Source organism: Moraxella marmotae (assembly GCF_042219885.1).
GTDB lineage: Bacteria > Pseudomonadota > Gammaproteobacteria > Pseudomonadales > Moraxellaceae > Moraxella > Moraxella marmotae.
In genome coordinates this window covers 1-45,788 of record NZ_JBHJHR010000003.1, presented here as the reverse complement: position 1 = coordinate 45,788, position 45,788 = coordinate 1, and the positions used below count along the sequence as shown (strand labels likewise).

Genomic DNA, 45,788 nt, shown 5'->3' with positions numbered 1-45,788 from the left:
TGCTAGTGGTATTTGGTACTTTGATGCCAATACCTTCTACAATAAGCGTGCAGAGTGGCAAAAGCTATTAAATGATGCCTATGCTGCAGCAACCATTAATACCACCAAACCCTTTTACTTACTTAAAGCCAAGCTAGATGCTGAAAAGTACACTACCGTACCAGTTTAAGTAAACTATCCACCTAAGCCAGTCATAGTACTGGCTTTTTTAGTCTTTATCAGACAGTTAAGGAACAACCCATGCTAACATCATCTACCAAATATCTCACCATACCCTACAAATGGTTACGCAATGCGGATATGCCAACATGGCTACATCAAGAATTAATCAACGCAGGAAAAAGAGATTTCTTCACTTATGACATCAGTACAGATACCTTCTATTCATCATTTGATGTCCATGATAATTATGAAGAAGTACACCTATGCCGTCTTCCAAATGAATTTGTAGGATTGGTTTTAGATTATAAATCTGGATTTGTACTTAATGCTGAATAATAGGAGATACCATGTACCCTGACCTACCTATGTATATTTCTATCCCATTTAAATGGCTTAAAGACGCACAACTACCTGCATTTATCGCAGATGTCTATGAGCGTAACAAAACTTCAATCACCAAATTAAGTAATGGTGATAAAGAACAGAACTGTTACTGGCTTAGTTATAACACTACGACAGATATAATGGCTTGTTATCCAGACATATGTGCAAACTATGTCAATGACCATCTGTGCAGTAGTCCAGATGAATTTGTAGAAAAAGTCTTAATGTGCAAAACCAATAGACTATTAAACATAAACCAAACTGATACGAAATAGGAATTACTATGCTACCTAAGAAAACTGAATATATCTCTATCCCTTTTGACTGGTTAGAAGGTGAGAGTTTACCTGAGCATATCCATAGCATTTATGAAGATGAATATATGGAGCATGAATATGAAGATGATTTTGATGTGGGTTGGTTTACTTATTACATTATGACAGGCAACTTATGTTACACCAGTGCTATCACCAGTAATTACCATATTGAACATTTATGTAATACCCCAGATGAGTTTGTACAGTTAGTCAATTACTATGAAACCCAAAAACTACTGGGTATCAAGCACTAGGAAACCATCATGATTACAGATAAACCAGATGCTGTATTTATCAATGTCCCTTATGTATGGGTTACAAAATACCTGCATAACCACCGCCACATCATAGACTACACAATGTCAGACTTTAAAAGAGATTTAAAGTATTATCGTATAGTCCATAAACGAGACCCATTTCTACTGCAATATGACATTACTCAAGATACTTATCACATTTCAGATTTGTTACTTGACGATTCCACAGAATATATCTGTAACAGTATCCAAGAGTTTATTGAAGTGGTTGGTGAAATCAAAACCAAGAAATTATTAGGAATTAATCAAGATGAATACTAAATCACAAATCCTTTACTATGCAGTCCCTTTAGACAAAGTAGAAGCGTATCTCAAAGAGCATGGATACTTGTTCAAAATAACAATGGACGAGGTAATAGAAGACACTAGGGCTTATCTACACGCCTATGATGCTGACGCTTCGTATCTACTCTTTAATAAGTATTGTCAGTTCTTTACCTTAACCCATGAATTACAAAGCTCCGTTACCCATGTATGCGATACCGTCCATAGTTTTAAGAAACTTATAGTATTAGGATATAACGATGAATAAACCTGAAGCATTGTGTATTAATATCCCTGTCTCATGGGTACAAGATTACTTTAGAAATAACATGATATTGGGTAATATTACCAGAGACCAATTCTACGATATGCTAGTACGATACCGTGATAAGTATGACAAAACACCCTTTGTGTTGTTTTACAATATAAAGAGAGATGATTATGCAGTAGCTTGTACTCTTTATCCAGAATCTCGTGAATATCTATGTAATAGCATTACTGAATTTGCTGAACTTGTTCGTGAATTTAAGATGCGTACATTATTAGGAATTGTCAATGAACAGTAAACAAGGCTTTATTTATATCACCATACCTTATAGCTGGGTAGTAAACCATATCAAGCTACAAGGTACTTTACCTGAATTGTCTAATGCTGATTTGAATTACTTAGTTACTGACTACCAAGCAAGTTATGCAGATGAACCTGAGTTTAGTACAGATGAACCAGTATTCTTTACTTATGTTATTTCACAGGACAATTACTGGGTAGGTGATGTCGCTGGAGAAGAACCACAAGAATACCTTTGTAATTCTGTTGCTGAATTTATTGAAATGGTATCACAAGCCAAAACAAACCGCTTATTAGGAATCAACCATGAAACAACTTGAATCATACAAAGAGTATATCAGCATACCTTTAACAGCTGAAGTAAAGCACGCAATTGATACGGGTAAAATCAATAACATCTCTACCAAAGAGTTATCAAGAAAGATTGCCCAGTATCAAGCAATTATGGACGCGTATCCATCATACTTATCTTATAACAGTGTAGATGATACTTTGATAGTAACAAGTATTGTCCTTAACAAGGAATATGAACAGTTATGTAATGATATAGATACATTCAATGAACTTATTCACTTACATAAACTATACCGTCTAATTGGAGTAACCCATGAAAAAGTTTAATCCCATGCAATACCTAGCCATTGATATTGCCAATCATTATGGCTTAGATAAACTCAATTACGAAGAGCGTATCCAATGGGTAAAGACCCATCTAGATGAGCTAGAGCAACATACAGACACTGCTGATGAGCCACTATTATATGCCAAAGCAGTCCATGCGATGCGTGAAAGCCAAGCTGGTAAACCAGTAGGTCATGCAGTGGCTTTTGATAGTGTATGTTCAGGTTTACAGCTGATGAGTGTACTAACTAACTGTGTAGATGGTATGCGTTTAACTGGTTTAATAGACCCAGATAATCGTGCTGATGCTTATACAGCCATTACTAAAGCCATGAATGAACGCATTCAAGCCAAAGGTGAAACACAGCTGGTAATTGACCGTAAACAAGCCAAAAAGTGCGTAATGACAGCACTATACGGCAGTAAAGCAACCCCTAAGAAAATCTTGGGTGATGAGCTATATCCGCTGTTTATCCAAACCATGTTTGATGAAGCCAACGGTGCAATGAACTTACTGGATTGGTCATTAAACAGCTGGCAACAGCTAGATATTCAAAGCTGGATTATGCCTGATAACCATACCGTGTATTTACCTACTGAAATTAAATCAGAATACCGTGTGAATATTGATGAGATTAACTACAATCCACAAATTATCATGACTGAAGTTCAAGCAATCCCTGATGGTATCAGTAACTGTGCCAATCTGGTACATTCTGTTGATGCTTTGGTATTACGAGAACTGGTGCGTAGATGTAACTACAACAAAGGTCAATTAAAGCACTATCTGCACTTACATCACTCCACGCCTGCAAGTAGTGAGATTGATGATAGTCTATGGGTAAATCAACGCTATTTAGCATCTAAATTCGCTTCTATGGCTTGTCTGAATGCGATTGACCATACCAATATCCACTTGGTAAATAACGAGCTTAGAAACGCTCTAGCGAGCATCTGTGAGCAGGTACTAACCAATCCATCGTTTGAGATTATCACTATCCATGATTCCTTTGCTTGCCACCCTGTGAATATGAACACACTACGCCAGCATTATAATGAAATCTTGGTACAAATGTATGAATCTGATTTGTTAGTAGACCTACTTAGTCAGATATACCATAAACCCATTACTTTATCGCTGGGAGATAAAATCCATGCAGAACTTATCCGTCATTCTAATTATGGAATTTGCTAATTCTGCGATAAGCCGCCGCTGGCGGTGTTGTGGGTTTTTATCTTAAAGCCCATTTCCTTAATGTTTGATGATGCCCTAAGACAGCGAAAGTTGTCTTAGGGTATTTTTTGTTTACCTAAATGCTAATTGTCTGATTTTAGACATTTTTTACTATATATTCCCTAAAGCATAAGGACTTGATATGAACATTATCCAAATGCTCAATAGCCTACCTAATACAGGTGAAATTCACATATTTCCTGTTACCCAAAACTCATCTGATTATCTTTGTGAATACAAAGACAGTTCACTGATTTTGACCTATTACTATGATTGTACGGTCAATGATTGGTCATTTTTAAGTGCTTTTGATTTATCTAACTTATAGGAATATCGCTATGAAACTTAACCCACAAGAGATTGCTTGGATTGCCAGTGAATATCAAGCTGGACGCACACTACAAGAGATTGCCATTGATACTGGTATGTCTTGTCAAAATGTCAAACGAGCTTTGGCTGAAGCTGGTTTACTTAACCTATCATGGTATAAAACCAAAGAAGAACAGTTAATGCTTGAATACCTAACCCAACTGGGCATTACTGGTAAAGATGATTTGACTTCAATGCTTAATAAAGGATTGTTATGGGGCTAGATACTTATTTATATGGCATACCTGATGATGTGGATTTAGATGAGTTTGCTCATGCTACCACAACACCACCCAATACCATTGAGCTGTATTGGCGTAAATGGTATTACTTGTTTGACTGGCTTAGTCATAACACTGCTGATGCTGATATTTACTATCCACATATCAAAGATGGTGAACAAGAGCATTATGATTATGACTTAAACTGTGCTTATATCGCAGTAACTCTAGATGACCTAGAGATATTGCTAGAGCAAACCAAAGAACTTGCCACAAATCAGCTATTGGGTGTCAGTGATACTACAGAATATGGAACCAGTGCTTCTGATGATATATCAGACATTGAAACCATCATCAAAACCATCAAAGACAATCCCAATCATACTTTTTATTTTTACAATTGGTACTAATTATGAATATCACACTAAAACAAGCTCAATCACTACTACCGCATTTACTTAATAACCAAATCGTACCTTTTTTGCATTCATCACCAGCATTGGGTAAATCCAGTCTAGCCAAGCAATTAGCCCATAAAGCTGGCTTAAAGGTAATTGATTTACGCTTAACAGAGCTAGACAGTTCTGATTTGAATGGCTTACCATATTTTGCTGATAATAAAGCCAAGTATCTACCTTTTGATACTTTCCCTATCACAGATACACCCATTCCTGATGGCTTTAATGGTTGGTTATTGCTGCTAGATGAGCTAAATTCAGCCTTACCCAGTGTCCAAGCGGCAGCTTACAAACTAATCCTAGACCGTCAGGTAGGACAGTATCAGCTACATGATAAAGCCTATATTATCGCTTGTGGTAATAAAGATACAGACAATGCCATTACTTATCCAATGTCATCAGCCTTAGTATCACGCTTTGCTCATTTTTATATTGAGCCAGACACTAAAGAATGGACTGAATGGGCATTAGATAATGGCATTGATATTCGTATCATCTCATTTCTTGGTTTTAGACCATCACACCTATATAAGTTCAATCCAGACAGCACAGAGCCATACGCATCACCACGCACATGGCAGATGCTATCAAAAGTGCTGTCTGAACTCCCTACCCTAAACCAAGAGCATCTACCGCTATTGGCTTCATTGTTAGGTGATGGTGTGGCTAATGAGTTTATGCAGTATCTAAGACTTGCTGATAAAGTCCCTAGCTTAGATAAAATCCTAGCCAATCCAGATACTCACCCAGTACCTGATGAGATTGGCTTACAGTGGGCAACGGTATCTATGCTAACTAGTAATATCACAGATGCTAACTTTACTAAGCTAGAGATTTATCTGCGTAGATTTAGTATGGAGATGCAAGTTGTTGCCCTACGCTATATTGTCAAACAAAACCCACAATTAACCACCAAAGCTAGCGATTGGATTAAAGCATTCAGCGTTGAGCTATTTGGTTAATTAATAACTATGGAGATACTGATGGCAGATTTAACCAGTTTAAATAAACAGCTTTCTCGTGCCAAGATTACACTATTAAATAAGCCATCAGCCGTATTTTTGGCTTATGCAATCTTACAAGTGCCGTGTAGCTTTTCAGACAATGTGCCTACTGCAGCAACTGATGGGCTTAAGATTTTAATTAATCCTGAGTTCTTTGGTAGTTTATCACTAGAGCAGCAGCAGTTCTTACTGGCTCATGAAGTGATGCACATTATCCTAAGCCATATGACACGCTTAGGCAATCGTGATAAGCATAAATTTAATATTGCAGCGGATTATGTGATTAATACCAATTTGGTAGAGCAAGGCTTTGAGATGATTGCTGGTGGTATGTATGATGAAAAATACATCAACTGGTCAGCAGAACAAGTCTATGATGACCTACCAGATGATGACAGTTCCAGTAAATCCAATAGCAATAATCACGGTCAAACCACTGATGGTATTGGCAATCAAGACATCATCTATTCAGATGACAAAGAGATTGAAACCATCAGACAACAAACCACGCAGATAGCCGTACAAGCTGCTATACAAGCGTCTATGCAACACGCCAGTAGTAGTATACCAGACAGTGTCCAAAGGCTCTTAGAAGAGCTTACAGCACCAAAGGTAAACTGGCGTACAGTACTGCGTAAGTATTTCTTTGAGATGGCTAAAGCAGATTATTCATGGCAAAGACCTAATCGCAGATTACTAACTCACGGTATCTATCTACCAGCTCTACAAGGCACACAGTTATCAAAGATTAGCTTTGCCATTGATACATCAGGCTCAGTCAGTAGCAGTCAGTTTAATGAGTTTATCAGTGAAGTGGTAGCAGTATTTAAACTACTAAAACCACAACAGTTAGATATTATTCAGTTTGATGATTCGCTACAAGACCATCGTACGGTTAAGTCCCTACAAGGATTTACCACCCTACCCTTTAAAGGTTGTGGCGGTACTTGTCCAGAAGTGGCTTTAGATGCCTTTATCAAAACCAACTCAAAAGCACTGTTTGTATTAACAGATGGTTGTTTTAATATTGATAATCTACCCAAGCCAAAACAACCAGTCATTTGGGTTATCTTTGATAATCCTTGTTTTATTGCCCCATTTGGGAGTGTTATTCATGTCAAATCTACAACTCACCCATGACCAGCAACAAGCCAAAGATGGTATTTTACAGTTAATAACCAATCCATTACCTGACAATCCCATTGACAGGATTATTGTGGTACAAGGCTATGCTGGTACTGGTAAATCCACCCTACTCACTCAAGTACTGCTGGATTATTATAAGCTAGTGAGTACTTATGATTTATTGGGTGCTAATTATGAGCCAGTACAAATCACGGTATCCGCCATGACCCATAAAGCCACAGAAGTACTAAGAACACTGCTTAAATCTACTGGCTTACATCATCGTGTACCTATCTGCACCACGCATAAAGCCATAGGTGCAGCACCTAAGAGCAGCAAAGCAGGTAGCACAAATTATCACTATTATGATGGTTTAATCACCACTACCCACCCACATTTGGTAGTGATTGATGAATGCTCATATATGGACAGTGTGCTATTAGAGCGTCTGATGACCCTTGTCTATCAGTATCCTATCTGTGTACTGTTTATGGGTGATGAGCATCAGCTACCACCTGTTAATGAAAATACTTGTCCTGTCTTTACTGCTGGCTTTAAGACTTACCATCTTAATGAAGTGGTTAGACAAAAAGATGCCAAGCATTTAGATAACTGTACTACGCTACTTAGACAATCTGTCGCTGATAATCTACTAAAACCCATTACCCCAGATGATGTACAAGTCATTCATCTGGATAAAAACCAATGGGATAAACAGATTATCAAAAGCATCAATGCTGGGATAGACACTAAGGTATTACACTACACCAATCACCAAGTCCATAGAGCCAATAACAAAATTCATAATAAAGTTACTGGCTCTGCTGATTTTAAAGCAGGTGATTTGGTTTGTGTGAATGGTAATTATGACCTTTATGACAGTTACTATAAAGTCAATTATGCCCAAAAAGACAGAGTAATGCTGGTTACTTATGCCCAAAAATTAGAGCTAACTTCTGGTAATACAACCATACCTGTTTATCAGTTACATATCTCAAGTATCACTGATACTTTTCGTGATGTGGTTACAGTACTGGTTAATCCAAAAGATAAAGAGCATTTAACTCATAAGAACTTACCATTCTATGGTAAAGATACCCAAGGTAATTCTATAACCTTTATGGATATACGCCATATGTATGCCTGTACTGTACATAAAAGCCAAGGCAGTACTTTTGATGAAGTATTTATCAATATCAATGACTTTAGAAATGTGTATAAGACCAATTTAGCACTGACACTAAGACTGCTTTATGTGGCTTTTTCTCGTGCTAAGCATCGTGTCTATCTGACTGGAGATTTATCCTAATGGTTTATAACATATTAAACAGTAATAAGTTTTTACAGGTTAATGCCATTGTACGGCATATCCTAACCCCTTATGATACGCAAATGCAGGAGCTAAAGACACAGCTACTTAATCAGCATTTTGAGCTAACTCATGCTCATGGAGCTTTGTATAAAGGTGATTTGATTCACCCAGACAGAGCTTGGACAACACTTAAGCCATTACCAGCATCACTAGCACCACTGGCAGATGCGTATTTGGCTTGTGTGTCAGAGTATGAAACAGCTTATAAGAAACTCACTGCTTATCTTAATAAGATGATGAGAGCTGATGGCACTAAGCATCTACTGTTTTGGCTTCCCAAACAAACAGCAGTATCATATAACCCTGATTATCGTGGTGGAACTACAGGGAGTATTCCTGATGAGATTACCACCATCTTAGCCCAAGCCCAGTTATTACGGAGTTTATATGCGTAGTTGTGATTATTCAGACAATCCCATTGTCGCTATTTTAATTAAGGACAGTTATTACGATACAGTCAAGTTAGAGCAGTATTATGTGGATTATCTGGCTCATCACAATATCACTGATGTGATGGCTTGTGAGCTTAGTTATCCTAGCACAGGTAAACTGTCCGTTACTGCTGCTCGTAAGCAAATCCTAAAGCTACTACCAGCCTTTAGCCATCATGGTATCCAGTATCTGTATGTTGCAGATGCTACTTACTTTAAAGCATTGACTGGTTTAAGCCAAGCAGACAGACACATTGGTTATGTATTACCATGTAAGCTAAAAGGCTTTGAGCATATCCAAATTGTCTTTGGCATTAACTACGGTCAATTGCTGTATAACCCCACTTCAGCCACTAAGCTGGATTTTTCATTACAGACTTTGGTGAATCATATCCAAGGTAATTATCAGCCTTTAGGGGATATTATCCATAAAGCCAGTTATCCATCTACTGATGATGAGATAGATGATGCACTGGCTTATTTGCATAATTATCCCACTTTGGCTTGTGATATTGAAACCACTGGTTTAGAGCTAGGTAGTCAGTTATACAGCATTGCTTTTGCTTATAATCAGCATGAAGGCGTAGCATTTAAAGTAACAGATAACCAAAGACTTAAGCGGTTTTTTGAGTCTTATAAAGGTACGCTGATTTTCCATAACGCAACTTTTGATATTAAGCATATCATCTATAACTGCTTTATGAGCCATGCTCGTGATTTTCGTGGTTTATTACATGGTTTGCATACAATGTGTAGCCGTGTAGAAGACACCATGATTATCGCTTACTTAGCTACCAATAACACCCAAGGTAATACACTTGGATTAAAAGAGCTATCCCAACCATTTACAGGCAACTATGCCATTGATGTCAAAGATGTCCTAGCTCACCCTTTGGCTACGGTGCTTGAGTATAACTTAAAAGATACCCTAGCGACTTATTGGGTCTATACCCAGTATAAGCCAAAGATGCTTAAGGACAATCAAGAATCCATCTATCAAGCCATCATGCTACCGTCTATTAAGACCATCGTGCAGATTGAGCTACATGGTATGCCTATGAATATGGATAAAGTGGTACAAGCCAAAGCACAGCTACTATCCCAAAGCCAAGCAGCACTACAAAGTATCTATGATAACCGTCATATCAAGGCAGTTACTCATATGCTACAAAAGCGTGAGCTTGAGCGGATTAATAAGAACCTTAAGACCAAACAACATACTATGGATAAAGTCAAAGACTATCTGTTTAAACCAAACAGTACAGCTCATTTGTCTTATCTGTTATATGATTATCTTAAGATGCCTATCTTGGATTACACACCCAATAAACAGCCTGCTGTAGGTGGTAAGACACTAGAAAAGCTCATTAACCATACTGATGAGCCTGATACTGTGGCTTTATTAACCGCATTGGTAGAATATGCCAAAGCCCAAAAGATACTGTCCACATTTATCCCAGCCTTTGAAAAAGCACAGCCAAAAGATAACTGGCATTATCTACATGGTAACTTTAACTTAGGTGGTACGCTGTCTAACAGGCTAAGCAGCAGTAACCCTAATCTACAAAACCTACCCAGTGGTTCTACCTTTGGTAAACTGGTCAAACAGTGCTTTCAAGCACCAGATGACTGGTTATTTGTAGGTGCTGATTTTGCCAGTCTAGAAGACCGTATCAATGCCCTACTAACCAAAGACAGTAATAAGCTCAAAGTTTATACAGACGGTTATGATGGTCATTGTTTGCGTGCTTATGCCTATTGGGGTGATAAGATGCCAGATATTGACCCAAATAGCATTGAGAGTATCAATTCCATCAAATCCAAATATCCCAAGTACCGTCAGATGAGTAAAGCTCCAACCTTTGCCTTAACTTATCAGGGTACACACCATACGCTTATGAAAAACTGTGGTTTTGCAGAAGATGAAGCCAAGCAGATTGAAGCCAACTATCATCAGTTATATGCTCAATCAGGTAACTGGATTGCTGATAAACTGGCTTTATGTGCATCTCAAGGCTATATTGATGTCGCTTTTGGTTTACGCATCAGAACACCCATCATGGCTAAGACAGTGTTAGATACCACCAAGACCCCTTATCAGGCTCAAGCAGAAGCTCGTAGCGTGGGTAATGCCATCAGTGGACAATCTTATTGTCAATTGACTAACCGTGCGGTAAATGAGTTTATGCAGCGTGTATGGGCATCTGATTATCGTTATGACATTATGCCAGTGTGCCTAATCCATGATGCCATCTATTTGATGATTAAAAATGATGTAGAAATTGTCAAATGGGTCAATGATAACCTGATTGACTGTATGCAGTGGCAAGATTTACCAGAGATTGCCCATGATACTGTCAAACTGGGTGCAGAACTGGGTATCTTTTATCCAGATTGGAGTCATGAGATTACCTTGGCTAATGGAATTGATACCACTCAAATTATCCAAACCACACAGGAATAATGCCTATGAATATCGCCAGTCCAGTACTATGTACTACCAAAGACACCCTTACCAAAGCCAATATCCCAACAACAGGTAAGCACCTTATCCCTGTATCGCTAGATACGCTTAAGTCCTTTCCCATGCACTTTATTGCCAAAGCCGTACTAGACAGTGATGTGATGATTGGACAGAACTATCCACAGATTACCCCATATGTCTGTATCACAAAACTAAACCAAGTACTGTCATACACCAAACCCCAAACCAATCAGTTATCTGTTGGTTTTGGTTCAGTGATTCATTATGAACACCAACAAGACAGCTTGCCCAATACCGTACTACATACCATTGTACAGGATTTACAGCATAAGCTGGGTATAAGTATTGATGAGCCATTAGAATTTACCCCTACGGTCATGTTGATTGTAGATAATGATAATGACGATGGTAAAACCCATCTGGGTTTATTATTCTGCTTTGAATCAGATACTCAATCATTTAACACAGATGACAGTATTGTTAATCCCAAATGGCAATATATAAAACGCCTAACCAATAAAAAAGATGACTATCAACCATGGTCTCAATTAGTCATTGATTTTCTGGTTAGTATGTAGAATATATACCATATATAGTATAAAATATGCTTTATTTTTACTTTATATGGTATTTCTATGTATCACCGTAAGCCAGAGAAATATAAAGAATACGAAGGTATGGATAACGCTGTGGTAGGTAAAGGCGAATTAATCCGTGTCGTTACCCCCACAGGTGTTGCTTATCGTACCCCATGTAATCAATTGATTTATGACAGACAAGAAGCATTAGAATATGCTGCTGTTTTGGATAAGATTATCCGTCATAATGAAAAAATATTTACCCAAAAGAAACTCAAAGGAAAACCCTTATGAACCAACCTAATGACCCTATCCGTGCTATTATTCACTGGTTTGAGTTAGCCAAACCCAATCCAACCATCAAAAATATCTTTACCCAATTGGGCTGTCATTTTGAAGAAATCTCAGAAATGGTACAAGCCTTTGATTCAGATGCTGGTGAGTTGCACCAAATCCTAACAGAAGTTGCTGATGAGCTAAAGACCGTTGATGTCGTGGCTCACAGTGATAGAGTCAATGAACAGCTTAGTAAAATAGATAGAGTAGAGATGTTAGATGCTCTATGCGACCAAGTGGTTACAGCCATTGGTACAGGCTATGACATGGGCTTTGATATGTATGGTGCGATTAATGAAGTGATTCGCTCTAACTATTCTAAGTTTGAAAATGGTCAGCCTATCTTTGATACCAATGGTAAAATCCAAAAAGGTAAAGATTACAGCAAACCTGATTTAACCCCTTTTGTGGGTGATGTAAAATGAGTGGTACAAAACAACGCTTACTGGGCAAATTAGCCATTAAGCATTTAGCCCTAGATACAGGATTTAAACTCAAAGAGCAACCAAACGGTGATATGGATTTAAATCCTTATGTATATGACTTTGCTGATGAGTTGATATTGACTACTATCAGCTCTATTGAGCGTCTATTAAAAGATAGACAGCGTGAGCTAGCCAGTACTGGTGTAGGTAGAAAGACTGAATTGGTTTTAGATGTTTACTCTGAAGGTATTGAAGATGCCATTAACACCATTAAATTGATAGGTCAGGTAAACAATCAATAAACTTACTAAACCAAGTAATAAATAACCCCTAGACTATCTAGGGGTTATTTTTATATCATTTAAACTGCTGATAGGCTTGTGCCAGTTTGATATGGTAGTTATTTTTTCTATAACCGCTACCATTATAACCTTTGGCAAACTTAGCCCAGTCATGTGCTTGTAATGCACCAATCAAGCCATTGGCTTTGATAAAGCGTAGCATAGCATCAATCTGACTGGCTTCATCTTTATACATAGCATTAACAAATGCTTGGATACTTTCATAACCCAGTGTTTTCCAGTGAAAACCCATCACTTGACCTAAGCCCCAGCTACAAGACTCTAGTGCAGTTTGTCTGTCATAGTTTGTGGCTTGGTTTAATCTACCATGTTGTGATGAACTCAAACCATACTTATGTGTACCCCAGCGTGGATAGCATAATTGTGGTTTTTCACGCATCATCTTTTCACGCACACTGATTAAACCTTTTTTGGTTAATAATCTGTGCATGATGTGCGGCTCATATAGGATTTTTGGTAAACCATTTAAAAATCCTTGCCCAGCAGCTTCTACTTGAATCACTGCTTTTAGTGCAGCATATTCAATTCTATAAGATAAAGCCAGCTGCTTAATCTGCTCATTTGTAATTGTCTTTGACATACTACCCCTTATTTAAATATTGCTGTAAAGGCTTGTTTGACTTCACTGATAATCTCAGACAAGTCTTTATCTGTTGTGGATAATCTGATGGCTTGATAAACCACACCCACAATCATCATTCCAAAGACAGAACACAGCATCATAATAAAACCATGCGATACATGGCTTAGTTGTGTCCAGTTTTGAAACTCAATGAGCCAACCACCAGCCAAGAAACCAAAAGTTGCACTGAATGCAAACTTAATCACCACATTTAAATTTAGGTGCAATCTACCTTCTTTATCAATATCACCAGATAAAGTCAAAGCAAAGATAGCACCAATAATCACCGCAAACACCTTTAAAATCAAAGGCAAATCAGTCAATGTATTTGGCATAGTTAATCCCCTTTGATACACAAAACCAGATTAGTTTACTTGGTTTTTATATCAGATAAATAATTGGTTATTACGCCGCTGGCGTGGTTTGTGGTTTGTTTTATAAGGAATTTGTGAAACCGTTATGAAACCATTGTTGATTGGCTTTAGCCTAATTATTCTTATTGGCTTAGTTATTGTTATGCTAGGTTTACTACGCTATATCTTCATCGCCTTTATAGTAATTTATTTATTATATTGGCTTTTTCGTTTGTTTTTTAAGGAATCATCATGAACCTATCCACCGCCAAAGTCATTGCTCGTACAGTGCCTACTCAAAACATCAGTGCTACTGATGCCAATGAGTTCATTGCTTATGTTGCTCGTGTATCTAATCCATCTAATCAGTCTAATACGCAAACCAGTAACAGATTGATTAATTATCTACTCAAGCATAAGCACTTTAGTCCATTTGAACATTATTATCTTACATTGGAGATTGAGACACCAAAAGATATAGCCATTCAGTTATTGCGTCATCGCTCGCTAACTTTTCAGGAATTTTCTGGCAGATACCAAGACATCAATGAGCTAGATAATCCATTCATCATTCGTGATACACGCTTGCAGGATAAAACCAACAGACAAAACAGTCTGCCTAATGATGATGAAAATCTAGAGCTATCATGGCAAATTGCCCAGCAAGAAGTCATCGCTACTGCTCGTGATGCTTATAACAAAGCACTAGAGCAAGGCATTGCCAAAGAGATTGCTCGTAGTGTATTACCCATTGGCTTAGTCAAATCACGCTTGTATGTTACAGGTAATATCCGTTCATTTATCCACTATCTACAAGTACGATTAGACCCTACCACCCAAAAAGAGCATAGACAGCTGGCTTGTGCTATCTATGATGCCCTATTGCCTTATTTTGATTTAAACCAGATTAAGGAATTGGCAGATGTCAAAGAAAAAGCCTAAAGCCAGAATTAAACCATGCGAACTAAGACCTTTAAGGGCTATCTAAAAATCCCAGTAGATACAGATTGTACTTTCCAAGAGCTAGCCAAGCGTTGTACTTGGTCTGGTGATTGGCTGTATCGTAGAGATGAGATTTTAAATCCTAAAGCATATCGCACTTGGTATATTAATCTGTATCTGTATAACATATTGGGTGAATTTAGCTTGGTTTCTTATAAGACCGCTAAAGTCAATAAATATGACTTTGATACCGTCATTGACCATGCTTTACATGAAGCCAGTCAATATCCTATGCTAGATTATTCCAAATCTTATATGACAGTGAGTTGCTAATGAATTTATATAAAATCAAACCCGTTGAGTGGCATGATGAATATGCCAATGGTATTCGCTTTAATTACTCATACAGACCTGAGCATAGCAAATACCGTCTAACCATCAGCCCTAGACCCCATGAAGCCAGTAGAAATACTTTACTGGATTTTGATACGGTAGATGAGCTTAAGCAGTTTGTAGATGCTCATAATGAGCAGACAGCTCATGTATTTTTGGAGCTTGTTCATCATGAATCCACTCACCCAGCTTAAGCAGATGTTTGAGCAGGATACTAAGGGCTATATCTATATGCGTCAATTAGAGCAAGTTAGCCGCTCAAAGATGCTCATTCGTGATATAGCTCGCCAATATGGTTATTACCCTGTCTATGCCAGACGGGGTCATATCCCATTGGCTTATCAGCATCATACATTGCCCAATGACCATTTAACCCCACAGTAATTAACTAACCAACCACTAAGGATATTTATGATTGAATCCACACTCACAGAACGACAACACACCCACGGTGATTATGTACTAACCAGTGCCTTAAGCCAATCACTAAAAGATGTGGCATTTAGCCTACCCAGAACACAGCCACTAGAGCCATACCAAAAAGAAGCCATTGAGATGATACTGCATAAGATTGCTCGTATTATCAATGGTGATAGCTATTTTATTGACTCATGGCGTGATATTGCAGGCTATGCCCATTTAACCATTGATTTGATAAATAAATCCCCCAAAGCTCTAGATACTGTTCAGCAGTACTTTAAACCAATCAATGATGAGTAAAATTATGCACTTGGTTTAAAACTCAACTATGATGGAACTTCCTAACCATAAGGAGTTCCATCATGATTTATGTTTCTGATAAATATCTATTACGCAGCTTTCAGACTGCGATTATTACGCTGTTATTCCCCACCACACAGCTAACCAACTTAGGTGAATCCCAAGCCATCTTAGAGCAATCTGATGATGGTGTAAACTGGAAACCACTAGCCAGTATTAGTCCTAAGGATACCACCAATATCACCATTAACAGCCATTATATCCGTCTTAATTCTGATACGATGGTTTATGCCTACAATGAAGGCATTGGTATTACCCCACAACCTAAGCCAAAAGCTAATGATAGTGGTGATGGTACTGCTAATGTAGATTTGTCTGCTTATTACACCAAATCAGAAGTAGATGCTCAGCTACTGGCAATGGTAGAGCAGTTAGTCAATGGTGCTGATAAAGACTCTGATAGCTTTAAGGAATTGGCGGATAAGATTGTAGAATTAGACACCCAAACTTATGAAACCATTAACCAAGTCAGTCAGACAATTCAATCAGTACAAACCCAATTAGATACTCAAAAAGATGATAATTACTATCTGAAAAATAGAGCAATCGTTTATAAAACTGATAATATCCCTAAATATCATCACCTAGAACAATCCAACGAAATGCTTAAGATAGCCACATATAATGACCGTAATAGTAAGTACGATAATGCTTGGTTGGTTCTGCCTAAATACTACCTTGTAGAAGACAAGTTGGGTGCAGATACTCAATTCTACTATTTTCAGTATGGGACTGAATGGCGAGTTCCTAATGCAATCATTCCTGATAGCCCTAGCGGTCAGGCATTGGTTTTTTACTTTGATGATTGGATTATCAATAAGTTTAAAAAAGAATACCGTTCAGATACTGTCATCGCCACACAAGTAGAAATTGAGACTGGTTCAGGTAAACAGCTCACTGCAATGTACGGTAAAGACGCTAAGACAGGTGTATATAAAAAATTAAATACCACTTTTGAGGATAATGTAACTAGACTTGAGAATATCAATATTGATGAGTTACAAGATTGTATTATCTACGGTTTATCTATAAACAATCTATACAATGGTACTGATGATATTCCTACATGGATTGGTATCTATGTAGGTGATAATTATCATGGGTTTAAAGTCATTTATGACCCATCAATAGCAGCCCCACCCTAATCATCTCTTACCTATCACAGATATACCGCTTTTTATGGTGGTATATCTTTTTTATTTATTTATTTATTCATTTATCACTATCAGCCATGAGACAGGATTTGTTATGAACTACACCAACAATGCCAATATTCCCCTACCACTAGCGGTATTCTTAGCCACAGATACTTATGATGGACTACCTAACAGTATCAGTGCCACTACCCTACTTAAGCCAATCAGACAGATTATCCTAAGCCAAAGATTAGATAATGAAGCTACCTTTACTGATGTGGCTGACTTGGTCTCATCTCGTATGGGTAGTGCCATTCATACAGCGATTGAGCAAGCATGGCTTAATCCCACCAATGCCTTGCGTGCTTTAGGTTATAGCCAAAAGGTGATTGATAAGATTAAGGTTAATCCTACCAATCCCAATCCAGACGATATTAATATCTATATGGAGCAGCGTAGCTGTAAAGACATTGCTGGTATGACAGTAACAGGTAAGTTTGACTTTGTTGCAGAAGGACAAGTCCAAGACTTTAAGAGTACTTCTGTATGGACTTATCTAAACCAATCCAATGCAGAAAAGTATCAGCTACAAGGCTCTATTTACCGTTGGCTTAATCCACGGATTATCCATAAAGACTATATGACCATTCATTATATCTTTACAGATTTTAATAAGGTTGAGTCATTGCGTAATAAGGATTATCCACCCAATCGTGTTCATTCCCAACGCATTCCTTTATTAGACCTAGATGCCACAGAGCATTATGTACGCACTAAGATTAAGCAAATCATATCTCATAAAGACACCCCAGAGTGTGATTTGCCCCAGTGTACTGATGCTGATTTATGGCGTAAACCTACGGTCTATAAATATTACAAAGACCCAAACAAGCTAGACAGAAGTACCAAGAACTTTGACAACTTTACAGATGCGGCTGCTTATATGGCTACCAAATACCATAACAACGGCATGATTAAAGAAGTCAAAGGACAAGTGGTTGCTTGTCGTTATTGTCCTGCATTAACCCTATGCACCCAAAAAGATGCTTATTTAGCCAGTGGAGAGCTTATCTTATGACAGAACTATTTTTTGTATTTACGGTACTGATTGGTTTACCTTGTGTATTTGCAGCCTTAGAAGTGCTTTATCGTTTATTCACCAAACAAAAGGACAGCTACCATGATTAGTTGGTTTGATTTTATCAAAGCCCTAGCCATCAGTATGATACTGGCTTTGTGTACGCTTTATATTACCCAAGAGCTATTAGCACCTACTTTGGTTTATGTAGCCAGTTTACTTATCACCTGTTATTTACTCATTGTATTTAAGGATACATTATGAAACCCTTTGAACAGATGAAGTATCACCCTACATCAGAGCGGTTGGTAGAGATACTTCAAACCAAAACCCAAAATACCAATCCCTTATTTTTTAGAGTGATTGTGGCTTATTACATGGCTTTGATGGCATCACATATGCGTGTGAGTATCAAAGGCTGGTCAGGACGCAGTACCATTCCTGTCAATATGTATGCCATGGCTTTATCACCGTCAGGTTCAGGTAAAGGACACAGCACTTCACTGATGGAAAATGAAGTGATTAACAGCTTTAAAACGGTATTTATGGAACACACCTTCCCCATTACCGCAGAGCAAAACTGTGAGCTATTAGCAGCCAAGAGAGCCACTCGTAATGGTACAGACATTGAAGATGAGTTAATCAAGCTGGGTAAAGCATTCCAAGAGCTAGGTGCATTGTTATTTAGCTTTGATAGTGCCACAGTCCCAGCGATTAAGCAGATGCGTCAAAAGCTACTGATGGCAAATGCTGGTTCATGTAACTTACAAGTAGATGAGATTGGAGCTAATTTCAGTGGCTCTATTGAAGCATTGACTGCTTATTTAGAGCTGTATGACAAAGGCTTGATTAAAGATAAGCTGGTTAAATCCAGTGCAGATAACACACGCTTTGAACGCATTGATGGCTACACGCCTGCCAATATGCTGCTGTTTGGTACACCATCTAAGTTATTGGACGGTGCTAGAACTGAAGAGCAGCTGATGGAGATGCTGGAGATGGGTTATGCACGCAGATGCTTTTTTGGCTTTGCTGATAAATCCACCAAGCAGACTTCACTGACCGTAGAAGAAGTGATGGAGCAATTGTTTAATACTGATAATGATGATTATATTGAACAAATCTCAGAGCAGTTTGGCTTATTAGCAGATTTATCATTAATCAATAAGACAGTGAGCTTACCTAAGTCATCAGTACAGTTATTGATTGAGTATAAGCTACATTGTGAGCATCTAAGCCAAAATATCAGTGAGCTTGAAACCATCAAAAAAGCAGAGCTAGAGCATCGTTATTTTAAAGTAATGAAATTGGCTGGTGTTTATGCTTTTGTGGATAATAGTGATGAAATCCTACCACAGCATATTGAATACGCCATTCGCTTAGCTGAAGATTCAGGTCAAGCATTTGTTCGCTTGATGACCCCACAGCGTCCTTATATCAAGCTGGCTAATTATCTAGCCCAAACCAACACCCAAGTTACCTTAGCAGACTTAGACGAAGACTTACCCAGTTTTCGTGGGAGTAAAGCCCAAAAAGATGAGCAAATCATGATGGCAATTGCTTGGGGTTATAAAAATAACATTGTGATTAAAAAGACCTATGCAGAGTCTATTTTATTCCTACACGCAGATACTATCCAAGAAACCAATCTGGATAATTTGATTGTCAGTTATACCAATAACCCTAACATGACCCAAGACTACTTTAACGATACAGTCAGCTTTGATAACTTAGCCAAGCTCGTCAGTATGGACGGATTTCATTGGCTTAGTCATCATGTCAAAGATGGTTATCGTAAAGAAGAAAATGCCATAGACGGCTTTAATCTGTTGGTTTTAGATGTGGATAGTGGTACTAAGTTATCTACGGCAATGATGCTACTTAAGAAGTATCAAGCCATCTATTACACCACCAAGCGTCATACAGACGATGAGAATCGCTATCGCATTATCTTACCACTAAACTATACCCTACGCTTAGATGCCAAAGAGTATAAAGAGCTGTACAACAATGTCATCAGCTCATTGCCCTTTGAAGTAGATATGCAATGTGGTCAGCGTGCTAAGAAGTGGCTTACCCACCCTGATGGACAAGTGATTGTTACTGATGGTGAGTTGTTTGATATATTGCCATTCATTCCTAAGACATCTAAGAATGAAGAGCGAGAAAAATTATTACATGACCAAAGCCAGTTAGATAATCTAGAACGCTGGGTTATCAATAACACAGGTGATGGAAACCGTAATAATATGCTACTACGCTTTGCGATGGTATTGGTAGATGCTGGCTTTAGCTTTGAAGCCATCAAGGATAAAGTAATTTCACTCAATCATAAACTTAGCGATAAGTTAGATGAGTTGGAGTTGCACAATACCATCTTTCATACCGTTGCAGCCAAGCTAGTAGCCTAAGAGTAACCCAATGCCGCATTCTGCGGTGTTGTGGTTTTTATTTTTATTTATGGAGTAATCATATGACAACCAATGACCATTTAGTACTGGTTTGTGGTGAATCATCTACTGGTAAATCAGTAAGTTTAGCTAATTTAGAAAATGTACTTTATCTAAATTGCGAATCGGGTTATTAATTAGCCCCCTACCCCAGTGATGGGGATAGGATAATCCATTGAAATGCTGGAAACCCCTTAGAGCCTTTAGTACCACAGTGTAACAATCTAAAGGATTGGGCAATCAGCAGGTAAGACTTAATGATTAAGTAAACCCCAACGACTATTGCGTAAGCAAGTAGCATCAAGCGATGCGAAGTGGTGGACACCTTAGTAAAGGTGAAGATATAGTCTGCTCTTATATGAAAGTATAAGCAGTTCATTAAAGAACGCAGTGGAAGTAGCGAACCCACTGGAACACACAGGAAAAAACTGCCCTTCAAACCCAAATCATTTATCCAAAAAACCATCACAGACCCATATCAAATCTATGAAGCATTTGATTGGGCTGAAGGGCAAGATGAGATTAAAACCATTGTCATTGATGGTTTAAATTATCTGATGGATATGTATGAGTCTGTTCATGTACTGACCGCAGCCAATACCATGAAAGCATGGTCTGATTATGCCCAGTACTTTAAAAATCTGATGCAGCAATATGTCGCATCTAGCTCAAAGGCAGTGATTTTTACAGCACATACCAAGACTGCTTTGAATGACAAAAACATGGTGATGGAAACCAAAGTACCTATCAAAGGTGCATTGGCAAATCAGGGCGTGGAATCGTATTTTAGTTGTATTGTCAGTACCAAAAAAGTAACGGTAGATAGTCTGAATGACTACCAAAATGAGTTATTGACTTATACAGACCGTGAAAAAGCACTAGGTATTAAATATGTCTTTCAAACCCAAATCACCAAAGAAACCGTAGATGAGCGTATGCGTAGTCCTATGGGTCTATTTGATGACAGTGAGACATTTATTAATAACGATGTCAATTTGGTACTCAAACGCCTAAATGAGTATTATGAATAAACCATGGAATAAATCATGAGTGATTTAACCCAACAACGCTTACAGCAATATCTAAGATACGATGAGCAGTCAGGTGAATTTACTTGGATTAAAAGACCCAGTAAGAACATTCACCTACACACTCGTGCAGGAACTTTAGACAAATCATCTGGTTATCGCAGTATCACTTTATTTGGTAAACGCTATCTTGAGCATCGCTTGGTATGGCTTTATGTACATGGTGAGATGCCCAAGCATCAAATAGACCATATCAACCAAATCCGTGATGATAACCGTCTTAGTAATCTAAGACACATTACCAAAGCAGAAAACCAACGCAATAAGACACGCCGTACCAGTAGGCTAGATGAAATAGGCATCTGGTGGTGTAAGCGTAGAAAACGCTATATTGCGGAGATTAGCTTAAACGGTAAAAAGGTTTATCAAAAGTCCTTTACAGATATTGATGAAGCCATCAAAGCACGCAAACAAAAATCCTTAGAGCTTGGTTTTCATGACAATCATGGTAGCCAAGCCAAATATTAATTATTTAATTATCTATTCACTTAACCCAACCTAACGGAGTATTTTATGAGTTTTTTGACCAATCTATCTTATAGCGATGAAGTTACCCAAGATAAAGACACAGTAGGCGGTAACTTTAGTCTGTTTGAATCAGGTGTCTATCCAGCAACCATTAAGTATGCTTATCTATCTCAAGCCAAATCAGGTGCTGGAGCAGTAAACTTTGAGTTTGATGTAGAAGGTAAAACACTCAAAGAAACCATGTATGTAACCAACAAAGAAGGTAAGAATTACTATGAACGCAACGGTCAGCGTAATTACCTACCATCATTTGTCAATGCTGATGCCATCAGTCTGTTTGCATCAGGTAAGCCATTGTTTGAACAAAAAGATGAAACCAAAATCATCAATCTGTATAATTTTGAAACCAAGTCAGAAGTACCTACTGAAGTCCCTATGCTAACCGCTTTGATTGGTAAACAAGTCAAGCTAGGTATTTTAAAAGAGAAAGTCTTTAAACAAGAAAAGACAGACAACGGCTATCAAGACACGGAAGAGACTCGTGAACAAAACAGTATTAATAAAGTATTTTCAGCCAAAGACAATCGTACAGTTAATGAAGTTCGTGCAGAACAATCAGACGCTGTGTTTATCAATACTTGGCTTGATAAGTGGGAAGGTCAAACCAATGACAAAACCTTGGGTAAAAAACCAACCCAAAGCTCACCAGCTAAGAAAACATCATCACTATTTGCCTAAGACTGACGGAGATACACACATGACTTCACATACTTTATTACACACTGCCAGTGATATGGTTGATGTCATCTCTAAATGGCATAGCAATATCCTATGGGTACTTGAGCGTGATATTGCCAATGCTACTTCCGTAGATGAAAAAGAAGCACTAATCCATGCTTTTGATATGTTCAAAGAATTGCCTTATGACACAGCGATTTATGCTAAGGAATTTTGATGAACGATAATCCAGTGAAAACCATCATTGGCTTTGACCCCAGTTTACGCAACTGGGGTTATTGTATTGCCAATTACAATGAGAATACCCAAGTCCTTGAGTTCACCAAAGGCGGTGTGATTCATTCTAAACCAGATAAAGAACAACGCCAGAACTTACAAGACTTGCAATCAGCCACTCAGTTATATCATGGCTTACACAATTTGATTGGTTTATATCAGCCTAACTTTTTGGTTGCTGAATTACCTGTTGGTAGCCAATCATCTCGTGCGATGGTGTCTTATGCCACTTGTATCAGTCTATCTGCTGCATTGGCTTATCAAGATGGAGAACATACCATTCCCCTGCTGTCCATCACCCCACAACAAGTCAAAGCCACAGTGGGTAAAAAAGATGCCAGTAAAGATGAAGTCATGAACTGGGTATCTGAATACTACCCTGAAGTAGATGACTGGCTTTTACAATTTCCCAAAGGCGAAAGAGAGCATATTTGTGATGCCATCGTAGCCACACATACCGCTATTTTTAATTAATCATTATGGAGTTATTATGAAAATCACCCTAGACAAACAAGAGCTAAACCAAGCTGTCATTGAGTATCTATCAAACCAAGGCTTAACCATTGATGAGTCCAAAGTATCTGTACAAATCACATCAGAAGGTGTGCAGATTGATACCAATAAACCAGCTCAATCTAACCAATCTAACAAACAAAACCAACAGTCAAACAAACCATCTAAACCAGTGAATAATGAGTCTGTAAAGCCTTCTGATGAGCCTAAAGCATCAGCTGGTACAACAATACCAGATGAGCCACAAAACGCCAATACGAGCCATACAGAGCCAACCAAAGCATTGTTTGGTAATACAGCATCAGCACCAGTTACAGATGATGTCATTGAAGATGATACCCATGTTATCCCAGATAAGTCTGATAAGAACAGTGTTGAAAAGACACGCAAGTTATTTCAATAACTGGATTAAGCCATGAGAAATCCCATTACTTTAATGCTACTGGGTTGGTGTTTGATTGCAGCGATATTTATCTATGAATCTGCTCATGCCCAGTCAGCAACTTATTATGCAGATAAATTCCATGGGCGTAAGACAGCATCAGGTGAAAGGTTTAGTCAATATAAACTCACCTGTGCCAGTAATCGCTATGCCTTTGGTACTTATCTAAAAGTTACCAATACTAAGACCAAAGCATCTGTGATTTGTCGTGTCAATGATACTGGCAGATTGGGTCATGGTGTTGTTGTGGATTTATCCAAAGCAGCATTTAAGCAGATAGCCCCATTGTCTTATGGTAAAGTCCCTGTACAGCTGGAGATAGTCAAATGAGCTATACCGTGTTTAATACCACACACAATGACGCTACCAAAGAACCCATGTTCTTAGGTCAAGGTGTCAATGTCTCACGCTTTGATAAGCAGCATTATGCGTTCTTTGAGAACATTACTCAGCAGCAGTTGTCATTCTTTTGGCGACCTGAAGAGATTGATGTATCCAAAGACCGCATAGATTTTATGGAGCTACCAGAGCATGAAAAGCATATCTTTGTTAGCAATCTAAAATACCAAACTTTGCTTGACAGTGTCCAAGGACGCAGTCCCAATGTGGTACTATTACCTTTGGTTTCTATCCCAGAGCTTGAAACTTGGATTGAAACATGGGCATTTTTTGAGTCAATCCACGCACGCAGTTATACGCACATTATCCGTAATATCTTTAATAATCCTAGTGAAGTGTTAGATGATATTGTGGTTAATCCAGAGATTATTAAGCGTGCAGAGTCTATCAGTCAGTACTATGACAGCTTGCATGAGCTATCACTTGAATATCAGCAAGGTAAGCCAGTGGATATGTATGAGCTAAAAAGACGCTTATATCTATGTATTATGAGTGTCAATGTGCTAGAAGCCATTCGCTTTTATGTATCCTTTGCTTGTTCATTTGCTTTTGCTGAGCGTAAGCTGATGGAAGGTAATGCTAAGATTATTAAGATGATTGCTCGTGATGAAGCATTACACCTTAATGGTACACAGCATATGCTTAAGCTGATGCTTGAAGAAGATACTGATTATCAACAGATAGCCAATGAATGTAAAAATGAAATCTATGATATTTTCTGGTTTGCTTATGAACAAGAAAAGGCATGGATTGAATATCTGTTTAAAGACGGTTCAATGATTGGTTTAAATACCCCAATCTTAACGCAGTACTTAGAGTATATCACTGCTCTACGCATGAAAGCCATTGGCTTAAGACCGTTCTTTAATACCAGTAATCCAATCCCATGGATTAATGCGTGGCTATCATCAGACAATGTACAAGTTGCCCCACAAGAGACAGAAATTACTTCTTATCTTGTAGGACAGATTGACGCTGAAGTGTCTGATGATGCGTTTAATGATTTTGAATTGTAAAATTGTAAATAGGAAATAGTTATGAGCAAAAACAAAAGTATTACCCTTACAATGGATACCGCTATGTCAGTATTGACTAGTTGCGTAACATTGGCTTATGCCGTTACCCAGCTACCTGAGTCTATTAATACAGACACTCCCTTTGATATTACCAGAGTCAATAAACTAACAGGTGAAAGAGAGCCAATGACCTTGCAGGAATTTGCCGCTTACATCTTAGACACTGTGGATTTGTCTGCCATACCAAATATTCATTTTGAAAATGATAACGATGATGATAAAATCATTCCCTTTTCACCCACAGTATCTTAATCCTACCTAATAACCACTCACCATCTCTACCAGTTCATCTACCGTAGGATTGTAGTAAGTATTTAATAATACTCGTAAATCCTTATGTCCTGTAATCTTAGCCAAGACTTCCACAGGCATTTGGTATTGATGAACAAATCTGCTGATGGCTTCATGTCTGGTATCATGAAAATGTAAATTTGTGATACCAGCATCTTTTAGTAGATTATGCCAAGTTGTGCTGTTAAATGTCTTTTGTTTAATAGGTATAAATGTCTTATCTGCATCTGCTGTATTGAGCCATAGCTGTCTTAGTAATGCTTTGGCTTGTTTATTTAAGGGTACATTCCTACTTGTCCCATTTTTAGTCTTAGGCAGATGTACATGGTCTTTATGCATGTGCTTGGGTGTCATACCCAGTATTTCCCCTTGTCGCATACAAGTCTGTAAGGCAAATAATACCGTCCATACTATCCACTGTCTGACTGTCTTAGGCGGTGTGTTGGAGCAATACTTAGATACTTTAATCAGTGCGTTAATTTCAGCCTGTGTAATGCGTCTGTTTCTTGGTGGTGATTTGGTGGGTTTGGTTACTTTACTGACTGGATTTTCATCTATCCAATAACGCTCTTTGATTGCATAATTAAATACCCCACTTAACTGGGTTAGCCTATTGACCACAGTACTGTTACTGATGCGTTTCATTAATACATTTCTGTGTGCTGTGATGTCTTGTGGTGTAACTTGATGGATTGGTTTATTAGCAATTGTAGGGTTATCACGGATAAATGATTTCAGATAGTAGTAAGTACATTCACCTGATTTTAATTGCCTAAGATGATGTTGATAATAATCTTGTATCACTTCTTGTAGTGTGGGTGAATAACGCTCATCTGTTTGGAGTTGGTCTTGTATATCGTATAGCTTAATAATCAGTTGTCTTTCACATTCGTATTCACTGTCTGCTGTGATGGTGATACGATGTCCATTTTTCATAATTTGAGCACGGTATTTTTTACCATGCTTTACAATCTTTGGTAATTTCATGGCTTAAATATGGTGTAATATTATTGTTATTTTGATGGGATTTATGCAGATTTTATGATGTACATTGTGCGTGAGATGTTGCTCTATCAATGTGATTTATTATGACTGTTTACTTTATGGTTTTATTTATGAGTACTCAATAAATTTGTCTATTTATTTATAATAAAAATACACCCATAAAAATTAAAAATGATATATCTCAAATACAGCAATTGCTCTCACCAGTCAGTACAAGCATTCGCCAAGATTTACCATCATTTTTAGGGATATTTTTTGTAATAAACTAACAACTTGATTACCATAAAATCATCAAGCAAATAGCCCAAAATCACAACATTACAGCAAAAACACATCATTTTGGTGTAAAACTGGTGATGGGGAGTATTTTACTATGTTTGGGTGGGTTTTTAGTATCTATCAAATTTAATACCTATCATTTTATAGCATGATGATATTTTGTGTAGTTAGACTAATAAACCCCAGACATTGCATCTGGGGTTTATCATTTAATTATCTTAACAACTGAAACAGTGGTAGTTCACCAATACCATCAAAGATAGTCAATGCACCTTCACCCAAATGGATACCCCCAGCAAATGGACTTAAAATCCCGGGATAAGGTGTCAGCCACTCAAACAGATAATGCTGTGCCAGTGTCTGACCACCATTGAGATGCAGCTGTCTAGCCAATGCTCTTTGGAAGCGTAAACTGAACTTACTAAACATCACAAAACCAAGGTCATTCATTGTTTGTAAGGTTCTTGATGTAGGTAAGTCATAGTTAATAAATGCTTCTTGAGCAGCGATAATACCATCTTCAAATGCCCTTGCTTTGGATTTACCTTGCTTTAATGCTTTGGCTTCTATATGTTTAGCCAGTGCATATTTAGCAGCCACATCAGAAAACTGTGTTGCTTCAGCCAGTAGCTTATATGCCTTAGTATCAGGGTGAACCAAAGCAACTTTCAGTACTTTTGCAGCAGGTTCTGGAATCTTATCTTCAATATCTTCCAGTGTCTGTTCAAACTTGGACTTAAAAGTTTTAGTCTGTGTACTAGTATCCACATCTTCAGTAATGGTACTGACCAGACCAGCTTGCATATACTTGTGCATACCACTGGATTCTAGCTGATTTTCCAGTACTTTGATTTGCTGACTTAGCTTAGCAATGGTTTGTTTATCCTGTGGATTGGTAGCCAATAACTGTACTTCCAATTGGCGTTTTTGTTTATCCAGTTGCGTATAGTTACGCCCTTCTTTCCAAGCATAGAATGTATGTTTAGCCACTTGTGTGGGTGATAGTCCTTGGTTTAGTAGCATAAGCATATTGGCTAAGATATTAAAAGCCAGTACTTTAATAGAACGAATAACAATCATGTTCTTAGCAGTCTTAGCAAACCAAGTCCACACTTCATAATGAGAGCCTGCTTTGTTTCTGGCTTTATTACCGTAGATAGATTTGTACAAAATGGTCATGATGGTTTCTAAAGCATTACGCTCACCTGATGCTTTATCAAACATCTCAGCGATAGAATACGCCTTAAAGCCAAATACAGTATTAAATACATCAGAGCGGATAAGAATTGGTTTACCTACCCCAAATTGTCTTTCCATCTCTGTTCTAAATGCGTATGGTAGTAGTCTATAAATCTCTTCCATCTTAGGGTCTAGACTGTTAGGGTCTAGTACCGTATAAGCAAATGAGTTCTTTTGACTACCATCTTTGGCATCTGTTGCTAGCTGTTTAGCCAGCTCTTGCTGTAAGGCTCTAATCTCAGGACTGGCTGCTAAGTTGGCATTCATCGTGCCTAGTAGCTCATCAAATCGCATATCACGGCTAAGCAGCATATCACGAGTACTGCCAGTCATCTCATACTGATAATGGGTTAATAAACCATTAGCATCAGTTACAGCGACCAAGTTATTACCAGCTTCTGTTCTTGGGTCATAAGACTTGGCATTGATGGTATTGGCTTGTTCCCAGCGATACTGTTCCATCTGCTGTGCGACACGATTTAGCTCTGCACTGTCATTTTGATAATCATATACCACAAAACCTTTATGATGGGTATCTTTCATCTCCAATGCCCCTGTTACACGGCGTTGTGATGCGTATTCAGTATTCACCATCAGATAGCGACCATCTGTATTATCAAAGCTATCTTGACCCATAGGTATATCCATGACCAGCTCATAACCTTCTTGTAGCTTATCTGCAATCTCAGCTTGCGTTACCGAGATAACATCAGTATATGGGCTTAGGATACTAGGTACATAGCCTTTGTTATAGCTTAGAGCATTGTACTTAAACTCTTCTTTGGATTGAGCTACCATGGCTTGACTAAAGCGTAGTGTTGCTAGCAGTGCTTGGCTTTCTGTTTCTACCAGTTTTGTAACCTTTTGCATATACTTAGCATCTACATAGTTCAGTGAGTCCAGTGATACCAGCTCATCAATCACAGCCAGTAAGTCAGGATTGACATTCTCAAGTTCAGTCTTGTAACGAGTACCTGTAAAGGAAGCAATAGACGCAGAGTCTTTAACCATACCTTTGACAGTGGTTTCTGTTGCCATGTAATAACCCAGTTTTTTGATAGACACACGCAGATAATTTAGCTTCACTGGGTCTGATTCATATTGAGCCAGTTTATTGTACAAATCATCATAGCGTTTTTGACGATAATCAGCATCTGTAACCAAACGCAAAACATCTTTATCACTATGAGTATCTAACAATGCTTGAGCATCTGTCTTTAACAGCACACGAGTAATGGCAACTTTGACATCATCTGTGATGGCTTGTGGGTTCTTAAATACTTTATTTAATACTTGTATCACATCGTTCTTGATAGCCACACGGTCTTGTTGGACTTTGTTATTCAAGCGGCTGATATGCTCTACCACATGACCAATGCCATAGTTACCCCTTAGCTCATACAGTACTTGCTTGACTTCAGCAACCAATCCTTTTAGTTTGGGTGGGGCTATTAACTCTGTAAAACCAAGATAACCATCAAACAGTAAATTACTAGCATCTGAATACTCTTGAGATGCACTAAACTTACTACCATCTTTATAACGGATATTACGCCCATCAGCAAATTTATCATAGCCATCATGACCATTTTTGATTACCTTATTAACTCGCTTGTATGCCTTAAATCCTTCAGCAATCTCATGATTACCAGTCTTATCCAGACCATCAATCACTGCATCAGTAGCCACATCAGCCGTTTTATCAAAGGCTTTATTAACCAGATTCATCATCGCTCCATAGGTATTTGCCCAAGCATTATCCAGCTTATTGATATGATGCAGGCGTGATGACACATCAATCTGCACCAGCTTAGTCAGCATCTTATCCAAGCCTTCTGTGGTAGTCTGTGCATTACCCAGATATTTACTTTCTAGGATATGACTGGCTTTATACCAAGCATTCATGGCTTTATCAAACCATGAGTTATTCTCTGCTTGTTTTTTATCCAATGCTTGCTCTAGTCTTTGGCGTAGATTTTCAGAAGTTAAAGCCAGTGATACCACATGAGCAATCTGTGTATTAGCACTCACATCAGCTTTACTGCTCATTAAGGCTTTGTACTGCTTATCATAAATGGCTTGTACATCAGCACTGACTGTATGATAATCAGCAAACAAATCTTCTACTGTACTGATATTCTTAGTAATCTGACCATAGATTTTACGGATTTGGTTTACCGCTTCTGTATCAGCATGGGCATTTAATAAAGTAGATAACATATAAGATACCATCAGATGAGCATGAGCTTCTTTGGCAGATAAACCAAACAAACCATGGTCTGCTTCTTCAAACAGTTTATTTAAGTTCTTATCTACCGCTGTCTGATGCTCTGTGGCTAGAGCATCATAAAACGGTGTATAAACACTTGCCCATAGGTTATTTAACCGCTCATTATGTTGTGATGAGATGCTGTTATCTTGGATATTCTCATAGACTTGCTTGGCAGACTGATGCTCAGTTTCTTCCATCACTCGTGAAAATAACGAGAGTTGCTCTTGTACTTGGCTACGAGTATCCGTAGGTCTGTCTTGGGTCATCAAAGCATAGACCACTTGAGCAAAACCAGCATAACCTTTGTCTTCTGGTTTTAAACCAAGCATATGCAATGCACTGTTAATAAATGCCTTAAAGCGTGCTGTCAAGCCAGTGTTGTTCAGCTGTACATTCTTACCCACGCCTGCATTGATGATACGCATCACCACTGGCTCTGTCATACCATAAGCAATGAACTCACTTAACGCATAGTTTGTGCCGTTGGCTTTGTCATCTTTAGCCATAGACTGTAATAATCCCATATAAGCAGCAGCTTCAGGATAGGCTGTATCCAGTGCTTTTTGATTGGCTTTATAATAAGCCAGTACTGACCGTAACATACCTTGTAGTGTATGTATGTGCTTTTGGCTTTGTTGGGTTGGGTTTAGAATATGCTGTTCTGTCAGAGCATGGATAATCTCATGGTGCAGTACCTTTTGGTTAATCTCATCACCATGGACTTTGCTATCATGATAGATAGTAATGGTATGGTTAGTGGTATCATATCTACCACTTGCAGGGTTGCCATCATAGTCTGTCAATGGTTCATCAGTAATAATCACAGTTATATCATTCTCACCATCATCTTTACTAATAAGCTCATGCAGTAGCTCAGCCATAGCTGCATCAGGGTTATTGGTACTGTCAGATACACTTTGTAAATAGCTGGTAAGCAATTCACTGGCTGACTCATGACGCAGTTCTGATGATGTGGCTGGTGTATTTACTTTGGTAGATTCTTGTACACTATCTTTTCTAAGCCCATCTAACTTATCTTGTACCGCTTGCAGTCTTTCTTGTGTTTGTTTGGCAACTTTAGCGTGTGCATCTTTATCTGCTTGGGTTGGTGTATAAGCACCAAACTCACCTGCATATTGATGTATCTTATTGACTTTATCCAGTGTCGCTAAGTTGGTATATACCACATGAGCCACATGGTTATAAGTAGATTGTAGTGTGCTTAGCTTAGCTCCGTCAAAGGCAAGTGCCTTATCTAGCTTACCATCAGCCACTGCTTTTTGTACATTAACCAGTGCATCAACCAAAGTCTCTAAGACTTCCAGTTGCCCTTGATAATGTAGCAGTGCATGATAAGTTGCTTGGTTTTGTAGCTGCGTCATTTGGATATGATTATCTACTGCACCAATGTTCGCATCGTGGATATTGACATTGACACGCTTACCTTCACTCATGGTATATGATGAGATATAACTATCCAGACTTTGCGTCATAGACGCATTAGCACGCAGGATAAACTCCGTCAGTACTTGTCTTCTGACTGGTGATGCTGTACTTGTACCTTGCAGTTTACCCAGTTGGTTTATCATATAAAACGCATTGCTGGTTAGATTTTCACCACCATCAGCAGTATCACTGATTAAGTTTTCTTTGAAATCTGCAATCTGCAATGCACCTTGTCTTTCACCACTTTCACGGCTATACAGCGTATTGATATTAGGCTGTACCAGCTGTAACCATGGTGTAATGATATGCTCTTGGATATACGCATTAGGTAAGCCAGTATAAGCCAGTTCTTTTTCAGCCTGTGTTTTCGCATCAGCTACACTCATGCCTTGCTCTACATACTTAGCAGCTTGTTGCTCAAGGTAGTTATCTTTAGCAGTTGTCTCAAGCTCATCAAAAGTAGCATTAGCCAAGTCAAAAATATCTGTCAGCATACCCAGATTGACATCACGAGATGCGATATAGCTTTCTTCGTATTGAGTTAGCTGGGTATTTAAATACTTAGCTGCTGTTTGCTGATAGCCTTGTTGTAGCTCACCCAGTGATTTATCATCAAACCAATAATCCAACAAATCACTGATTTGTAGATTGTCATTAATCACCAAGTATCTGCGACTGTCTTTATGATGCTGATAAACCAAATCATTAGGGTGTTTATCCATCATTTGAGCATAGATGGTATGACGCTCTTTGATTTGTTGTAATAGCCCATAATAAGCGTTGTTATACTCATACTGGTTTATCTCACCATTATGTAGCTGCTGTTTTAGTTTATTTTCTTTTTTAACCATATCTTCCATAAATGAAATCTGGTCATCTAAGAACTTATCAAAAGTAGAACGAGCCGTTGCTGCCAAGCCAGCACCATAGTTAAATGGTACAAGTACAGACTTAGCCGCACTACGCTTATACAGACTGTCATGAATACTGATAACACGGTCTAATAGCTGATGCTCTGCTTGTATCCTTTTGATGACGCTAGCGACATTCCAACCTTTTTCTTTGGCTCTAGAGATGGCTTGTTGCAACTGACTTTCTTTATAAGCGGCTATCTGCTGTGCATCAACAGTACGGTCTTTAAAGCCAGTATAATAATCCCCCAGTGTACTGTCATGACGAGCTTGTTGGTAGTTTTCATATTGGCTTTGATTAAGAAATAGTCCAGTACGATTGAGTAGTGTTGCATCATAAGTACCATTCCAAAAGTGAGCCAAGAATGCACCGTTGTTCAAGCCATCAGAGCTTAAGCCCAGTGTAGTAGTTAGGCTACTGTCTTTATTTTCCAGTGCAGACTGTAGCTGACTAAACTCTACCAAAGCTCTTACTGATGAGCCTTGCATATCCATCTCATCTACCACAGCTTTGATAGCGTCCATTTGCGTATCTGTAATGCTATCACCAGCAGTTACTTGTTGCATGGCTTTGATACCAGCTTGTACATGGTCTTGACGCATATAAGCCAATAAAGCAGGAACAAACACATAAGCAGGTAGCTTATCTACCGTAAAGCCTTCTGTAAAGATGTTAGGATAATTATCCGCTACCCATCGTTTTACAAAGTCTTCTGTACCTTCAGCATTCTCACCAATGGCTTTGATAAAAAACAGCAGTGATAGCTCATCTTTGGTTAAGTGTTCAGGTTGTAGCTTTTGTTGCTGCTGAGCCAGTTTTTGTTGTAGTGATTGAATGGTAGATTGACCATCTTTATTTTGTAGCTTAATCGTTACCTTAAAGTTATCCAAGTCTGCAATCGCACGATGCAGTTTAGATGACTGAATATTAAACACATTAGAGTTTAAGTGCATACGGCTGTTACCAGCCATAAACATCTTATCCCAAAACTTGCGTTCACCATTTTCATCAGCAGTGATACCAGCGATAAAGTTTAGAGCATTTTTCCAATCACGCTGTATCCCTTCAACTTTACTATAAAAGCTATCATGTTTGGTTTTATGTAGTTTATCTACTTGCTCAGCAGTATACCCTGCTCCAATCATCAGTAGGAATTTACCTTGATGCTGCTGTGCTAATGCTGTCATTGCTTGCCATACAGTTTCATTGACCACCATGGCTTCTTGCTGTGCTTTAGCCACACGCTTGGCTTGTAGGCTGGTTACTTTAGCCACAGTACGCTTAATCTTAGTCTTAACATCATCTGCTCTAGGTGGCTTAAGTAGTGGTACTCTGGTTGCTGATGCCCCACCCATGATTTGTTTTAAGAACCCTAGCGTACCTGTTTTGGTTTGGATAATCTGATTGACACGCTGATTGGTTTGTTTACCGTTTATATTAGTAAATGAAATAAAGTGTACTGTACCATGCTCTGAGATACTGCTATTTAATCGTGCATTGTGCTTAGCTCTTTCAGCAGCGTTGGTGTTATCAGTGTTATCAGTGTTATCTTCTTTAGGGTCTAATTGCTCTTGTAGTTTTATGTGATTCTCTAGGTGTTGTTTACTAGAGATACTGTGAATATGGATTAAATCCGCTGCTTGCATGGCAGCAATTGCCCAGTTACCTAAGGCTGAATACAAGCGAGAATCCAGCTCAATAGAGCCTTGTTCTACGCTCTTAATGTTCAGTGTCTGAGCGATACGCTTACCCAGTGCATCAGCTTCTAAGGTCTGAATGCGTCCAATATAACGATAAGTTTCATAAACTTCTTGGGGTAAGCTAATACGCTTACGGTCATCAGCATCTGTGATACCCAATAATGAGAACACATCATCAAAGGTATTTTGTTGCTGTTCACCATAGCTTAGGATATAGTCATAGATAGCATAGCTGATAGCGTCTAAGGTATTGGTATCAAATGCACCTTCTTGACCCAGATAACTTGCCAGTGATTTGTATTCGTACAATTCATTGGACTTATTATGTACTTGGTTTAGATACTCACGCATTTGTCCTGCGAATAGTACAAAGTCTTCTAACTGATTAATCTGTGCTTTATCAGGTACAATATCCAATCCCAGTTTTAGGGCTGCTTTGACTGGATTTAATAGCAGTTTTTCTAAGTAGTTGGGGATACTGGATAATGGCTTATGTTTGCTTTGCTCTTGGTCAAAATGAGCCTTTAAGACATTTCTAGCACTGACCCCTTTTTCTTGGTCGTCTTTAGTAATGATGATTGGCTTAGCCAGTTCACTGGTACGCTCATCTTCTGTGGTATCTTTAAATACAGTCATCTTAGCATCTTGTGATGCTTCAAAGCTAACATTGTCATCTAGCACAGAGATGATGGTTAGCTGACCCACATTCTCAAGTAAGGATTCGTAAGCCGTTTGCTGCTTTGGATTTAAACCAAAGAACTTAGCCAAGCTATTCATCAGCTTTTTATAGGCAGTATTAAAGATACCTTTTTTAGACTTGGTACTTGGTTTGGTATCTGTATCTGTTGTCATTGGTGTTTGTTTTAAGAACGCTTTGACATCAGTATCCATCATCATAGATAGCAGTGCCGTAGGACTGGTAGATGCTTGGATTAACTTGGTTCTTAGCTCATCGCTGATATGCTCATTATCCTGTGCTTGACGGATTTTTTGACGCATGGCAAATAAGATTTGCTTAAGCTGTTCATTCAGCTCACCCAATTTAATCAAATGCTTAAAGTCATCAATACTGGTCAATTCATTTTCTTCAGTGCTATGACCGTCTTTAATGGCTTTTAGAGCGTCTTTAGCATTGGCTACATCATCAGGGTGTACCAGCTCCATCTCACTTGCTACACGCTGTATGGTGAGCTGTACGAGCTGTTTGGTAACATCTCTAATCATGTTATTACTGTGCTGACTGACATAGATGGTTTTGCTATCACGAGTCTTAGGTGCATTGTTTTTACTATATATCACCACTTTGATATTTGGGTGATGGCTTACCAATGTTTGTAGCAGTGCAAAGTTTTCTAGTACATCAGCAGATACTTTGTCTTTATTGGCTGCGATATATTCAGCCATAGTTTCTACTAGGTCTAGTACTTTGACGGCTTTATCTACCCACTGTGGTTTATAGCGTACAGGGGTATTACTTGGCTTGTCTGTATTTATACGAGCAGATAAACCAGTCAGATTGGTTTCTTTGATACGAGCGTTTCTATTACGGTTAATAGGAATGCTTGAGTTACGACTTACCTTTTGTTCAAATTGAGCGTTATTTGGTGTCTGGCTTGCTGTGCTGGTAGCAGCAGCAGATTGAGTCGTAGGTTTATCTGTTACTGGCTCTTGCTTAGCTTGTTCTTGCTTATGTACAGTATCATCAGACTTGGTTGTACTACTTGCTACACTGTCTGTTGCTTTTACTTGGTTTGTACCAGTATCTTGTTGTTTGGTTTGCTCAGTTTGTTCTGTATTAGATACTTGCTTATCTGCTTGGGATTGAGCGTGTTTCTGTGCTTGTACAGTGTCAGTGTTAGTATCAGTACTGGTACTAGTAGCTGTATCAGTTACTCCTTGCTCTTGGTTTACCACAGTATCATTAACTACATTATCTAAGCCAGTAGATTGATTAGTCTGTGCTACTGGTTTGATAGGTGCAGTGTATGGATTACCATTGATACTAAACTGTGCTTGCTGGCTACCATCAGCATTGGTAGTGATACCATCTAGTGTCAGATTAGGCTGGGTATCTGTACGGTTCAGGTATTCATCATAATCTGTACCAGCTCTTTGGGTTAGCTCATTATCTGCATCTAAGCCAAGCTCACCTACCATCTGCTCAAAGCTGTCATAGGACTTGCTTTGTGGTGGTAGTGTTGGATTATCTACTGGATTACTCTGTGTATCATTCTGTGCTGGTGTATCAGCGATGACATCACCCAAGCCAGTATCATCAATAGTATTGTCCAAGCCAGTAGATAAGGTATTTGGATTGGTATTAGCGTTAGTATTAGGATTAACCAAGTCATCAAAGACACTTAGGTCATCATCACTCCAGTGTGTATTCTCATCATCAGACCATGTTACCCCAGTAACATCATCTTGTGGGTTACTGTTACTGTTATTGTTATTACCATCACCATTATTATTGGTTTGGTTTAGTCTATCTAGGGCATAGCCAATACCAGTCTCTGTCAGTGAAGCCCCTTTATATTGTGGTGCAAATGCTTGATACTGCTCTTTACCATGTACCGTTGCTGTATAACCTTCCCCATCTAGATAGCTGGTGTAGTCTTGACCATTAGGTAGCTGTCTAGGTACAGATGGATAAAACTCACCATCATTCATCATTGTACCCATGGCTTCTAATACTTGGCTAACTGCTTGCTGTTTTTGTTTAGCAGGTAGGTTGCTATCCAGCTGTAGTTCAGCCAGTGAGTCCAGTACTTGGTTGATTACCCCAATATTTGAGTTCATATACTTTTTGGTATCAGTATAAATCTGTGTATCATTATTTGCCAGTGAAAGCAGTACATCAGCATATTCAGGATTACGAGCCACTGCCACTCTTAGCATATCCATATAACGGTTAGCAGCTTCTGTCAGTGCTGCGGTACGACCTTGTTTTGTACCATCATGCAGTACGCCATAGTTTTCTTGATTGGTAGCCAGAGCAATCTCAGTTCTACGCTTTGACGACTCATCAGTCGCAGTCGTATCCAGTGGATTAAATGGTGTGGATAGTACTCCTTCTTTAATACTACCATCGTCATTGGTGAGTTTTTCATCATCAGCCAAAGCATAACGAGACATTGAAATATGTTGGTATGAGCCATCTTCTTTCTTTTTAGCGACTCTACCCACCCAGTAGGTATTATCCAGATTCTGATTATTAACACGGCTTTGATAAGAAGTATAGTTACCTGCTACATATTGCCCCACTTGTCTGTGCTTAGTTACAGTGATGGTTTCATTACGATTACCCAAGCCTTGTACTTCTTGGGTATTGGTTGCTACTGGTGCAGTATCTACTGGTGTCGTAGGTGTATTTGTAGCGACTGATACATCATTGACCTGTTGATTGTACTTAGGTGTTTGCTGGTTTTGTACCGCCACATCAGTATCTGTATTGATGATGGGGTCAGCTGTAGGCTGTGCCTGTGGTGCTGTTTGTGTTTGTTGTACAGCTTGCTTGTGCTGGCTTTCTACATCTTTGATAGTATCTAGTATCGTGGTAGTTTCGCCTTGTACACCCAGTGATTTTAGGCTTAAGCTCTCTACGGTAGGCATATTGTTATGGTTTAGAATATCATCATAAGCCAGTTTCACATCATTGATATGACCTGCTTCTGTGATAAGCCCATTCACCAGTGCTTTAGAATATTTACCAATCTTTAATGCACCCAGCTCTACACGCTGCTCATCAGTCAGTTCACCTTTACGGTAGATGCCCCAGTCATTATTATCTTTATTACGAGCGATGATTAGCTCTTCACCTGTTTGCTGTGCCAGTTGGAATGCTCTTTGAGCTGTGATGGCTTTATTACTATGACTTTCATTCCAATTGGTTAAGAACCCATAATACCGCTGGAATGTACTGGTATCAGTAATATTAGCTTCTGAACCAATAGACTGCTGCAGATAGGTAATATAGTCTTTTAAACCAATATAAGAATCTTGAGCCTTAGCACCTTTTTTACCAATGTAGATTTCTTTTTTGACTTGTGTAGCCAGTTTAGGGTCATGGATTTTCTTAAGGTGTCTGACTGTTTCTAGCTGTTTTTCATCTAGGATTTGGTACTTTTCTAGGTCATTGATTTCATCATCAGTCAGTAGATGAGCATATCGTAGTGTCTGATGAAATGCTTGCGTACGAGCTTGTGCTACCTGCTGTGGGTCAGCTTGACTAATCGCTGTACTGATGGCATCTGCATCAGGTTCATGTACTTGATTGGCTTGTGCTTGGCTTTGTTGTAGCTGTGCTTGTAGCTCTTGTAGTTGTGCTTGCTGTTCATCTACTTGCTGTTGTAGCTTAGCTCTTTTGGCTTCATTCTCTTCTTGCTCTATTTCAGCCAGTAGTTGATTGATTTGGTTTTGGGTATTGTCTACCGCTTGGGTATCTACACTACCATTATACTGACCACTACCTTCTGTGATGGTAGTAATTTTACCTTCATCAAAAAACCCTTCTTGTGTACTGATACCTTTTGCAACTAGAGCAAGTTCAGCATCTGTCATATCCTTGAACTTTTTATTTCTAGGTAATTTAGATACATCAGTAACTGTATTGGAATATGTACCAGCACTCTCTCCGTGCTTATTTACACCAGTTTTAGTATCAGCCCCTAAGTAGCTAATAGAAAAGTCATTAATCGTTTTATTGGCAAGACCTTTTCTTAACAAATCATCTAGAGCGGCTTTCCCTGCATCTAGTGTAGGGAATACGGCTAGCTTAACGTCATTAACACCTTCTGTCCAACCAATAGCACCAAACCTTTTGGCTCTATTCCCATAAACCAATGCCCCGGGATTGTTGTTACGCCATGCAGCATTACCTTGTCTACTTTCTACACGACCATCAGCATAAGTAACTTCAATGGTCTTATTACCTTTCCAAGTAAACTGAGTAATTGCATTACTGCCATTACCAGTACCGCTTGTAGATACAGTAGTCTGTTGTCTATTGGTATTACCACTGGCTTGTTGGGTAGGTGTAGTAGTAGGTACTGTTGTAGTACCACCTTTTGTACCTGCGTACAGTTGTCTTAGGGCATTAGAGCCATCAGCGTCCATATGAGCCACACGAACTTTGACACCATCACTAAAGGTAATATCCACAAAGTTACCATAACCTTGGCGTTTACCATCTTTACCCTTAGGTGCATCAGTTACTACTTTACTAAACTCTAGATTGGTAACAGTGTATTGTGGATTAATGTACAAGCCACGAGTAGGCTGTCCAGCAAAATGACGAGAGTCAATATCAATACCCACATGACCACCATACGCTCTTTGTGCTCCAAACTTTTGTGCAGGAATCAATGGATAGGCTTTCATACTGTCTGCGATGGTTACGCCATCAGCTCTGACAAAGCGTACTGCATAGTTATTTGGATTAGCACGCTTACCATTAGCGTCCCATGCAGAGATGTCAAAGTGGTCATTACTACCAGCACCAGTTTGTTTACCTTTCTCACCACCAGCAGCATAGCTACCCATGATACCCACTTGCATACCCACTTTAGGGTTATTGGCTTTGGTTACTTGCATACTGTGGTTATAGCCACCACCAGTACTGCCTTGATTGACTGTACCAGTCCCAGTATTTGTACCTGCGACTACGGTTACTTCACTGGCTTTAGCCAGCTCTTCACGGTTCTGCTGGATTCTGCGATAGCTGGGTAAACCAACCACTTGCATAAAGTTATCCCAAGCATCGTATTTACTTTGTTGTGCTTGTTCTTCTTGGGTGATTTGCTGTTTAGCATAGTTGTCATTGAGCTTAGATACCGTTTGTTCACGATACTGTTGTAGCTCTTGCTCTAGCTTGGTTTTTTCATCACCACTGGCATTTTGGATTTGCTCCATTAGGTCAGCGACTTTTTCATTACTTTTTTGTAATGCTGTTTCTTTGGCTTGTTGTGCTGCTGCTTTTTCTTCATCAGTTTTAGCCGTAGCTTCTTTAGCACTGGCATGGGTAAATGCTGTAACAGGGTCATATTTGTCTGAGTCGGGGTTGGTTTTTTCAGTGATGATTTTTTGTGTAGCGTAGTTAATTGCACCACGACCAGCATCACCTATTAAGCCAGTGGCGTATGATGGGGCTGATAAACCAGTGTGCATTAGACCACCAGTAGCTGCACCTAAACCAGTTGCTAATGCGTTTTGGTTTACATCAAATGGTTTTCCACTGCCTTGTTGAGTAAGAAAATCATTAATACCTTCTTGTGATGCTTCTTGTAGTATTTCCTTACCTGCGTCTTTGAGTAAATCCTTAGTACGATTATTAATATTTCTAGCCACTGCTCTCACAGTAGATGGGTTAATGATATTCTCTATCTGTTTATTTACAGGAATAGCTGCTTGTAATACACCTTCAGCCAATCCACCAGCTGTTGCCCAAGCACCTTCTTTATAACCAATACTACCCTTTTCTCTATGAATATCTGCTAGGTTGGTAGCAGCAGCTGTTGTACCTGTGCCTACAGCATTCGCTACACCAGCTGATAAGCCAGTTGCAGCAGTCAAACCCTTACCAATATAGCCGCCTACCAGCATACTAGGTACGGATTGTATAACTTCCCCAGTTGCATAAATAGGGTTTTTGGCAGCGGTATATAATGCAGCAGCTACTTTACCTAGATAAGTTTCTTGACCAGCAACAGCATCTACGACTTCTTGGTCAGACTGCTTCTGATAATCTGAATAATCCCCAAAAGTATCTTTTTTAAATGTATCAATATCTTGACGATTTATACCTGTAACGGCTGATAGTGCTTGGTGAGTTTGTCCTGAATATAATGGATTATCTGTCCATACTTTAGCCGCATTTTTATAATCACCATGGGTAAGATAAGCAGTAGAAATAAATTGTTTTTGTGCAGTATCTAATGCAATACCACCTACTGTTACCGCACTATCTATCAAACTGTCTGTACCATCTACCAATTTTCTACCCCAATCTCCCCAGACATCATTATCAACATGGGGAGTTAGGTGTTTAATTTGATTGACTGGTACAGGTGCATCACTAGATGCACGGTTCATGACACTGTATAAACCTGCTGCAGCTCTAGCAGCTTCTTTGTCAAGATAATCTTGTTTTTGTTGTTGCCTTATTTGCTGCTCTTCTTGATAACTTGGTAATCCATAAGTAGCACGAAACTTATTTGCCGCTGCATACACCGTAGCCGCAGGGTTGCTGGTTTGGTTTTGTTCTCGTGCTTTTTCTACATGATTATGTTGTCTAAGAATGCGTAAAGCGATGCTATCAAAATCAGTCATAACAGTTCCTTAAGTGAATAAATTCAGACAAATTTTAGTTTAACTGTTATGATTATCAGATAGGTAATTTATAAGTAACCGCCGCTGGCGGTGTTGTGAGTGGGTTTATAGAGTTATGTTCAGTTACAAAAAATTTTTTGAATAATATAAATCACTTAGTTAATTTTTAAATTTAAGGGTCTTGACAAGATTTATCAAAAACCAGTACTCTATTATTATACTACTTAAGTTATTTTATTTTATTTAATTTTTAAGCCAAACCCACCAAACCGCAGAATGCGGTTATTTCTTTTTATTTACTATTAGTTTAATTATAATCCGTAGAATGCAGAAACTATATAAAGTACTAATTACCATAGCTATTATGCTTACTGTGTATTTCTTATCTTTTGCAATAGGACCTTTACCTGCAGTATTGATTGTGGGTGCATCAGTCTGGCTTTACGAAAAACTATCGCCAGCAAATGATAAAAATACTGACTCACCTAAGCAAGTCAGTAAGTATGTAATGGTTCATACAGTTGATAATAAATCAGATACTTACACTTTACGCTGGTGGTTAGATACTGCGTTACCTTTAGCTATTCTAATAGGATTATGTATATTAAATTGCTTAGCAGTAATCTTTAAATCTTAACCTACTTAAAAAGTTTTTGAATCCAGCTTAGTGGTTCAGTAGCTACTGCTACTGCAGTACCTACTGCTCTATTCATCAGACTATTAGGTTGTGAGTTTTTTGTAGGGTTATTTCCTTTTTCTGTAGCCAAAGCCTTTGCCATATCTTGTGTTGGTGGTGCTTTGCCTGCATAATTAGGTAAATTAACCGCAGTATTAACAACAGGCGTAGACGCATTGATAGCGTCCCTATAATCTTTAGGTAGTAGGTCTATCAGTACTTCCCCATTCTTTTGTTTTGTTGTAAATAGCTTTTTATTATTGATGACATACTGGGTAGGGGTAACACCCAGTACTTCAGAAACCATGTTAATATGATTTACCAAATTATCTGATGCTGTTCTACGCATCAGATTTTTAAAGTCTTTACGACCTTCTGTGATGGTTTTTTGGATTTTTGCGTCCAAGTCCTTAACTTCAGTCGCTTTACTACTAAGCCACCCTTTTTCATACGGGATTAGTTCACCATTAGCAATGGCAGTAAGCAGGATAATTTTATCACTCTCAGGCAATTTACTAACCTGTTGTTGCCATTTTTCTGCTGCCCCTTCAGGCATACTCTTTAAAGCACTAATACCTTTTTGTCCAGTAGATGTTGCTTTAAAATCGGTATAACTCATAGGCTTATTATTATAGCCACGATTACCAAAATCCACCAAAGTATTAACGACAGCAATACCACGAGTTATCGCTTTGTCTGGGTTTATTTTACCATTAGTCATATAAGCAGCTTGGTATGCCTCACCAATATTATAAGTATTTAGGACACTCTTTGCATCTGCTCTGGACTCTTTTTGTTCAGGAGTTTCATGACCACCTCCACCATTACCTGATGGATTAGTAGCTTTATAAGCTTCAATAGCAACTTTATCTTGGGCTACTATTCCCTGTATTTTTAGAGCTTCAATTCTGGCTTTATCAAGTGCTAATCTTGACTCAAACTCTTGATTGCTTTGTGCATACTTTTCAAGACCTTGCAGTACACGGCTGTTAATATTATTATCACCTAAAATTTTGATAAGACTACTATGACTCTGGTTTAAAGCCAGTTTGTCTTTTTCAAATTTTTCACCCAATTCTTTTTGTTTATCTTTATTACCATCAGCTTTTGCATAGTTTGTTTTAAATTCACTTTCTAGTGCGTCCAGCTTTTTGGTATAAACCAAAAATTCAGGTAAGGCGTTACTAGCAGCAATATCATAAAAACCACCCTGAGCTTTATAAAAATCAGTTTGATTGGTTAAGTGATTTGTTTGACTGTTTAGTATCCCTTCTGTAACTCTATTTCGTAGGTTAGTAGGGATACTGGCATCAAAATCAGTGTATAGTTTTAAAGCATCTTCATAGGCTTGTTTTTCTTTATCAGTCGCTTTTTCGTAATCTACTGGGGTCAATTGCCCAACCAAATTAGAAAGATAGATTGATGTCTGTACCGCAGTATTAACATCGTCCGTTTCTTTCTTCTGATTATAATCAATCTTATTACTATTCAAGCGTAACTCATTTATGCCCCTATCCAACAAAGTATCTCTACGCTTATCACCATAGCCTAGGATACCTGCTGTTGTCTTAGCACTAGCACCACCAATGTCCTTAAACGCATCAGTAGTCAGTGTATTAATCACATCAGTGGATAGTGGACTATTTAACACTTCCGCAGGCATCGCATCTATCACCTTTTGTACTTCATTGGCTTTGTGTGCCTGTGCTGTGTCAAATACTCCTTGGACTTCTTTATTCAGATTGTCCCAGACCTTTTGTTGGTTTTCTGCATACTTAAATGCCGCATCAATGGCATGACTGGCATCTATGTCTTTGACTTGTTCCCATCTAGGGTAATTGGTAAAAATATTTTCAGTACTCATCATTATGCTCCGTATTTATTCAGATATTCACCCACAGTCAATGGACGAGTTTGTGTACCATTATTATTGGCATTGTAGTAAGCCAGTTTATAGCGTTGTCTGTCTTCTAGTTGAGCATTATAATTACGCCGCATGGCTTCCCAGTTACGGTTATTGTTCATGATATTATGGTTTAGCTCTTGTTTTGCCATCTTCATGGCTTTACGGTTATTTAAGGCTGTCATGATATTACTGATGGTATTACCAATCATACTAATCTTTTCAGCAGCACTCAGAGCCTTGACATTGTTACTACCAGTTTCAGTAGCATTAAATACACTATTACCAATTGCACTACCCCACGCTGTTTGACCAAATCGTGTGCCATTATATTTATCACGCAAAAGCTGACCTATTGTTTGTCTGCTATTGTTACCGTTATTAATACCATTATTAGATACCTGTACCACATTAGCAGGACTGGTAGTAGCTAAGGTAGGTGTATTAGATACGGTTACTGTGGGTGTATCCAGTGCCAGTACATTAGATGTTGGTGAATAGGCAAAGGGTTTTAATGTACCAGCCAGCTTAGTATTTGCTGTTGTTGTTGGGAAGTTTGACCAGTCTGCCCAGTTATCATTAGTATCTAAAAGTTTTAGACTACCATCAGCCATGGTAAATCTAGGTGCATTCTGTCCATACAGTGCCTTTAGTCTATCCCCCACTGTGGGTGTTGTTACTGCTACTGTGGTTTCTGATGGGTCTACATAAAATGGATTATCTACGATTTCTGCCATGGGTTATCTCCTTAGGCTGGTTTGAGTGGTTAGGTGATTAATAAGACATCTTCTACTTCTTGAGTAATGTCCCTAACTTCCTGTATAGGCTGTCGTTTGGTATATAAGCCATCAGACAGATGACTGATTAAGCCATGTGAGATACCTATCACATTGAAGTTATTGTGTCTAGCATACATCATTTCAGGGGTTTCAAATAAGTTTATCTGTGGCTT

At 38.6% G+C, this 45,788-nt stretch carries 46 protein-coding genes; 39 read left to right on the top strand and 7 right to left on the bottom strand.

Going from position 1 to position 45,788, the window contains the following annotated elements:
- Positions 1-240 precede the first annotated feature (240 nt).
- From ACFBZI_RS10715 to ACFBZI_RS10620, 20 genes are all read left to right on the top strand, one after another.
- The gene (locus tag ACFBZI_RS10715; protein ID WP_375716088.1) at positions 241-498 is read left to right on the top strand and encodes a hypothetical protein; all 258 of its coding nucleotides are present in this window, start codon (positions 241-243) and stop codon (positions 496-498) included.
- 11 nt (positions 499-509) lie between these two features.
- Positions 510-821 (top strand): hypothetical protein, encoded by a 312-nt coding sequence (locus ACFBZI_RS10710; RefSeq protein ID WP_375716089.1) that lies wholly within the window; start codon positions 510-512, stop codon positions 819-821.
- Positions 822-829: 8 nt separating this feature from the next.
- Positions 830-1,117, top strand: coding sequence for a hypothetical protein (locus ACFBZI_RS10705; RefSeq protein ID WP_375716090.1), 288 nt, complete (start codon positions 830-832; stop codon positions 1,115-1,117).
- Between the two features lie 9 nt (positions 1,118-1,126).
- Positions 1,127-1,441 carry a hypothetical protein gene (locus ACFBZI_RS10700; RefSeq protein ID WP_375716091.1) on the top strand — a complete coding sequence of 105 codons (315 nt, stop codon included), beginning with the start codon at positions 1,127-1,129 and terminating at the stop codon, positions 1,439-1,441.
- Between the two features lie 263 nt (positions 1,442-1,704).
- The gene (locus ACFBZI_RS10695; protein WP_375716092.1) at positions 1,705-2,010 is read left to right on the top strand and encodes a hypothetical protein; all 306 of its coding nucleotides are present in this window, start codon (positions 1,705-1,707) and stop codon (positions 2,008-2,010) included.
- Positions 2,000-2,332 carry a hypothetical protein gene (locus ACFBZI_RS10690; RefSeq protein ID WP_375716093.1) on the top strand — a complete coding sequence of 111 codons (333 nt, stop codon included), beginning with the start codon at positions 2,000-2,002 and terminating at the stop codon, positions 2,330-2,332. The genes ACFBZI_RS10695 and ACFBZI_RS10690 overlap by 11 nt, the downstream gene beginning before the upstream one ends.
- Positions 2,319-2,633 (top strand): hypothetical protein, encoded by a 315-nt coding sequence (locus ACFBZI_RS10685; RefSeq protein WP_375716094.1) that lies wholly within the window; start codon positions 2,319-2,321, stop codon positions 2,631-2,633. The genes ACFBZI_RS10690 and ACFBZI_RS10685 overlap by 14 nt, the downstream gene beginning before the upstream one ends.
- On the top strand, positions 2,620-3,828 hold the full coding sequence (locus ACFBZI_RS10680; protein WP_375716095.1) for a DNA-directed RNA polymerase: 1,209 nt from the start codon (positions 2,620-2,622) through the stop codon (positions 3,826-3,828). Before ACFBZI_RS10685 ends, ACFBZI_RS10680 begins: the two co-directional genes overlap by 14 nt.
- Positions 3,829-4,009: 181 nt before the next feature.
- Entirely contained in the window at positions 4,010-4,195 is a 186-nt protein-coding gene (locus ACFBZI_RS10675; protein ID WP_375716096.1) for a hypothetical protein, read from the top strand.
- 10 nt (positions 4,196-4,205) lie between these two features.
- Positions 4,206-4,460 (top strand): hypothetical protein, encoded by a 255-nt coding sequence (locus tag ACFBZI_RS10670; RefSeq protein ID WP_375716097.1) that lies wholly within the window; start codon positions 4,206-4,208, stop codon positions 4,458-4,460.
- Entirely contained in the window at positions 4,451-4,867 is a 417-nt protein-coding gene (locus ACFBZI_RS10665; protein ID WP_375716098.1) for a hypothetical protein, read from the top strand. The genes ACFBZI_RS10670 and ACFBZI_RS10665 overlap by 10 nt, the downstream gene beginning before the upstream one ends.
- Before the next feature lie 2 nt (positions 4,868-4,869).
- Complete coding sequence (locus tag ACFBZI_RS10660; RefSeq protein ID WP_375716099.1) at positions 4,870-5,877, top strand: AAA family ATPase; 1,008 nt, start codon at positions 4,870-4,872, stop codon at positions 5,875-5,877.
- Positions 5,878-5,898: 21 nt separating this feature from the next.
- Positions 5,899-7,059: a vWA domain-containing protein gene (locus ACFBZI_RS10655; RefSeq protein WP_375716100.1), complete on the top strand. Its 1,161-nt coding sequence runs from the start codon at positions 5,899-5,901 to the stop codon at positions 7,057-7,059.
- Complete coding sequence (locus ACFBZI_RS10650; protein WP_375716101.1) at positions 7,034-8,353, top strand: ATP-dependent DNA helicase; 1,320 nt, start codon at positions 7,034-7,036, stop codon at positions 8,351-8,353. Before ACFBZI_RS10655 ends, ACFBZI_RS10650 begins: the two co-directional genes overlap by 26 nt.
- Entirely contained in the window at positions 8,353-8,811 is a 459-nt protein-coding gene (locus tag ACFBZI_RS10645; protein ID WP_375716102.1) for a hypothetical protein, read from the top strand. Before ACFBZI_RS10650 ends, ACFBZI_RS10645 begins: the two co-directional genes overlap by 1 nt.
- The gene (locus ACFBZI_RS10640) at positions 8,804-11,311 is read left to right on the top strand and encodes a DNA polymerase (protein ID WP_375716103.1); all 2,508 of its coding nucleotides are present in this window, start codon (positions 8,804-8,806) and stop codon (positions 11,309-11,311) included. Before ACFBZI_RS10645 ends, ACFBZI_RS10640 begins: the two co-directional genes overlap by 8 nt.
- A 5-nt stretch (positions 11,312-11,316) precedes the next feature.
- On the top strand, positions 11,317-11,910 hold the full coding sequence (locus tag ACFBZI_RS10635; RefSeq protein ID WP_375716104.1) for an NUDIX hydrolase: 594 nt from the start codon (positions 11,317-11,319) through the stop codon (positions 11,908-11,910).
- A 57-nt stretch (positions 11,911-11,967) separates the two neighbouring features.
- The gene (locus ACFBZI_RS10630) at positions 11,968-12,204 is read left to right on the top strand and encodes a hypothetical protein (protein ID WP_375716105.1); all 237 of its coding nucleotides are present in this window, start codon (positions 11,968-11,970) and stop codon (positions 12,202-12,204) included.
- Positions 12,201-12,671, top strand: a complete 471-nt coding sequence (locus tag ACFBZI_RS10625) for a hypothetical protein (protein WP_375716106.1) — start codon at positions 12,201-12,203, stop codon at positions 12,669-12,671. The genes ACFBZI_RS10630 and ACFBZI_RS10625 overlap by 4 nt, the downstream gene beginning before the upstream one ends.
- Positions 12,668-12,973: a hypothetical protein gene (locus ACFBZI_RS10620; protein WP_375716107.1), complete on the top strand. Its 306-nt coding sequence runs from the start codon at positions 12,668-12,670 to the stop codon at positions 12,971-12,973. Before ACFBZI_RS10625 ends, ACFBZI_RS10620 begins: the two co-directional genes overlap by 4 nt.
- Positions 12,974-13,028: 55 nt before the next feature.
- Here the strand turns inward: ACFBZI_RS10620 and ACFBZI_RS10615 are convergent, their stop codons facing one another.
- Both ACFBZI_RS10615 and ACFBZI_RS10610 read right to left on the bottom strand, forming a co-directional pair.
- On the bottom strand, positions 13,029-13,613 hold the full coding sequence (locus ACFBZI_RS10615) for an N-acetylmuramidase family protein (protein WP_375716108.1): 585 nt from the start codon (positions 13,611-13,613) through the stop codon (positions 13,029-13,031).
- A gap of 8 nt (positions 13,614-13,621) precedes the next feature.
- On the bottom strand, positions 13,622-13,990 hold the full coding sequence (locus ACFBZI_RS10610) for a hypothetical protein (RefSeq protein ID WP_375716109.1): 369 nt from the start codon (positions 13,988-13,990) through the stop codon (positions 13,622-13,624).
- Between the two features lie 270 nt (positions 13,991-14,260).
- Here ACFBZI_RS10610 and thyX point away from each other — a divergent pair, with 270 nt between their 5' ends.
- The 18 genes from thyX (at position 14,261) to ACFBZI_RS10520 (ending at position 26,039) form a co-directional block, all read left to right on the top strand.
- Entirely contained in the window at positions 14,261-14,950 is a 690-nt protein-coding gene (gene thyX, locus ACFBZI_RS10605; RefSeq protein WP_375716110.1) for an FAD-dependent thymidylate synthase, read from the top strand.
- Positions 14,951-14,965: 15 nt separating this feature from the next.
- Positions 14,966-15,283, top strand: coding sequence for a hypothetical protein (locus tag ACFBZI_RS10600; protein ID WP_375716355.1), 318 nt, complete (start codon positions 14,966-14,968; stop codon positions 15,281-15,283).
- A complete protein-coding gene (locus ACFBZI_RS10595) occupies positions 15,283-15,537 on the top strand; it encodes a hypothetical protein (protein WP_375716112.1) in 255 nt (84 codons plus the stop codon). The genes ACFBZI_RS10600 and ACFBZI_RS10595 overlap by 1 nt, the downstream gene beginning before the upstream one ends.
- Positions 15,515-15,727, top strand: a complete 213-nt coding sequence (locus ACFBZI_RS10590; RefSeq protein ID WP_375716113.1) for a hypothetical protein — start codon at positions 15,515-15,517, stop codon at positions 15,725-15,727. Before ACFBZI_RS10595 ends, ACFBZI_RS10590 begins: the two co-directional genes overlap by 23 nt.
- 27 nt (positions 15,728-15,754) lie before the next feature.
- A complete protein-coding gene (locus tag ACFBZI_RS10585; protein ID WP_375716114.1) occupies positions 15,755-16,063 on the top strand; it encodes a hypothetical protein in 309 nt (102 codons plus the stop codon).
- A 62-nt stretch (positions 16,064-16,125) separates the two neighbouring features.
- Complete coding sequence (locus tag ACFBZI_RS10580; RefSeq protein ID WP_375716115.1) at positions 16,126-17,268, top strand: hypothetical protein; 1,143 nt, start codon at positions 16,126-16,128, stop codon at positions 17,266-17,268.
- Between the two features lie 103 nt (positions 17,269-17,371).
- Complete coding sequence (locus ACFBZI_RS10575; RefSeq protein ID WP_375716116.1) at positions 17,372-18,337, top strand: hypothetical protein; 966 nt, start codon at positions 17,372-17,374, stop codon at positions 18,335-18,337.
- A gap of 102 nt (positions 18,338-18,439) precedes the next feature.
- Entirely contained in the window at positions 18,440-18,601 is a 162-nt protein-coding gene (locus tag ACFBZI_RS10570) for a hypothetical protein (protein ID WP_375716117.1), read from the top strand.
- On the top strand, positions 18,598-20,748 hold the full coding sequence (locus ACFBZI_RS10565; protein WP_375716118.1) for a YfjI family protein: 2,151 nt from the start codon (positions 18,598-18,600) through the stop codon (positions 20,746-20,748). Before ACFBZI_RS10570 ends, ACFBZI_RS10565 begins: the two co-directional genes overlap by 4 nt.
- 416 nt (positions 20,749-21,164) lie before the next feature.
- Positions 21,165-21,818: an AAA family ATPase gene (locus ACFBZI_RS10560; RefSeq protein ID WP_375716356.1), complete on the top strand. Its 654-nt coding sequence runs from the start codon at positions 21,165-21,167 to the stop codon at positions 21,816-21,818.
- A 15-nt stretch (positions 21,819-21,833) separates the two neighbouring features.
- On the top strand, positions 21,834-22,343 hold the full coding sequence (locus ACFBZI_RS10555; RefSeq protein WP_375716119.1) for an HNH endonuclease signature motif containing protein: 510 nt from the start codon (positions 21,834-21,836) through the stop codon (positions 22,341-22,343).
- A gap of 45 nt (positions 22,344-22,388) precedes the next feature.
- The gene (locus tag ACFBZI_RS10550; RefSeq protein WP_375716120.1) at positions 22,389-23,081 is read left to right on the top strand and encodes a hypothetical protein; all 693 of its coding nucleotides are present in this window, start codon (positions 22,389-22,391) and stop codon (positions 23,079-23,081) included.
- A 19-nt stretch (positions 23,082-23,100) separates the two neighbouring features.
- Positions 23,101-23,298: a hypothetical protein gene (locus ACFBZI_RS10545; protein ID WP_375716121.1), complete on the top strand. Its 198-nt coding sequence runs from the start codon at positions 23,101-23,103 to the stop codon at positions 23,296-23,298.
- Complete coding sequence (locus ACFBZI_RS10540) at positions 23,298-23,831, top strand: crossover junction endodeoxyribonuclease RuvC (protein WP_375716122.1); 534 nt, start codon at positions 23,298-23,300, stop codon at positions 23,829-23,831. The genes ACFBZI_RS10545 and ACFBZI_RS10540 overlap by 1 nt, the downstream gene beginning before the upstream one ends.
- Before the next feature lie 16 nt (positions 23,832-23,847).
- Positions 23,848-24,273, top strand: coding sequence for a hypothetical protein (locus tag ACFBZI_RS10535; RefSeq protein WP_375716123.1), 426 nt, complete (start codon positions 23,848-23,850; stop codon positions 24,271-24,273).
- 12 nt (positions 24,274-24,285) lie between these two features.
- Positions 24,286-24,642, top strand: coding sequence for a septal ring lytic transglycosylase RlpA family protein (locus ACFBZI_RS10530; RefSeq protein WP_375716124.1), 357 nt, complete (start codon positions 24,286-24,288; stop codon positions 24,640-24,642).
- Positions 24,639-25,727 (top strand): class Ia ribonucleoside-diphosphate reductase subunit beta, encoded by a 1,089-nt coding sequence (gene nrdB / locus ACFBZI_RS10525; protein ID WP_375716125.1) that lies wholly within the window; start codon positions 24,639-24,641, stop codon positions 25,725-25,727. Before ACFBZI_RS10530 ends, nrdB begins: the two co-directional genes overlap by 4 nt.
- A gap of 63 nt (positions 25,728-25,790) precedes the next feature.
- Positions 25,791-26,039, top strand: coding sequence for a hypothetical protein (locus tag ACFBZI_RS10520; RefSeq protein WP_375716126.1), 249 nt, complete (start codon positions 25,791-25,793; stop codon positions 26,037-26,039).
- 6 nt (positions 26,040-26,045) lie between these two features.
- Here the strand turns inward: ACFBZI_RS10520 and ACFBZI_RS10515 are convergent, their stop codons facing one another.
- Entirely contained in the window at positions 26,046-27,014 is a 969-nt protein-coding gene (locus tag ACFBZI_RS10515) for a tyrosine-type recombinase/integrase (RefSeq protein WP_375716127.1), read from the bottom strand.
- A 561-nt stretch (positions 27,015-27,575) separates the two neighbouring features.
- Positions 27,576-42,257, bottom strand: a complete 14,682-nt coding sequence (locus tag ACFBZI_RS10510; RefSeq protein ID WP_375716065.1) for a hypothetical protein — start codon at positions 42,255-42,257, stop codon at positions 27,576-27,578.
- A 325-nt stretch (positions 42,258-42,582) separates the two neighbouring features.
- Here ACFBZI_RS10510 and ACFBZI_RS10505 point away from each other — a divergent pair, with 325 nt between their 5' ends.
- Positions 42,583-42,894 (top strand): hypothetical protein, encoded by a 312-nt coding sequence (locus tag ACFBZI_RS10505; RefSeq protein ID WP_375716066.1) that lies wholly within the window; start codon positions 42,583-42,585, stop codon positions 42,892-42,894.
- A 1-nt stretch (position 42,895) separates the two neighbouring features.
- Here ACFBZI_RS10505 and ACFBZI_RS10500 read toward each other — a convergent pair whose 3' ends face one another.
- The 3 genes from ACFBZI_RS10500 to ACFBZI_RS10490 form a co-directional block, all read right to left on the bottom strand.
- Complete coding sequence (locus ACFBZI_RS10500) at positions 42,896-44,800, bottom strand: hypothetical protein (RefSeq protein WP_375716067.1); 1,905 nt, start codon at positions 44,798-44,800, stop codon at positions 42,896-42,898.
- Entirely contained in the window at positions 44,800-45,573 is a 774-nt protein-coding gene (locus ACFBZI_RS10495) for a hypothetical protein (RefSeq protein ID WP_375716068.1), read from the bottom strand. Before ACFBZI_RS10495 ends, ACFBZI_RS10500 begins: the two co-directional genes overlap by 1 nt.
- A 29-nt stretch (positions 45,574-45,602) precedes the next feature.
- The coding region (locus ACFBZI_RS10490; protein WP_375716354.1) for a hypothetical protein at positions 45,603-45,788 on the bottom strand (186 nt) is incomplete at its 5' end.

Bases quoted from the DNA above. Each gene is read 5' to 3' on its own strand.
- ACFBZI_RS10715 (WP_375716088.1), top strand. From the start codon at position 241: ATGCTAACATCATCTACCAAATATCTCACCATACCCTACAAATGGTTA.
- ACFBZI_RS10710 (WP_375716089.1), top strand. From the start codon at position 510: ATGTACCCTGACCTACCTATGTATATTTCTATCCCATTTAAATGGCTT.
- ACFBZI_RS10705 (WP_375716090.1), top strand. From the start codon at position 830: ATGCTACCTAAGAAAACTGAATATATCTCTATCCCTTTTGACTGGTTA.
- ACFBZI_RS10700 (WP_375716091.1), top strand. From the start codon at position 1,127: ATGATTACAGATAAACCAGATGCTGTATTTATCAATGTCCCTTATGTA.
- ACFBZI_RS10695 (WP_375716092.1), top strand. From the start codon at position 1,705: ATGAATAAACCTGAAGCATTGTGTATTAATATCCCTGTCTCATGGGTA.
- ACFBZI_RS10690 (WP_375716093.1), top strand. From the start codon at position 2,000: ATGAACAGTAAACAAGGCTTTATTTATATCACCATACCTTATAGCTGG.
- ACFBZI_RS10685 (WP_375716094.1), top strand. From the start codon at position 2,319: ATGAAACAACTTGAATCATACAAAGAGTATATCAGCATACCTTTAACA.
- ACFBZI_RS10680 (WP_375716095.1), top strand. From the start codon at position 2,620: ATGAAAAAGTTTAATCCCATGCAATACCTAGCCATTGATATTGCCAAT.
- ACFBZI_RS10675 (WP_375716096.1), top strand. From the start codon at position 4,010: ATGAACATTATCCAAATGCTCAATAGCCTACCTAATACAGGTGAAATT.
- ACFBZI_RS10670 (WP_375716097.1), top strand. From the start codon at position 4,206: ATGAAACTTAACCCACAAGAGATTGCTTGGATTGCCAGTGAATATCAA.
- ACFBZI_RS10665 (WP_375716098.1), top strand. From the start codon at position 4,451: ATGGGGCTAGATACTTATTTATATGGCATACCTGATGATGTGGATTTA.
- ACFBZI_RS10660 (WP_375716099.1), top strand. From the start codon at position 4,870: ATGAATATCACACTAAAACAAGCTCAATCACTACTACCGCATTTACTT.
- ACFBZI_RS10655 (WP_375716100.1), top strand. From the start codon at position 5,899: ATGGCAGATTTAACCAGTTTAAATAAACAGCTTTCTCGTGCCAAGATT.
- ACFBZI_RS10650 (WP_375716101.1), top strand. From the start codon at position 7,034: ATGTCAAATCTACAACTCACCCATGACCAGCAACAAGCCAAAGATGGT.
- ACFBZI_RS10645 (WP_375716102.1), top strand. From the start codon at position 8,353: ATGGTTTATAACATATTAAACAGTAATAAGTTTTTACAGGTTAATGCC.
- ACFBZI_RS10640 (WP_375716103.1), top strand. From the start codon at position 8,804: ATGCGTAGTTGTGATTATTCAGACAATCCCATTGTCGCTATTTTAATT.
- ACFBZI_RS10635 (WP_375716104.1), top strand. From the start codon at position 11,317: ATGAATATCGCCAGTCCAGTACTATGTACTACCAAAGACACCCTTACC.
- ACFBZI_RS10630 (WP_375716105.1), top strand. From the start codon at position 11,968: ATGTATCACCGTAAGCCAGAGAAATATAAAGAATACGAAGGTATGGAT.
- ACFBZI_RS10625 (WP_375716106.1), top strand. From the start codon at position 12,201: ATGAACCAACCTAATGACCCTATCCGTGCTATTATTCACTGGTTTGAG.
- ACFBZI_RS10620 (WP_375716107.1), top strand. From the start codon at position 12,668: ATGAGTGGTACAAAACAACGCTTACTGGGCAAATTAGCCATTAAGCAT.
- ACFBZI_RS10615 (WP_375716108.1), bottom strand. From the start codon at position 13,613: ATGTCAAAGACAATTACAAATGAGCAGATTAAGCAGCTGGCTTTATCT.
- ACFBZI_RS10610 (WP_375716109.1), bottom strand. From the start codon at position 13,990: ATGCCAAATACATTGACTGATTTGCCTTTGATTTTAAAGGTGTTTGCG.
- thyX (WP_375716110.1), top strand. From the start codon at position 14,261: ATGAACCTATCCACCGCCAAAGTCATTGCTCGTACAGTGCCTACTCAA.
- ACFBZI_RS10600 (WP_375716355.1), top strand. From the start codon at position 14,966: ATGCGAACTAAGACCTTTAAGGGCTATCTAAAAATCCCAGTAGATACA.
- ACFBZI_RS10595 (WP_375716112.1), top strand. From the start codon at position 15,283: ATGAATTTATATAAAATCAAACCCGTTGAGTGGCATGATGAATATGCC.
- ACFBZI_RS10590 (WP_375716113.1), top strand. From the start codon at position 15,515: ATGAATCCACTCACCCAGCTTAAGCAGATGTTTGAGCAGGATACTAAG.
- ACFBZI_RS10585 (WP_375716114.1), top strand. From the start codon at position 15,755: ATGATTGAATCCACACTCACAGAACGACAACACACCCACGGTGATTAT.
- ACFBZI_RS10580 (WP_375716115.1), top strand. From the start codon at position 16,126: ATGATTTATGTTTCTGATAAATATCTATTACGCAGCTTTCAGACTGCG.
- ACFBZI_RS10575 (WP_375716116.1), top strand. From the start codon at position 17,372: ATGAACTACACCAACAATGCCAATATTCCCCTACCACTAGCGGTATTC.
- ACFBZI_RS10570 (WP_375716117.1), top strand. From the start codon at position 18,440: ATGATTAGTTGGTTTGATTTTATCAAAGCCCTAGCCATCAGTATGATA.
- ACFBZI_RS10565 (WP_375716118.1), top strand. From the start codon at position 18,598: ATGAAACCCTTTGAACAGATGAAGTATCACCCTACATCAGAGCGGTTG.
- ACFBZI_RS10555 (WP_375716119.1), top strand. From the start codon at position 21,834: ATGAGTGATTTAACCCAACAACGCTTACAGCAATATCTAAGATACGAT.
- ACFBZI_RS10550 (WP_375716120.1), top strand. From the start codon at position 22,389: ATGAGTTTTTTGACCAATCTATCTTATAGCGATGAAGTTACCCAAGAT.
- ACFBZI_RS10545 (WP_375716121.1), top strand. From the start codon at position 23,101: ATGACTTCACATACTTTATTACACACTGCCAGTGATATGGTTGATGTC.
- ACFBZI_RS10540 (WP_375716122.1), top strand. From the start codon at position 23,298: ATGAACGATAATCCAGTGAAAACCATCATTGGCTTTGACCCCAGTTTA.
- ACFBZI_RS10535 (WP_375716123.1), top strand. From the start codon at position 23,848: ATGAAAATCACCCTAGACAAACAAGAGCTAAACCAAGCTGTCATTGAG.
- ACFBZI_RS10530 (WP_375716124.1), top strand. From the start codon at position 24,286: ATGAGAAATCCCATTACTTTAATGCTACTGGGTTGGTGTTTGATTGCA.
- nrdB (WP_375716125.1), top strand. From the start codon at position 24,639: ATGAGCTATACCGTGTTTAATACCACACACAATGACGCTACCAAAGAA.
- ACFBZI_RS10520 (WP_375716126.1), top strand. From the start codon at position 25,791: ATGTCAGTATTGACTAGTTGCGTAACATTGGCTTATGCCGTTACCCAG.
- ACFBZI_RS10515 (WP_375716127.1), bottom strand. From the start codon at position 27,014: ATGAAAAATGGACATCGTATCACCATCACAGCAGACAGTGAATACGAA.
- ACFBZI_RS10510 (WP_375716065.1), bottom strand. From the start codon at position 42,257: ATGACTGATTTTGATAGCATCGCTTTACGCATTCTTAGACAACATAAT.
- ACFBZI_RS10505 (WP_375716066.1), top strand. From the start codon at position 42,583: ATGCAGAAACTATATAAAGTACTAATTACCATAGCTATTATGCTTACT.
- ACFBZI_RS10500 (WP_375716067.1), bottom strand. From the start codon at position 44,800: ATGATGAGTACTGAAAATATTTTTACCAATTACCCTAGATGGGAACAA.
- ACFBZI_RS10495 (WP_375716068.1), bottom strand. From the start codon at position 45,573: ATGGCAGAAATCGTAGATAATCCATTTTATGTAGACCCATCAGAAACC.